The organism is Leucogemmata humicola, assembly GCF_055379415.1.
Map to the genome: position 1 here is coordinate 4941101 of NZ_AP040875.1, position 56841 is coordinate 4997941.

Sequence of the window (56841 nt, forward strand, 5' to 3'; positions counted from 1 at the left end):
CACTCCGCGACTGGAAGCTGACCGATGCGCAGCTCGCACTCGAGGGCCAGCATCCCGCGTTTGGGACGGTGTCGCTCCGGCAACTACTCGCGACGTGGGTCGCGCATGATCTCGGACACATCGCCCAAATCGCGCGCGTCATGGCCACGCAGTACCGCGATGCGATCGGCCCCTGGCGCGCGTATCTGCCTGTGATGGATCGCTAACTCAGTCGGCGCGGATCGTCTCCACGGGATCGAGACGCGCCGCGCGCCGTGCGGGCAGCAAGCACGCCAGCCCGGCGGCAACGATCAACAGTGTCGGCACCGCAACGAGGGTGAACGGATCACGCGTGCCAACGGCATAAACGAGGGCGTTGAGCAAGCGCGTGAGAGGAAGCGCGGCCAGCACACCAAGCGCGGCGCCCAACGCAGCCAGCCGAAGTCCGTCGGTGACGACCATTGCTAGCACGCGCTCGCGCGACGCGCCGAGTGCGAGTCGAATTCCGATTTCCCGACGACGCTGCTGTACTCCGTAGGCGATCACGCCGTAGATGCCAGCGAGCGCGAGGGCCATCGCAACGGCCGCAAACGTCGCGAGCAGCGTGAGATAGAAACGTCGCGCGCCGAGTGACGCAGCCACGATGTCATCGAGCGATCGTGCGCCATTCATTGGGACATCGGCGTCGATCGTTTTGAGAACGGACCGAATGGCGCTCAACACGCGACCGGACTCCGTCGCTGAACGAACGACGATGTCGTATTCATCGAGCGGCCATTGGTCGTACGACATGTAGATGTGCGGCGTGAGCCCGCGATCGAGCGCATCCTGCCGAACATCGCCGACGACGCCAACGATCTCGCCGCCAAACTTTCGCCCTTCATTCGACCAACCCGTTTCGATGTACTTTCCGATCGGGTCTTCGCCAGGAAAGTACCGTCGTGCCACCTCGGCGCTGACGATCAGCGTTTGCGGTGCATCGATTCGATCCTGTGCCGCGAACGTGCGGCCGCGAAGCAGCGGAATTCCCATCGCGGAGAAGTATTCTTCGCTTGCGACGCGAGCCTGTGCGCGCGGCTCATTGCGCGGATCCGCCGGCGCTCGGCCCCGAATCGTGAAGGTGAAGCCGAGTCGCTGGCCACTCAGCGGGAGATCGATCGTGTTGGCAGCGGCCGTGACGCCGGGGAGGCGTCGAATTCCCTCGAGTAACCGCGCGGAGAATTGGCGCTGCTTCTCCGTCGTGGCGTAGCGCGTCGGAGGCAGCGCCACGGCAAACGTCGAGACACCTTCAGAGCGGAAACCAGGATCGACCTGTCGGAGTTGCGCGAAGCTTCGCAACAGAAGGCCCGCGCCGGTGAGCAGCACGATTGCAATCGCCACTTCGGCGACAACGAGCAAGCGACGAGTCCGCGCGCCCGGCGAATGGCCGACCGTGCGACCCGCCCGGCGAAGGCGCGTATGGAGGTCGCCAGCCGACGCTTTGCGCGCTGGGATCGCGCCAAACAGGAGCGCCGTCAGCGTAGTCACAGCGAAAGTGAACGCCAGCACCGAGCCGTCGAGCCGAATCGCGTCAAGGCGCGGAAGCTCGGCCGGTGCAATCGATTTCAGAACTCTGATTCCGGCGACGGCGAGCATCAGTCCGATTGCACCGCCAACGACGGCAACGAGCAAGCTCTCGGTCAGAATCTGCCGTGCGATTCGCCCGCGGCTTGCGCCGAGGGCCGTACGCACCGCCAACTCAGAGTCGCGAGCGGCGAGTCGTCCGAGCATCAGACCGCCGACGTTTGCGCAGGCGATGAGTAGCACGCATCCGACGGCACCGAGCAGGACGAATAGTGGCTTCTGAACGCTGCCGACGATGTCGGCAAGCAGTGGCGTGAGCGCGACTCCCACGTTGGTATTGTGAACAGGATCCAGCTGCTCGATTCGACGAGCAATCGCGCCCATTTCCGCGCGCGCCTGTCCGAGCGATGTCGTTGGGGCAAGCCGGCCGATCACTGTAATCCACCGGGCGCCGCGCGCATTCTGTGCGAGATCGCGGTCGGTAAAGCGCGTCGTGAGCCAGACCTCAACAGGTTCTGGCCATCCCATGGCCGCCGGTGCAACGCCGATGACCAGTGTCGGAAGATCGTCGAGGAGAATTTTTCGGCCGACGATATTCGGATCTCCACCGAACCGTCGTTGCCAAAACCCTTCGCTCAACATCGCGACGCGCGGTGCAGAGACAGCATCTTCGCCCACAGCGAAGCCTCGGCCGAGCAGCGGGCGAAGTCCGAGAACACTCATCGTGTTGGCGGTCACGCGCGCCTGCGTGATGCGCTCGGGTTCGCCGTCGCCCGTGAGAACAGTCTGACCGTCGAATGATGCGGCGAGACCGTCGAAGGCATGTGTGGCCTCCCGCCAGTCCATGAAATCGCGGGCGGAGACGGCGGAACTCGTGCCGCGCATGGTCGACGTGATCGCGACGAGTCGATCAGGCTCAGGATACGGCAGCGGGCGTAGCACCACACCGTTCACGACGCTGAAGATGGCGGTGTTGGCGCCAATGCCGAGTGCCAACGTTGCGATCGTGACAACGGTAAACACTGGGCTGCGTTTCAGTGCGCGCACAGCATATCGAAGGTCAGCCGCAGTACTCTCGACCCAGGGTATGGCGCGCTGTTCGCGAACCGATTCAGCGGCAATGGTGACTCCACCGAAGGCGAGCAACGCTTCGCGCCGAGCATCGGCCGGCGACATGCCGCGACGTTCGTTGTCGGCGATCAACAGTTCGAGGTGCGCGTTCAGCTCGGCGTCGAGGTCGGCGTCGGCGCGTCGGCCAGCAAACAGTCCGCCCACGCGAACGACCGCAGCACGCAGATGTCTGAGCATGTCAGATCTCGCTCGGCGTGGCGTTCATCGCCGCAGCGATTGCGGCGGCGAGTCGGTCCCAGCTCGCGCGCTCTTCCTTGAGTCGGCGACGGCCAGCGGCGGTGATCGAATAGAACTTGGCGCGACGATTGTTGTCGCTTTCTCCCCACTCGGACTCGATCAGCCCCTGCTGGTGCAAGCGGTACAGCGCGGGATACAGCGAGCCCTGCGGAATCTGCAGCGCTTCCTTGGAGATCTGCGCGATGCGCAACAAGACCCCGTAACCGTGGAGCGGTTTCAACGACACGGCCTTGAGGATCAACATGTCGAGCGTTCCGGGCAGGAGCTCGGTGGGTTTCAGCACGGCGGCACTCTCTCCTAGGTTGACTAGGAGGATGCGACCACTCTCCTAGCCTGTCAAGGAGAGTGGTACGACACGGCCATTAGCTACGTGCGGCCCTCACGACGCGCGCCGTGACCGACAGCTGGCCAACGTGCCGCATCGAATGCTCGGCGCCATGGACGAGGCAGCCGATCACGGTCGACGGCAGTTGAGCGCGGCCCACGCCGCGAAAATCTCCGAGGGTCGCGATATCGACCGTTCGAAGTTCGTCGACCGCTGCGTCGACCCGATCGTTCAATGCCTGAATCGCCGGGGCAATCTCCGCCGCAGTCAGCGGCTCACGTTCGCGTTTGAGCGCAGCGAACTGCTCGGCATTCAGCGTTTGGCCACGCGCGTACGTGAACAATCGATCGATCACGCCTGGAATGTGCTGGACGTGAAATGCGACCGACGCCACGCCGGCCGGGCGCGCGTTGTAGTCCGCCTCGGTCAATCCGTCCACGAGCTCTCCGACGCTCTCGCGGACCTGCAGCAGAATGTGCGCGACGGGCTGCAAGACCGCAGGCACGCCGTCGACAGGTCCGCGCTGCCACCACTCCGTTTCGGCCATCACTCTCCTCTCAGGACGCTTGCCGGCTGAACATAGCCAGCACGTCGCGCCGGAATCCAGCTTGCGACAACACTCACCGCGCCGAGGAGCGCAAAGATCGTTAGGTACGTGAAGGGATCGTATACCGTCACGCCATACATGTACGGCGTAAGCAGCCGCGCACCCGCGAACGCCATCACCGCTCCTGCAGCAGCGCCGAGCGACACGCCAATTAGCGTCTGACGCACAATCATGGCGATGACGCGCTGCGCGGTGGCGCCGAGTGCGACGCGAATGCCAACTTCGCGCGTCCGATGGCTGACGGCGCGCGCAGTGACACCGTACATGCCGACGGCAGCGAGCACGAGCGCGATGGCGCCGAAGAGAAGAATCAGCGCCGTACGGAAGCGTTCTTCGCTGAACGAGCGACGCACCAGATCTTCCATGAGTTCGGCCTTACCGGGTACGAAGGTCGGATCGGTCTCGCGCACCGCAGCGTCGACGGCGGCGGTCACACCCGCCGCGTCGTTGCGCGTCCGAATGAGGATGCCGGGCAGATCATTGCGCTGCGGCAACGGCGTGTAGATCGACGGAAGATCGGCGGCAGAGAGGCGCGTCACTTTCACGTCGCGAACGACACCGACAATCGTCCGCCACAGCCCCTGATACAACACGCGCTGACCAATCGCGCTTTCAGTCGGAAAATCTCGGCGCGCTGCAGCCTCGCTGATGATGGCGACGAGCGGCGCTCCAGAGCGATCGGCCGCGGAGAAGGCACGGCCGGCGATCACGGGAATGCCGATCATCGAGAAGTAGTTGATCGATATGGTGCGCTGCTGGACTTCGTGCTTGTGTGTCTTGCGTTCTGCATCGCCCTCGCCCACCAAGAGATACGGACTGCTGCTAGCTCCGCCCGAAAACGGAATTGTTGTCGTGAATGCCACCGCGGTTGCACCGGGGATCGCCTTAAGGCGTGGCTCGAGCCGTTCGAAGAACGAGCGCAGGCGAATCGTGTCCTCCCAATACCTGCCGCGCGCCGACATTTGCACAGTGAGCAGATTTTCCGTGCGGAAACCCGGATCGACCGATGAGAGTTTCTGAAGGCTGCGCGAGAGCAAACCGGCGCCGACGAGTAGCATGACTGACAGCGCGAGCTCCACGGCGATCATGGCGCGCTGCAAACGCCCGCGGCCTCGCACGGTCTGTCCGCCGCGCAGCAGCGCCGCGGGTCCGGAGTCGGCCAGTGCCAACGCGGGGGCAAGTCCGAAGAGCAGTCCGGTTACCGCGGCGGCAACGAGCGTGGCGAGAAGCACGCGTCCGTCGACATGTGCCAACCGAATCCCCGGAATTCTATCCGGAGCCAGCGCGACGATCGCCTTCGTTCCCCACCACGCGAGCAGAGCGCCGAGGACTGATCCAGCGCCAGCGAGAAGCACGCTCTCGGTGAGCAACTGCTGGACGATGCGCGCGCGACTCGCGCCGAGTGCAGCGCGCGCACTCATCTCCACGTCGCGCGTAGCCGCTTCGCCGAGCAGCAGCGTGGCAATGTTGACGCACGCGATGAGCAGCAGCAGTCCGACGGCGCCGAGTAGCATGAGCAGCGGCGCGCGAACGTCGCGCGTTTCGTCGCGCAGGAAGTCGGCGATGCGCACGCCCTTGCGAACGTCCGGGTTGCTCGAGTTTAGCAACTGCTCGGACTCGACGTTCGCGCGCTCGAGCGTCACACCGGGCTTGAGCCGAGCGATCGCGTGGAAGCTGCGGTTGTGCATTCCGACGTCGCCCTTCTCCTGGCCGGCCGGAACCCAGAACTGCCCGCCTGGTTGACCGCGTACGAGAGTGAAACCTGGCGGAAGCACGCCGATGATCTCATACGGCTGGTCATCGAACTTCACAGTTGTGCCGAGCACGTTCTGCCGCGAGCCATAGCGCGACGCCCACGTCTCGTAGGAAAGCATCGTGACAGCGGGTCCACCGATGACATCTTCGCCGGGCAAGAACGTGCGGCCAATAACGGCACGGACGCCGAGTGCTTCGAACAGTCCCGGACTGACGCGCGCGCCGGTCACTGGCTCGATGCCGTTGTCGCCGGTGACCATCGCGCCCCATCCGGCCCACGCGCCAACGGCCGCGAACGACGTCTGCTTCGCGCGCCACTCGATGAAATCCGTGTAGTCGAGCGGCACGCGATCCCAGGATTTCGAGAGCAGCGCCTGCTTCTTTCGGACCGTGTCGGTCTGCCAGACAGACACGATCTTGCCGCTGTCGTGATAGGGCAGCGATCGAAAGAGCACGCCGTCGACGACACTGTAGATGGACGTCGCCGAGCCAATCGCCAGCGCGATCGTGGAAATCGCGACGATGGCGAAGGTCGGACGGCGGCGAAGAGAGCGCACCGCGAAGTGCGCGTCGGAGGCGAGGTCGGCGAAGAAAGAGCGCATTTGGTCGGTTTTGATCCGAAGGCAGGGTCGACCCCTTGGACATGCGCCGAGCCCAGAACGTTGGGCCGCGCTTTACCTCGAAGCGAAAACCTTACGCCAGGTGCTCCGCGGCACTCGTAGACGCGCCGGGCTGCCGATACCAATACGCGATCCCGAGCAGGAAGGCACTCGTGACGAGATACGCCACGATCCGAACCCCGCTGTCGAAGTACGTGCTGGCACCGTAGACCGACGTTCCCGCCGCAGCGACCGCCAACGCGAGCCCGATCTGGCGAACGCGTGGCGCATTTCGCAATCGCCCCGCCGCGACGCTCGCAACCGCCGTCGCAGCAAAGTAGGTCACCAGCAACAGCGTCGATGTGCTAGCGCTGTACGCCATAGACAGCTCGATCAACACCCAGAGGAACGTCCAAACCCACGGCGCCGCGGCGACGACGTGAAGCATTGCGCGAACGCCGTTTGCGTACGTTCGGCGCGGACGGTCTCCCATCGCAACGCACGTCGCGTCGAAGAGCGTGCGCTTGAAGCGCGCGATGATCACGAGGACGACGACTGCGCCAAGCGACGTCAGCGAAGGAAGAGTCGTGAGTGGTGTGAAGGCGTAAATCGGCCGCTGAACGAGCGCGGTGACACTCATGGTGATCGCAAGCAACAGCACACCCGCGCCCATTGTGACCCAACTCCGACTCGGCCGGAGCGCGTGCAAGACCAACGCGACCAGCGCGAGTCCGAGCAACAGGCCGTTGCGAATCGCTCCATCCGGCGGCGCCCACTCGGTGAGCGATGCGAGCACGATGGTAAAAAAGGCAAACGCGGCTGCATCGCGCGCCGAGCCAACCGGCCGACGCCACATGAATGCGAAGAGCACCACGGTGGCGGCCGCGTAGACGATCGTCGAACGCCCTGACGACGACAGCACGTTCGCCGCCTGGTAGGTGAACAGCAGCGGAAGGAACGCGACATCGATCCAGTCGAGCAATGCGTGACGCTTGGCGGTCGCGGCCAATAGGCTCGATTGCTCGACGTGCGACGACTGATCGATGATCGCCAGCCAGAGCAGCGCGGCAGCAACGATGGTCGCCGCGATCTGCCACTGCTCGGCGGCGGTCCACGCGGCGTGCAGCGTGGAATACAAACCGAGGTCGGCGCCGGCCGATGCGATAAAGGCGAGGATTGCGAGCCAGCGGAGCGCCGCTCGCTTTCGCGACACTGGGGCGAACGGCAGTACGCCCATGCCGCCGACCATGAGCGGAAATGCGATCGTCGCGATCAGCGCCGGCGCGCCAAGCACACGCGCGAGCCAATCGCTCGCCAGGGCAAGCAACGCCGACGCGAGGTAGAACACGCGCCACGCGACGGGCCAGCGACGATCGCCAATGCCGAAGCATCCGAAGATGAGCAGAACCAGTCCGTACACGAGCAGCGCGTACAGGCTGCCGCGTCCATCGCTCGTCACGAACGGCGCGAGGGCACCTCCCCCGAATGCGACACACCAGAGCGGCTCATCGTCCTGCGCGCGAGCGAAGAGCGCGAGCCCCCACGCGACGCCCGCGGTTCCAACGAACGCGAGCCACGTAGGAACGAGATGAAACGATGGACCGGCGGCGTATGCGCACACGAGCACGATGACGAGCGCCAGGCCGATCAGGCTCGAGCCGAACGATCGTTCGGTGCGTCGAAGCCTGAGTCCCCAGAAACTGATGCCAGTAGCGAACCCTAGTCCGAGCAGCACACGAGCAGCCGGCCCAAGCACGAGATAGCCGTGTGTGATCGCCCAACTCAGAAACGTTCCGACCGCCGCGACGGCAGCGAACACGGCAATGCCAAGCATTCCGTAGCGGCCGAGGAGTCGCTCGAAGTCGAGCGAACGCACGTCCCGAGGCGGCCGGCTCACGGGAGAGGCGACGCTCGGCGACGCAACCTCAGGCTGTTCATGCGCGGAGGCTGGAGATCCGAGCTCCGCGCGAATCGCCGCGACCTCACGAGAGAGTGCGGTGATGACCTGTTCGACGCGAGCTAGTCGCGACTCGAGCGTTGGCGGCGAAGTCATGTGGCTCGTCTTGTAGACTGCACCATGTAGTATGGCACACGGGCCACGAGTCGTCGATTGGGGCGGCTCCGATTAAGATGCCTAATGCGGAAGACGCTCAAGCAGATGCTCACGGAATATGGCGCGGTGGCGGTCGTTCTCTACCTCGCAATCTTTTTTCTCGTCTTGGCCGGCGTGTGGCTGGCATTGCGCGCGGGATGGGCGCCTGCGAGTGCTGGTGGAAAGGCAGGCACGTTTGCCGCCGCTTATATCATCACGAAACTCACGCAGCCAATCCGTATTGCCGTCACGGTGCTCCTTACGCCATTGGTCGCGCGACTCTACGAGCGCGTAACCGGACGGACGGTCTCCACGCCACCTCGCGAAACGCCGCCAACCTGACGCCGTGATATTCCGGTTCCGTGCGGCCGGCGCCATCTTCCCGGCTGAACCCACTACAGAACAGGAAACCACGTGTCGAGCGTTTTTCGGTCGATCCGCACGCCCTCGCTAGTCGCGCTCTCGCTGCTCGTTGGCCCCACACTTGGCGGCGCGCAACAGGCCGGCCGAGCCGCCGCGAAAGACCCTGCGCCATTCACGACGAGCAAGGGTGAGTGGCCGAGCTACACGGGTGACACGCGTGGCACTCGGTATTCGCCGCTCGATCAGATCTCGGCGGGCAATTTCAGCACGCTCGAAGTTGCGTGGCGCTTCAAGACCGACTCGCTCGGCCCTCGTCCTGAATACAAGCTCGAAGGAACGCCGCTGATGGTTGGCGGCGTTCTGTACACGACGGGCGGAACGAATCGCGCAGTCGTTGCGGTCGATGCAGTCACCGGAGTACAACGTTGGGTTCATCGCGAAGACGAGGGCGAACGTGGCGCTGCGGCTCCGCGGCTCCTGTCCGGTCGCGGATTGGCTTACTGGACCGACGGCCGTGACGCGCGAATTCTGTACGTCACACCGGGCTATCGACTCATCGCACTCGACGCAAGGACGGGCGCGGTCGTTCCGAGTTTTGGTACCAACGGCTCTGTCGATCTCAAAACGGACATCGATCAGACCATCCTGCCCGATCTCATCACGGGGGAGATCGGATACCAGGGCGCACCGGTCGTCGGGCGCGACGTCGTGATCATTGGCGCGGCGTTCCGCGAGGGCACAGCTCCGAAGAGTTATAAGAACAACAAAGGCTACGTCCGCGGCTTTGACGTGCGCACAGGCCAGCGCCTCTGGACGTTTCACACCATTCCGCAAAAAGGCGAGCCAGGCTACGACACGTGGCTCGACGGATCAGCCGAATACACTGGCAACACCGGCGTCTGGACGCAGATCACGATCGACGAGGAGCTCGGGCTCGCATACCTGCCGGTCGAATCGCCGACGGGCGACTACTACGGCGGCCATCGGCCGGGCAACAACCTGTACGGCGAGAGCCTGGTGTGTCTCGACCTCCGCACGGGTGTCAAGAAGTGGCATTATCAAATTGTGCATCACCCGATCTGGGATTTCGACCTCGCTGCCGCGCCAATTCTCGCCGACATCACCGTCGATGGGAAAGCAATCAAGGCAGTGGCTGCGCCGACCAAGCAGGGAATTCTGTACGTCTTCGATCGCGTGACCGGCAAGCCCGTTTGGCCATTCGAAGAGAAACCCGTCGAAAAGGGCGACGTGCCCGGCGAGTGGTATTCACCAACGCAGCCGATTCCGACGAAGCCTGCGGCGTACGCGAAGAACGGCACGTCGCTCGATGACCTCATCGACTTCACGCCCGATCTCAAGGCCCAAGCTGTTGCGCTCGCGTCGCGGTACAAGCTCGGACCTATCTTCACGCCGCCGGTCGTCAGCAAGGCGGACGGTCCGATTGCTACGCTCACGCGTGGCCCAACGAACGGCGGAACGAATTGGCCGGGCGGTGCGTTCGATCCCGAAACCCACACCGTGTACGTCGCTGCGTCGAACGCCGCACCGGCGATTCTCGGTCTGGTTCAACCGACCAAGGACCGATCGGACATGAACTGGATAGGCGGCGTCGCGCCACAGCCGGGCGGCGGTCGAGGCGGTCTCACGGTGCAAGGACTGTCGATCTTCAAGCCGCCGTACGGAACGATCAGCGCGATCAATCTCGACCGCGGCGAAATCACCTGGCAGGTGCCGCACGGTGAGACGCCCGATGCCGTTCGCAATCACGAATTGCTCAAGGGCATGACCATTCCGCGTACCGGCCAGCCGGGCTTCATTGTCGGCACGCTCGTCACGAAGTCGCTCGTCATCGCTGGCGACGCGCAGGTCACGTCGCCGCCAGATCGTGCGCGCGGCGCAATGCTGCGCGCCTACGACAAAGCGACCGGCAAGGAGGTGGGCGGCGTGCTGCTCCCAGCTCCGGTGAGCGGCTCACCGATGACGTACTCGGTGAACGGCAAGCAGTACATCGTCGTGGCGGTGAGCGGCGGGCCGTACTCTGGGGAGTACATCGCGCTGCGGCTTCCGGGCGGCGCGGGGCGCTGACGCAAATGGCAGATCGCAGGCTGACGGGTTTCATCGGCGCGTGCGTGGTCATGGCAATGGTGCCAACGATGCAGCAGCGCCATGCCCCACTCCGCACCGCCGACCGCACGGTGTGGGACAGCGTCTATACGGCCGCCCAAGCGTCGCGCGGAGAAACAGCGTACGTGAAGTCGTGCGCGCGCTGCCATCAGGCCTCGCTCAGCGGAGCCGACCAGTCGCCACCGCTCACGGGCGGAGCGTTTTTAGGGAACTGGAATGGCGTTCCGCTGAGCGAGCTTCAGGAACGGATTCGTACGACGATGCCGTCGGACAGCGTCGGTATCTACGATCGCCAGCTCGTGACAGATGTGATGGCGTACATGCTGAAAGTGAACGGCTTCCCTGCCGGCGCGGCGGATCTACCCAAGGAGACCGAGCGCCTGAAGGAGATTCTGGTTCAGGCCGCGAAGCCGTAGTCGCGCCAATCGGAGTCAGCAGCAGATTTTTTTCCTCGCCGCTAGGCCCGGGAACGCATACATTCATCGCACGGAAGCCACCCCAACAGCCAGGGTTCTCCATGCTGCGCCCCGTACTGACGCTGTTTCTTGTCGCTACTCTCGGAATTCCCACGCGCTCGACGGAACCAGTGCCGAGTCCGGCACCGAAGAAGACCGTGGCGATTCTCTATTTCGACAACTATACAGGCTCATCCGACAACGATCCGCTCGGTAAGGGCATCTCGTCGATGATGATCAGCGATCTGTCTGTGGTTCCGGAGATTCAGCTCGTCGAGCGCGAGCGAATGCAGGACCTGATCAAGGAGTCGGAGCTCCAACACACTCGGTACTTCGATTCGACGACCGCGGTGAGAACCGGGAAGATGATCGGCGCGCAGTACGTCGTCGTTGGATCGTTCGCGAGCGTGAAGCCGAAGATGCGCATCGATACGCGCGTGGTGCGTGTCGAGACGGGCGAGGTCGTGAAGACCGCACAGGTGACCGGCGATCAAGACAAGTTTTTCGACCTCGAGCAGGCGCTCGCCAACAAGCTGATCGACGGCCTGGGGCTCGCGCTGTCGCCTGAAGAACAGAGCAAAGTCGACGCGCAGCAGAAGGCCAACCGCATCGACAATGTCTCGACGATGACATCGTACTCGCAAGCGTTGGCGCTGTTCGATCAGCAGGACTACAGTGGTGCCGTCATAAAGATGGGCCCGGCCGTGGCGGCCTCACCGAATTCGATGCTGCTGCGTGTGGCGTTCTCCGACATGAAGCGTCGCGCGGGTAGCACCGCGGCAGACATGGCGAAGGACAAGATCAAATCGGGGATCGGCGGTTTGATCCGTCGTCCGCCGCAGCACTAGCTCTCAGTCTCGGCTACGGCCGAGGCCTGAGCCTGATAGTCACGCCGGTAGCGTCGCTCTTGAGCGCGTCCAGATGGATCTCCGCGCTCTGACGCCGAGTCCCCGAAGTGAGATCCACGGCCGCGTTGGGGGCCGCGCCGCAGATCACGAACCGCCCACCATCATCCGTATTCGCTCGTCGCTTTGCGTCGGCGCTCACCTCGCGCCACGACGCATCGACTGGCACATCCGTCGCGGGCAGTCCGTCGTTGCCAAATACGCGACCGAAGACGATCGCGGTTCCTGGCGCGTACGTGCCGTCGCGCGCGCACGCCTGTCGCAATAGCTCGACGCGCGAGCGCACCTGAAGCGTGACGTTCTCGTCCTCGGGGCCGAGGATGATCTGTCGCGGCACCATGGTCGTAAAACCGTACGACGCGAGCACGCTATCCGTCACGAACAGCCGATAGAAACCGAGCGTCACCGGCGGAAAGTTGAAGCGACCGGCACTGTCGGTGACGACCGAATCGTTGAAGGCCCGGTTGGCGAGCTGCACGATCACACCGCTTACCGGGCGTTGCGCGCTGTCGACGACCACGCCGCGATACTGCGGATAGGGTGCACGCCACTTGAGTCCATTGCTCCATTCGGCAAACCCTATCTCGCCGCCAGTCTCCGAATAGCCGATGACTCGTACGTTTGCTCGCTCCGGGCGCGGCGGCATTCGGCGAATGACGCCGAATGCCGTGCGTTCGAGGTCGGTCGCAATGATCGCCGAGTGAATCAACCAGCGCTGAATCATGAATGCGCCGTTCGGCATTGCGTGAAACGTCAGCTCACCGCCGCTTCCGCGCGCGGCGCGCTCGAGGCCTGTGTACTCGTATTCGAGCGAGCGCAATCCGCGGACGGCGCGATCGACCCAGAGAACGCCTTTGACGTCGACGAGCGTATCTCGGCCATCGCTCTCGATCGGTTCGAAGCCGAGGCCGATGTCATTTCTGTGATCGCCAGTTCCGTCAACGGCACGCAAGCAGTGCGTACTCGCGAACGTCTCGTCGAGTAGCACCGCCTCGTCGGGCGCATAGTACGTGCGACCACCGCTCGCGTCTTCGCGCATGTAGCCATCGTAGGCAAACGCCCATGCGGGGCGCGCGGCGACATACGCGCGATCGGCCACAATGAATTTCGACTCGCGCGTTTCATCGTCGATGCGCTTTCTTATCGGGTCGCGCGTTCTTTGGAACGACATCAGTCCGATTCGCGGTGCGTTCAACTGTCGGGACACGACCGACGCGAGCAAGCCCGAGCGAACCTGTTCCCAGAGTTCCAAAGCCTGGCCGCCGGCACTGTCACCTGGACATACGCGTCGACTCGTGGCAGTCACCGTCGATAGAGCCGCCGGGATCGCGCGCATCAACACAGTGATGGTGCTGTCGGTCGGCCCCAAGTGGATCTCGCGCGGTGCGTAACCGATCCGAATGACGCTAAGTCGCGGTGCTTCTCGATACCGAACGAGAGCGAAGCCACCGGTCGTGTCAGCGAGCGTGCGCGTTACGAACGCACCGGTGGAGTCGAGTAGAGTGATGACTGCACCCGTGATTCGCTCGCCACTTACGCTGTCACGCACGACACCGGTAACGCGCTGAGCACTGAGCGACGCACGCGTCGCCGCGACGAGGAGCAGGCCCTCGACGGCGGCGGCAAGCGGTCTTGAAAGCAGGCGACGGCGCATCGTTGCGTGACGCTCAGCGGTTGAACGGCGATTTCGACGATTCTATCACATTCGCGTGCAGGCGACCAGCAGAGGTCGGTCACTCCACCCGCAAGCCGACTTCAGAGCGACGGCTGCCCTGCGGTTGCGATCTTCGCGCCTAGGGCTGTTTGTTACCAGCGGCCGCCGGATCGACGTGCATGATCGCCATCATCCCCGACCCCATGTGCTCGGCAATATGGCAGTGCAGCATCCACGCGCCTGGATTCGAGGCGTCCAGGATGAGGTCGACCGTCGAGCCGACGGGAATGATCGCCGTATCCTTCCAGACCAGATTCTTCGTCGCCACGCCGTCGCGCGAGACGACGAGCATACGCTGCCCGTGCAGGTGAATCGGATGCTGCATCGGATGGAACGACTTGGGGTCGTTGAAGATCCGTAATTTCACAACCGACCCGCGCGCTACGCGCCAGTCGATGTCCATGTTCTCCTTTCCGCTAACGGCATCGCGAAGAATCCAGCGAACCTGACGGCTCGTCGACAGCCAGTTCATGTCCGGCATGCCGTCGACCCACTCGACAGGCGCAAAATACGCCGTGTCGACGTTCATGAACTGCACGGTCGCGAGGGGCAGCGAATTGGTCGCGACGGTCAGCGTGAGCGTCTTGTCGGGTGGCCGGTCGAAGTACTGTCGAAAGTTGGCGATGTCACGCGACACCGCCGCGTTCGATCGAAGCGTCGCAAACTGCTTGCTGTAGTCGGGCGATGCCGGTGTTGGGTCGACGGTGATCGCACCCAGCGTATCGACCTCTGGCTCGAATTCGCCCGCATAGTGGTTGATCGCCTGAATGGCGTTGACCACCGCATAGCGTCCGGGCCGATCGAACTTCACCTCGACGACATACCGCTCCGCAGGAGCGAGAATGACGCTCGGCACCCGTTCCTCGCGTTCAAACCGGCTGACGTCGGACGCGACGACTTTGATCGGCGCTCCGCCGAATGAAAGGTTGAACGTTCGAGAGTTCGACACGTTGGTGACGAAAAAGCGCACGACGTCGCCCTTCTTCACGCGACGGGTGTAGCGCGGATCCCCGTTGACGAGGAGAATGTTTCCAACACGTCCCATCAGCGCGTACGACGGAACGTCCTTGCCGAATGGAATCAGCGTGTCACCGTTGATGAGCATGTCGCTCAACATCAGCGTCTCTTCGCCGTTTACGGGCGAGTAGTAATCACGCTCCGGCGCATCGACGAGCATGTTGCCGTACAGCCCCATCGCCTGCTCGATGTCTTCTCGAACGTGCGGGTGATACCAGTAGATGCCCGCGTCGGGAAAGTGCACGGTGTATGTGAAGTCGCCGCCCGGAGGCACCGAGTCCTGCGTCAGCCCAGGAACGCCGTCGAATCGATTATCGAGGCGCACGCCGTGCCAATGCACGGTGCTCGACAGATCGATGCGATTGTGAAAGCGGATCGTGACGGTCGAATTCTGTGCGACGCGAATGAGCGGACCGGGTACCTGTCCGTTGAAACCGTACATGGCGAACGATTTTCCCTTGATCGTCCGTCGCACGAGCGTGGCCGTGAGATCGAGCGTATCGCCCGACTTGAGCCGGGCGACCCGCGTCGGCTTGACGGCGGGCAGTTTCTTCACGTCGACGCCGGCGCCAGGCAGAAAGGGCACGATGTCCGGCGCGAGTCCCATCAGTCCCGGAATCATCGGCATGCCCGCCGGCATTGGAATCGGCATGCTCATCGACATCGCCGTCGTGTCGGTCTTCGCCGTCACTTTCGGCGCGCCCTTCTTCGTCGGAGCCGGCGTCGCGCCCATACCCGGCATTCCTGCCATGCCAGGCATCCCGGGCATTCCCGGCATGGACGCCGGCTTCTTTGCGGTGTCTGGCTTTGGCTTTTGCTGCGCGTTCAGGATCGACGGTGCGGCCAACGCGACGGCGATGAGCATTCTCATACTGTGCATCACGGCGGCACGCCTCGGAACAGCGGATGACTCAGAAACGACTGCAGCCACCCACTCGGTGACGTACCGTGAAGGACCGTTGGTCCAGCGTGCTTGGATGTGGCGGTCGTTTCGGCGCTGATGACGAGCAGGAACTTGTTCAGTTCCGCACGACCGACAGTCGACTTGCCGTTGGAAACCGCACCGAGCCGAATCCACGCTTTGAGATCCGTCGAAACGGCCCATGCGACGTACGCTTTATAGGTGCCGAGTTCTGCGGGTTCCGGCAAACCAGCCGCGTCGATCTGCACGTCGTAACTCGCATGACCGTCCGCGGTAACGGCGACGCCGAAGGGCGACTGCGCAAACACCAGCCGCGCATGCCCCTGCGCAGCTGGTGCTTTTGGCGTATTGAACAGCGGAATGTCGAATGGCCCCTCAGCGCGCGTCGTCGCGACAAATGCCGCGACAATCAGCGCTCGGCCGGCCCATCGAAGCGCGATCACCGCTTCGACGATCCTCCCTCATCGTGTGGAACCACTGGCTTGCCAGTCGGCACCGGACCGTGATCGAAGTCCTGCACGCTGGAGATGTTCGGCATACCGTAATCCTTGCCATTCCAGCCGTTGAATCCATCCAGCTTGAACATCCAGAGGCCGCTGCGCATGTCGGACAGCACGATCAATCCGTCATAGTTGCGCACATCGACGCCGAACGCGCCCTGCTCCACGCTCGTTCCCTGCCAGCCGTTGTCAGGCGTGCCGCCAAAGCCCTTCTCGTGCTCGCACTCGCAGGTAAACCAATGGCCTTCGGTCTTCGGGTTCTTCGGATCTTTGAGATTGAAGATCTGAAGGCCATCCTCGTACGCCGACACGAACACGTATGGCCAGCGTACTTCGTGATTGTGCGACAGGTCGCGCCAATCCGCCGTCCAGGCACTGATCGGTTGATCGATGTTCTGCGTCTTTCCCTGCTGCGCCGGACCAAGGTCCCAGATTCGGAGCGGCGTGTACTGGTATTCGGTTTCTGCCACGGCGTAGCGGCCGTCTGGCGACGGCGTGAACGTGTGCGCGACGTCCATGCCGAGGCTCGTGATCGTGAAGAGCTGCTTCGTCGCGGACGGATTCGTCACGTCCCACACCGAATAGCCGCCGAGTCCAGCGCCATAGAACTTGTCCTGACGCGTCGCGACGTCGTAGCCGACGTAGAAGTCATGATAGCCGCCACCGCCGATTTGCTTGAACGGCGTGGGGTTCGGAACGTCACCGATGAGCCATGTGCTCTCCGGTGCGCCACTCACGACCTTTGCGAGATCGTAGATCAGCGCCTTCGACTGATTGATCGTCGCGAAGTAAAGAACGCGGCCGTCGGAATGCTTGTACGCGAAGGTGTTGTGGAATCCGCCGGGCGACGCCGGATAACGGATGCGCGCAACGACTTTGACTTTCGTGGGGTCGGGCAGACCGGTGACGTCGAAGATCACGGCGCCGAGGTCGGCGTCGGGGCTTCCCTGCATGAACTGGTATGACTGCGCGTAGTAGTACTTATTGCCAATCTTGAAGTACTTGCCGTCCATCGCGCCAATCCCGCGGTGTAGTTCGGGATTCTCGATGGTCCATTCATAGATCTTCTTCGGCGCGGCTGTATTGCGGATGTCGTAGATCTGAACGTCGAAGTTGACGAAGCCGCACAGATACACATACGGGCGGTCGCGATCCTGCTCGAGCTCGATGTCGGCTGCCTTCCACGCACCCGGGTGGCCGGGAACGTGCGCGACCATGTGCATCTTTTCACTGCCATCGCGCTTCTTGTCGAACGCGGTGACGGAGGCGCCAGGGTCTTGGGCACGCGCGACGGACCCGATTGCCAGCGCGGCCGTGATGACGGCGATTCGACGCATTCCGAAACTCCTCGTTTATGTATGGACGGCGGCGCCCCATCCTATCGCAGAACGCCGCATCACGGAGTATGAGGGCCGCCACATACCAGAGCAAGGCGCCACCCAATTGTTAACGTGATGTCCGGGGTATGGCGCTTTCCTCGGGCCACGCGACATTGTCCGTCTCCTCTTTCGGATGACAGGTATGTCGCTGACCATGCCAGAATGGTGTTCCTGCGCGGCCGCGCTGTGTTTCGCCGCCCTCGCCACGCCGGCCATCGCCCAATCACCGATCAAGTATCCCGCGACGCAGAAGGGAGCGACCGCCGACACGTACTTCGGCACCCGTGTCGCCGATCCATACCGCTGGCTCGAAGACCAAAAGTCGAAGGACGTTGCGAACTGGGTCGATGTTCAGAACAAGGTCACCTTCGACTATCTCGCGACCATTCCGCTTCGCGCAACGTTCCGCGACGAGCTTACGAGATTGATCAACGTGCCGCGCGTGAGTGTTCCGTTTCGCGTCGCCGGCAAACTGTACTTCAGCAAGAACACCGGATTGCAAAACCAATCCGTTGTCTTCGAACAAACCTCGCTCGATGGCGCGCCGCGGCTGCTCATCGACCCGAACAAGATCTCGGCGGACGGCTCGACGGCACTCGCGGGTTACGTGCCCAGCCCCGACGGAAAGTATCTCGCCTACTCGCTCTCCTCGGGCGGTTCCGACTGGAGCGAAATCCACATTCGCACGCTCGCCGACATGCGCGAGACGGCGGACACGGTGCACTGGGTCAAGTACTCCGGCACACAGTGGACGAACGACGGAAAGGGATTCTTCTACACTCGTTATCCAACGCCGCACAAGGACTCCGTTCTCACCGCGAAGGCCATCAACGGCAAGATCTACTATCACGTCGTCGGTACGCCGGACAGTAAAGACCGCATGATCTACCAGCGCCCCGATCGCGCCGACTGGTACCTCGGCGCGGGCGTGAGCGAAGATGGCCGCTATCTCACCATCACGATGAATCACGGCACCGAGCCGAATAACCTGCTGCTCGTCGCCGACATGAAGGACGGAAAGCATCCTGACATAGGCGCCAAGATCGTCCCGGTGTACATGGGCAACGACGCCGAGTATTACCCGATCGGCAACAATGGCGACACGTTGCTGTTGCAGACGTCGGCCAACGCGCCGAAGCGCAAGATCGTCGCGCTCACGCTCGCCGACACGGCACGCGCACACTGGCGTGTCGTCGTGCCAGAGGGCAAGGACGTGATCGAGAGTTCTGCCATGGCCGGACGTCGCGTGGTGACGCTGACCCTCGAAGACGTGAAGAGTCGTCTGCGCATGTTCGGCTCCGACGGCAAAGCACTCGGCGACATCTCGTTGCCGGGTATCGGCACCGTTGGCGGTGTGTCATCGCGCAACGATACCCCCGAATTGTTCTACGCATTCACGTCGTACCTGAATCCATCGACGGTGTTTCGGTACGACTTCAAGACCAGCACGAGCGTCGCGTTCCAGCCGCCTAAGGTTCCGTTCGACGCAAGCCCGTACGAGACGAAGCAAGTGTTCTACACGTCGAAGGATGGAACGCGCGTGCCGATGTTCATCACCGCGCGAAAAGGGCTGAAGCTCGACGGCTCGCATCCGACCGTGTTAGAGGCGTACGGTGGCTTCAACATCAGCAATACGCCGGGCTTCAGCTCGAACGTCGCGGTCTGGCTGCAGCATGGCGGCGTCTACGCCATGGCCAACATTCGCGGCGGCGGTGAGTACGGCGACGCATGGCATCGCGCCGGCATGCTGGCAAAGAAGCAGAACGTGTTCGATGACTTCATTGCCGCGGCGGAGTATTTAGAGAATCAGAAATACACCTCTCCTGCCCACCTGGCGATTCACGGCTACTCGAACGGCGGCCTGCTCGTTGGAGCCGTGGAGGAGCAGCGCCCTGACCTCTTTGCCGTCGCGTATCCCGGCGCGGGCGTGATGGACATGCTGCGGTACGACAAGTTCAGCGCGGGCATTGGCTGGGTGGCCGAATACGGGTCGTCGAGCGATTCAGCGCAGTTTCGGACGATTGCGAAGTACTCGCCGGTGCACAATGTGAAGCCGGGCACCTGCTATCCGGCGACGATCGTCACGACCGCAGATCACGATGATCGCGTGGTGCCGGGCCATTCGTACAAGTTCGTCGCGGCGCTCCAGGCAGCGCAGAATTGCAATCGCCCTACGTTGATTCGCGTGGAGACGAACACGAGTCACGGGTACATGCCCACGGACAAGCGAATCGCCCAAGCGGCCGATGTGTGGGCGTTTACCGCGTGGAATACGGGAATGCGGCCAGCGGCCGCAGTACCGTGATCGCGAACTTCCGCTCAGGTCGAGGTGTACATTTGGGAACCTTCCTTACCAGTATCCCGAGACAATTCGTGTCCCTTCGCCTCTCTCTCGGCCGCCGTAACGCGGCTGCCGCGCTCGTCCTTGCACTGTCCGCAACGGCGTGCCTCAGCACCAGCGAGCCCGACTACGGAACGCCGTCGGTTCCCGCTACGGAGACGTACGCGACCGCGCTTGGCGTGAACATTTCGCAGATGACGAAGCTGTCGGACGATCTCTACTACCAGGACATCACGGTCGGGACCGGTACGCAGGTCAGTCCCGGCAAGCAGCTGACGGTCAATTACACCGGCTGGCTCGCCAACGGCACGCAGTTCGACACGAGCGTTGGCAAGACGGCGTTCACCTTTACGCTTCAGGGTGCACAGGTGATCACCGGCTGGGACGTCGGCATCGTCGGAATGCGCGCCGGCGGCAAGCGTCGCCTCGTGATCGGGTCCAACCTTGGCTACGGTCCGAATCCGCAGTACGACGCGTCGGGCCGACTCGTCATTCCGTCGAACGCGACGCTCGTGTTCGATGTGAGCGTTGTAAGCACACAGTAGGACTTCGCGACGGAGAACTGGTGAGACGGAGAGCCGCATCGGCTCTCCGTTCTCGTAGCTATTGCCACGCCGTCTCCGCCCCGCGCGCCATCGACTCCATCTGGCGCTGCACCATCTCATGATAGGCGCCGCGCGCCGTCATGAGCTCGTCGTGCGTGCCGCGCTCCACGACACGGCCCTCCTCGAGTAGCAGAATCATGTCGGCACGACGGATCGTCGAAAGCCGATGCGCGATCACGAAGGTCGTGCGTCCGGCGAGCAGCGACGACATCGACGCTTGAATCAACTGCTCGCTCTCCGTGTCGAGGTTACTCGTCGCTTCGTCGAGGATGAGAATCTGAGGCGACGCGAGCACCGCACGCGCAATCGCCAGCCGCTGACACTGTCCGCCAGACAATTTCACACCGCGCTCGCCAATGAAGGTGTCGTAGCCTTCCGGCAGTTTTTCGATGAACTCGTGCGCGTTCGCGCGGCGAGCCGCGTCTTCGACTGCTTCATCAGTGGCGTCGTGACGACCGTAGGCGATGTTGTCGCGTACCGAGCCGTCGAACAGGAAAACCTCCTGCTGCACGATGGCGAGCAGGTCGCGGTACGTTCGCAGACGGAAGTCGCGAATGTCGGCGCCGTTGAGCAGAATGCGCCCCTTCGTTGGATCGTGAAAGCGGGCGACGAGATCGGTGACGGTCGTCTTCCCCGCCCCGCTGCGACCCACGAGCGCGATCACCGAGCCGCCGGGCACCGTGACGCTGAAATCGAGAACCACCGGGCGACCTTCTCGATATTCGAACTCGACGTTCTCGAATCGAAGCTCATTCAACATGCGCGGCGCTTCCTGCGCGTCGACCTTGTCCGGCTTGTCGGCGTCCATCGCCAATACTTCAAACACTCGCTCCATGGCGGCCAGCGATCGCTGCAACTCGGAAAATGAGTTGACGATGTTCCAGACAGGATTGAGCAGCAGGAAGGTGTACCACTGGAAAGCCATGATATCGCCGACCGACGCGCGTCCGGCGATGTTCAACCACCCGCCGTACCACACGATCACGACGTTCACGCCGCTGAGCAGCAGTCCCCACGACGTCCAGAGCAGCAGCTCGCGACGATGCGCGAACAACTCTTTGCGAAGCACCGTGTGCCGGCCGCCCATGTACTCCAGCAGCTCGCGCTTTTCACGACGGAACGCGCGGACAACGCGAATGCCGGAAAACGTCTCGCCCACGCGTCCGTCGATCTGCTCGGCGTCCTTTCGCACGGAGCGATAGATCGGACGCACGCGTCGCGCAACGGTGAAACTCACGACCACGACACCCGGAATGATCGCCAGGGCCGTGAGCGCGAGCCGCCAATTCATCGTCAGCAGAATGCCGACGGAAATCGCCAGTCGAATCACGGAGACCGACGGCGACACCACTGCCATCTGTAGCAACCCAGTGGTCGTATCGACGTCACCGGTGAGGCGCGACAGAATGCCGCCGGTCTTCATTTCCCAGAGACGCGGCAGCGGCAGATGTAGCAGCCGATCGAACAACGACCGACGCAGCGACAGCATCACCCGCACGTTGAGCAATCGCTGACGGTAGTCCTTGAGCACATTGGTGAGACTCGCGATCACGATCACCGCGAGAAACGTCGCGCCACCCACGTGCAGGCGACTCAGCCGCTGGGCCGTATCGAGCTTCGTGTTCAACAACACACGATCGACGATGAATCGCATGAACAGCGGCTCGACCATCTCCATACCGGCGGCGAGCAGGGCGAGCAGAAACACCGCGCCGATCGCGAAACGGTGTGGCCACAGCCAGCGAAGGTACGCGCGCAAATACTGCCGGCGCTTCGAAGGCTTCTCGTCACCGCCGATGGACGTTCCGTTCTCCAACTGTTTTGGCTTGTCGGCAGCCTCGGCAACCGCATCCAGACGCCGGTGCTTGTAGTCTTCGACGAAAGCCTGATACCGCTGACGGGACGAACGGGGTGGCCGCATCGACGCACGATGATGACGTGAGTTCTTACACGCCAGCCCTCTGGCGAAACGCGACCGTTTGCTGCCACCGGCGCGCCGATCGCTGCACCGCCGCCGAACTATCTCGGCCTTCCGCGAATTCTACCGGCGGCCTATTCTCTAGCCTGGCATCGCCGCTGAGGTCGACGCCACACTCAACGCCCTCGCTCGATTGGAGCCTTTATGTCCTTCGTTCGTAGTATTGCCACAGCCGGCATTCTCGGCGGCGCAGTCGCCGCGTGTCATCGTCAGTTGCCCATGGACGACCACACGGCCCATATGTCCATGGCGGACCGCGCAGCGCCGATGTCCGCTAGCGCCGCGTCGACGTCGCAAGGCGCCGCGAATCTTCCGCCCAGCAACAACACGGCGCCCGCTCGCCTCAAAGCGAGTCCGCGCCATTCCGAGTGGGTGAAGATCGCGTGGGAGCCGGGTTCGAAGGACTCGCTCATGGCGTTCATCGTCTACCCGACGACGTCGCGCGCAAAGACGCCGGTCGTCGTCGTCGTCCACGAAATCTTCGGACTATCCACCTGGGTGCGCGGCGTTGCCGACCAGGTTGCCGCCGAAGGATTCATCGCCATCGCGCCCGACTTGAACTCACGCGTTCGCGGCGGTCCGAGTGCCGATGAGCTTTCCGCCGACTCCGCCCGCAAGATTATCAGCGGCGTCAACGCGGCCGAGCGAAACAAGGGCGTCAGCGCAGCGGCGAACTTCGCGATGTCGCAGCCGTCAGCCGACCAGAAGTACGCCGTGATCGGCTACTGTTGGGGCGGACAGACGGTGTTCATGCACGCAATCAACGGCGGCACCAAGGGCTTTGCCGGCGGCGTGGCGTTCTACGGACTTCCGTACACGAAGCCGGGCCTCGAGGGCGCGCCCGCACTGCCGATCGCCGATTCGTTGATGAAGATCAAGACGCCGGTCGTCCTACTGAGCGGATCGAAGGACGCACGCATCGGCGCCACCATGCCTGCGCTCGACTCGATGATGAAGGCGCTCGGCAAGAACTACATGGGCAAGAACTACGAGGGCGCGGTACACGGCTTCCTGCGCGCGCAGGACGATCCGAAGGCGCCGACGCGCGATGAGGCCGAAGAACAGGCCAATCTCGCAGCGACGAAAGACGGCTGGCCAATCACCGTCGCTTTCCTCAAGAAGAATCTCGGACTGAAGTAATCTTCAGGTCCTGAGAACGAATGAGGCGGAGAGCTATTCAGCTCTCCGCCTCGTTTCGTTCTTAGCCGTACGTGGATCGATTACGGCTTCGTCACCGTCAGGCCGGTCACCGTGCCTTCGGTGTTGTGGGCGAAGCGGAAGCCGTACACGCCATCCGTCGACTTGAGCTTGCCGTCTCCAACGAGCGACGCCTTTTCGTACGTGCCGACGACCGTGCCGTTGACCGAACACGTCACCTTGTCGCCCTTCACCGACATCGCGATTTCCTGCGTCACCGGCTGATCCTTGCCCGCTGCCTTGTTGATCGCCGCGTTCGCTTCGCCACGACCATTCGGCTTGAACGATGCCGGACCAAAGCCGCGAACGATGAAGCGGCCATCGCCATAGGCTTCGCAGTACAACAGGCTCTGCTGATCGGTGCCGAGGTCGTTGCCGGCGATCACGATGCCGTACGGGTGCGGGTGATCGTTGAGCGACATGTACTTCGGCTCCGTGAACTTTGCCTTCACGGTGTAGTCGCCGCTCGCCTTGTTCGCCGGATTCCAGTACGTGACCGCCGGACCCGTGACGACGTGGAAGCCGTCGCCTTCCTTAGTGAGCTTGGCGTCTGCGACCGAGGCCGTGCCGTCGGCCTTACCTGCCCAGCCCTGAACCGTGATGCCACCGCCAGCGACTTTGCGATTCGCATCTTCCTGTGCGCGGCCAATCGCCGGCACGAGCGTGATTGCTGCGACCGCAAGCGCGGAAACGTATACGCGACGCATGATGATCCTCTCGATTGAGAAAGTGGGGTGCGCATAACTATACCTCACCGAATCGGCATCGTGCCATCGGAGAGCGACCGGAGAATGAAAGGAGTTTGCTATCTTCGGCGGCCGTCTGCCAGAGAGTCACTCCTCGCCATCCCGCCCGCCGCGTGATATCGTCTCCGATGCCTTTCGGTTCCCTGAGTTTCCCGGCACCAAATGACGGAGGTTGCGAACGGTGAGGTACGTCACAACGCTCGTCCTTTGCGCGGCCCTACCAGTCCTCGCCGCGGCGCAAACCACGCGCCAGCAGGCCACTCCCGCGACTCGCATGAACACGCTCACACCGGCGGAAAAGGCCGCGGGATGGACGCTGCTGTTCGACGGTCGCACGCTCGCCGGATGGCACGGACTCGGCTTCAAACAAACGCCGCCTGGCCTCTGGACCGTCGAAGACGGAGCGATCAAACACGCCGCGAAAGGTCAGGGCCCGCTTCAGCCAGACGGCCAGCCGCTCACCGGCATGGACCTCATTTCCGATCAGACCTATCGCGACTTCGATCTGTCGTGGGAATGGAAGATCGCCGAAGCCGGCAACAGTGGCCTCAAATACAACGTCTCCGAGGAGCTGTCGACGCAGATGTCCCCTCCCCACGCAGCCAAGGGTTGGGAATATCAAATGAACGACGACGAGAAGAACGAAGACAACAAGCTCGCCACGCATCGGTCGGGCGCGTTGTACGACATGCTCCCGCCGAACGAGAAGAAAAAGGTGAATCCCGCCGGCGAATGGAATCGCTCGCGCATCGTCTTCCGCGGCAACCATGGCGAGCACTGGCTCAACGGTCAGAAGATCGTCGAGTTCGACCTCGGCACGGCGACCTTCGATTCGGCGTTCGCCAAGAGCAAGTACGCCAAATACCCGGCGTGGTTCGCCACTCGGCGCGCTGGCGGCATCGTACTGCAGGATCACGACGACGTCGTCTGGTTCCGCGATATCAAGATTCGAGAACTCAAATAGCGGTCGCACTCCCGCACCCACTCGAGGACGTCATGAGCTCGAACGAGCACGAGATCGATCGCCGCGGCTTCGTGAAGTCGACCACCGCCACCGGACTCGGTCTGTTGGCTGGAACTGCCAGACCCGGACCGTTGTTCATCCGCAACGGATCACCGGCCGAGAAGGTGCGCGTCGCCGTGATCGGCGTGAACGGCCGCGGTATGGTGCACGCGCAAAACTTCTCGAGCATGCCCAACTCGGAAGTTGCGTACATCTGCGATGTCGACGCGAACGTCGTGTCGAACGCGAGAATGGCGGTCGTGAAATCACAACCGAGCGCGCCGGGCATCATCAGCGATTTCCGTCGTGCGCTCGACGACAAATCGGTCGACGCGATATCGGTCGCTGCGCCCGACCACTGGCACGCGCCCATGGCGTTGCTCGCGATGAAGGCCGGGAAACACGTCTATCTCGAGAAGCCGAGCGGACACAATCCGCGCGAAGATGAACTGCTCATCGCGGCGTCCGACCGCTACGACACGCGTGTGCAGCTCGGCACACAACGTCGTTCGGGTCCACGCTTCTTCGAGGCAATCGAAGCGCTCAAGGGCGGCGCGATCGGCACGCCCTACCTCGCGCACACCTGGTACGCCAACACGCGTGGCACCATCGGCAAGGGCAAGGTCGTACCCGTTCCGTCGAACCTCGATTACGATCTCTGGCAGGGACCCGCGCCGCGGACGCCCTATCGCGACAACGTGGTGCACTACAACTGGCACTGGTTCAAGCGCTGGGGCACGGGCGAGATCTGCAACAACGGCACGCATGAAATCGACGTAGCTCGCTGGCTACTTGGCGTCGACTACCCTACGACAGTTTACTCAACGGGAAAGCGACACCACTTCGCCGACGACTGGGAGTTTCCTGACGCCCAGGAAGCCGTGTTTGAATTCGAGGGCGGCAAGTCGATCGTCTGGCATGGTCAGAGTTGCAACGGATTGCAGATGCACGGGCGGTCGCGCGGCACCGCGATCCTGGGCACGGCAGGGAGCATCGTCATCGATCAGGATGGCTACGTCATCACCGATCTCAAGAACAAGCCGGTGAAGCAGTCGGTCGTCGCGCAGCAGGGCGACTCGCTGAACACCGTCGGCGACGACGCGCTCACGCGCTTGCACATGCAGAATTTCCTGGACGCCATTCGGACCGACGCGAAGCTCAACGCGCCAATCGCCGACGGAGCCAAGACCGGAATGCTCTGTCACCTCGGCACGATCGCGCACCAGACGGGCCGAAAGCTCCGGACCGATCCGAAGACTGGTCACATCCTTGGCGACGCTCCAGCCGCAGCACTCTGGTCGCGTACGTACGCCGCCAACTGGACGCCGTCTATCTAATCGCTCTCGGCTTACCGCCGCACGAGCGCGGCACTTCGCGCGCGGGCCGCATCGGCTCGCGTGCGGAAGGCGGGGTCGCCACTGGCCCACGTGTTCGCGACCAGTGTGTAGTGCGTAGACGCGCTGTCTGCTCGGCCAAGCTCGTCCCACGCCTTGGCGAGCAGCTCGTGGAGCTCCATGCGCGACACATACAGATTCGACGCTTCGATTTCTCCGCGTAGCGCCGGCTGGAGCACGTCGACAGCGTCCTTGGCGCGATGCCGGCGCAATAACGCCGACGCGAGTTCGTAGTTCGCTCGCGTGTAGCCAAGCGTGAGCGAGCGAATCGAGCTTCTGAATTCATTGATCGCGGCGTCATCCTGACCGCGCGCCGCCATCAACAGACCACGGACATAATGGTGCAATCGCTGATCACGACCGAGCGCACTCTTCGATCCGTAGGCCTGTACCGTGTCGGCAATCGCAGCGAGACGCGCCGTATCGCCCGCCGCAGCGAGCGCGCCCGCCGCATGAGCGAGCGCCCAGCTGTGAGTACGTGCGTACAACGACGCGCCAAACTGCGGCACCCGAAAGCGCGATACCGAGTCGAACAAGGTGACCGCCCGACGCGGTTGGCCTAGTTCACGAAGCAACTCTCCGTGCAGGAGTGCAGAGCCGGATGCAGCATTCGGCGAAACGTACGACTCTCGCATCGACGCCCGATACGCAACAGCTTCGGCGATCGCCGCGTTCAACCGACCCTGCTCACGCTCCGATATGGCGAGATACCAATGTCCCTCAGCCACTCCGGCCGGCGATCCCGATTCGACGAGCGAGCGCAACGCCTTGTCGGCACGCGTGTAGTCGCCAGTGCGCAACAACTGGATCGCAAGCGTTGCTGGCGCGGCCGCGGTGGCCGCCGGGTCATTCACCTGCGCGTTCCGGAGCACCGCTATGCTTTCGTCGATCCGGCCGCGTGAACTCAGGACGGTTGAGAGGCTTAGCTGCGCTGACAATGACTTCGGCTGGAGCCGAACCCAGCGACGAGCCTCGCGCTCGAGAGCATCGGTCGAATCAGCAGCCCAATACACGTATAAGAGTTCCGTGAACGAGTCACACCCCGCACACGTCACCCTCGCTGCCTGATTCCGCGTCAGTGCGATCGAGTCCATCGCGATCGCACGCTGAAGGTGCGGCACCGCGCCGAGAAATTCATCGGCGAGGGCGAGCGACACTCCACGATACACCTGCGATTTCACTTCATCAGGGTACCGCACGGCGAGCGTGTCGGCATACGCTGCCAACTCGGGCGACGATTCGCGCACCGCGACATCCGTCCGAATGATCAACCGTTCGCGATCGCTCGTGTTCGCCGACAGTCGCAATGCACGCGCAATCCGTTCTGCGGACAGCGCAGGATCAGTCGTGCACATCGACCAGTAGTAGGCAGCCATCGCGAACGACGAGTCGGCATCGAGCGCGGCGGAGAACAACCGACCCGCGCCCTCTGGATCGAATGCGTAGAAGCGTCGTGTCCCCTCGACGAACAGCCGATACGCAGCGTCGGACTTCGTCGTGACCTCGGCTACCGAATTCGCCGGACCGCGCGCACCGAACGTCGCCGCGAGTCGTGCGGTACCGCTGTCGACGAGGGCGAAGACATCCGCGCCCTCCACGCTACGCGCATCGACGATCGCCCCCGATGCCAAGTCGACGCGTCGAAGGTCGAGCCGAAGGCGACCACCGTCGCGCGCGACGAGCGTGCCTTCGATCAAGTCCGTTGCGCCGGCGAGCCGCGCAGCGGCGATTATCGCACTCGCACTGGTATCGGTCGCACCAGACGTTGGATGCGACAACTCGAGCATTCGCGCCGGACTCAAGACTCGCAGCCCCGCGACCCGCGCGAGATTCGTCGCCAGTAGATCGCCGAGTGGCGCGCCGAGCGAGGGTTTTCCAGCCTGCGTTGCGTACTCGGAGACGTGGCCAACGGCGACGATGCGCCCCTGTGCGCTCAGTGCGCTCGCGGTACTCGACCGGTTCGACCACGTGACCAGCGCGGCGCCCACCACGCCGCCGAGTGCGATGAGCGCGACGGCCGTCAGAATCCGCCGCCGCGAACGCAACGTTGGTCGAGCTGTCGCGACCTCCGCGACCCGCATGATCGGAGCGGCCACATGCGATACCGACGGTGGCTCAACGACTACGGGCGAAGGCGGCGCGGCGGCAACGATAACTGGCTCAGGATCCGGCTCGAGCGTAGCAACAGGCGCCGCGGCGCTCGGGGCGCTCGCTTCGCGCCGCAAACGCTCGGCAAGGAGCACGACTTCTCGATCCGGCGGGAGGTCGAGCTCCTGCTCGAGCAGCGCTTCATACACTCGGGCATGACGGAGCGCACCTGCCCGGTCGCCCGATGCAGCGAGCGACGACATGTAACCCATCGCGACCCGCGCGTTGAGCGGATCAAGTCCGGCAAGCTTGCCCCACCACATACTCGACGTCTGCGCGTCGCCACGAGCGCCCGTCGATCGCGCTTGCGACTCCAAGATCCGCGAATAGTCCTGTGCGACGGCACGTCGTTCGTCGTCCGCCCAGCGCGAGAACTCGGCAACACCGGGCGGATAAAAGCCGTCGAGGAAGGGGCCTTCGTACAGCGATGCCGCCCGCTCGTCGTCGCCTCGCGCGACCGCAGCGGAGAAGTCGGCAATGTCGCTCGAAACGAGACTCGGATCGAGGCGGAGTTCCTTGGTGCCGGCGATTGCATCGTCGGACCCGAGCGCCTGACGCAGAGCATAGAGAGCCTGAGCGAGCGTGCGCGGGCCACGCTCTTCATCCGCGTCGGGCCAGAGCAATGAGAGAATCTTCTCGCGCGGAATGCCGCGGTCGCCAGCGCGTGCGAGCAGCGCCAATACCGCCATCCGCCGAGGCTGCGCCGCGGATCCGCTGAGCGGTTGCCCGTCGTCCCCTCGCACGGTGAGGCCACCGAGGGTGTGGATGCGAATCACGAGTGAATGCTCTGACGCGGGCGGGGATGCACGGGCGCAAAGTATGGGGTTGCCAATCGAGCGGCAATGAACGCGGCGCCCAAACGTGCTCGTTGATACAGCTTCGATTCGGCGCACCGGTCACTTCGTGGTCACGCCTGTCCACTCGGCACCGCGCTGACCATTCAATCCGCGTCACAGCGACACGCCATCTCGTTGTCCAGCATCCACTTGCGCGTGGTGATACGCAGGTGATTTGCGCGCGACGCCGACTCGTATTCTGACCGCGCTCGCCAACACGGCGCGCCGGACGAAACGGTCCGCACGACATCGATCGCACGGAGACTCAATGCGAATTCTTCCTCTCATCCCTGTTGCCTTCGTTCTCGCCGCATGCGCGAACGATGCGCGACTCACAGGCCCGGGCGACGACCACGTCGTGCCTGGCACCCCACCAGCCGTCCTGTCCACACAGTTCGCCACCAACATGAGGAGCGCCGTAGACGACGCCCTCAGCCGGCTCGTGCCGAGCCTGGCTCCTGATGCGGCGGCGTCTGTCGGCGCTTCGCTGAGATCACTGTCAGCCAGCCTCGCTGAGCCCGCGGCGTCGGACAGCGCAGTTCGCGCCGAACTCCAGCGAACCCTCGAGGCTCTGGCGCGCCTCGCCGCCCAAAGTCGCACCGATTCCCCGACGCTCGACGCAATCAGCCTCGAACTCGACGCACTCCAGTAGTCGCCACGCACCAACTCGAAAACCCAACGCTGTTCATCTCACATCGAATCAATCCGGAGACTCATCCAATGAAGACCGCCATTCGCAACATCATCTCGTGGGGCGCCATCATCGTCTCGGCCGCCCTTACCCTACCCTCGGTGTCGTTCGCGCAGAACGCCGGCGAAGGAACGTCGCACACGACCACTGCGGCGTTACAGAACGGACAGGCAAAGACGTTCTACGCGTGCTACATCCCGATCAGCGGCGTGACGTATCGCATCAAGGAGAACGACCTCGTGCAGTCGTGCTTTCTCCCGTCGCACGTGCAGTTCTCGTGGACAGACGGCGGCGCCGGTGGCGGCGCACAGGGTCCTCAGGGCCCGGCCGGCGCACAGGGCCCGCAAGGTCCGCAGGGTCTTAAAGGAGACAAGGGCGACAAGGGTGACAAAGGCGATCGCGGCGACGCAGGCGCCCAGGGTCCGAAAGGCGATCCTGGTCTGGGCGGCGGGTTCAGCAAAGTCGTAGTTGTGCATTCCAGCCTGGTCCAGGCTCTTAGCGGCGGCGCCATTGCGGGATATGCGACGTGCCCCGCAGGCACGACCGTGATCGCTGGAGCCGCAAGCTTCGACGCTGAGGGCGCCGCCGCCGCTCATCCGTGGGTAAGCCAGTCGGAGCCGTCGGGAAATTCGTGGTTCGTTCGTGTAGTGAACAATGCCCCGGGCGCAGTCGACGCCACGTTCAAAGCTGTCGCGATCTGCGCCAGCTGATTTCTCCGGGAGCCGAGGCCCGCGACTTCCGCGGGCTTCGGTCCACCGGTGTCTTCATGGTTGCGAGAATGATGATTCAGTATCGCCGCTTACAGTGGCCGCAGGATCGAAGTCGTCTCGAAGAGATCGATCTGTCGTATTCGACGCACCGCGTCTACGCCATCGAAGCAATGACCCTCGGCTTCGCCCTCGTCGAAACCATCGCGTCACCACCGGTGACGAAACGATATCGCGTTCAGTGGGACGAACTCGCTGCGTGCACCGTTGCGATAGTTGCCGAACGCGACGAGCTGTTACTGGGCGCGATGGGCATGACATACCAGGAGTGGAATCGCCGCGCGGTGATCTCGCACCTGTACGTCGATCGCGCTGCGAGGAGTTGTGGTATCGGCACCCAATTGCTCGACGCGGCAAAGCGAGAAGCCGAGCTGCGCAAGGCACGCTGCCTCTGGGTCGAGACGCAGAATGTGAATGCCGCCGCCATCCGTTTCTATCAGCGCAACGCATTCACGTTGTGCGGACTCGATCGCACACTCTACGATCCGCGAGAGGTTCCCGACGAAACGGCGGTGTTCCTTTCATCGCCATTGATCGATCAAGACCTTTCCACCGACTGGCGTTTCACCGCACCGGAGCGCTCGTGGTAAGTAGGACCCGTCACGTTGGCGATCTCCAAACAGCTGAAACCGACAAGGCTCTGCGGGCGTAACCTCCATTGTCTCCGCTCTCGATGTGAGGCATGCTTGTTCACTTCGGAGCTCTCCACTCCATCGGAGCCTGTCCATGAACATCTCCCGCCCGCTCGTCGCCGCCGCACTGGTGGTCGCAGTCGCATCAACAGCACATGCTCAATTCTTTTCCGTCGGCCTGCGCGGTACTGGCAGCTTTCCGACGGGATCATTCTCTCAAGCGCAAACGTCAGGCAATACGGTCCTGATCGAAGGCGCGAAGAGTGGCTTCGGCTATGGACTCGACGTCGGACTCGGCGTCGGTATGTTCGGCCTCTATGCCGGTTTCGATCACATCAAGTTCGATTGCGAAACCACGACGTGTAAGGCGGACGGCAAGTACACGCTGCAGGGCGTGACCGCCGGCGTGAAGCTCGCACCGCAAACGTCGTCGCTCTTTCGACCGTTCGTGAAAGGCGGCGTGACGTTCAACGATCTACAGGGCGGCTACGGCGGCTCGTCGTCGAACGTGCTCACGACGGACAAGGCGCCGGGATATGAAGTCGGCGCTGGCCTCGACGTTTCGTTCCTCGGCATGCTGAGCATCACGCCACAGCTGCGATACGTCGGACAGAATCTCAAAACAAAGATTCCTGGTGTGAACTCGCCGAGCGCAACGGGTCAGGGCGTCAACTACTTCACGTTCGATCTCGGCCTGTCCTTCCACACGCCATTCTCCGGAATGTCCGGGCGCTGAGCAAACGTCCAACTGACAGGCATGATCGTCATTCATCGTATCAGCGTAGCGAGTGCGCTCGTCGCACTCGCTATGCATTCGGTCGCAGCCCAATCCGACTCCGCGCTTCAACGCGCACGACTTCCGCTCGACCAACTGCCGATCGTCGCCAAGATCGATCTGCCGACATCCGCTGACTGGATCACGTTCGGCTTCGGATCGGTGTGGGTCGTCAACTATCGACCGGATCGCGTGTCGCGCGTCGACGTAGAGACGAATCGCGTGGTTGCCGACATCCCGATCGGTCGCAACGGTTGCCTCGGCATCGCGTCGACAGCAGATCGCATTTGGGTGCCCACGTGCGGAGATAGCGTTATCAACGAGATCGATCCGGCGACGAATACGATCGTGCGGAAGATTCCCGTTCCGATCAAACGCGGGCGGGAAGGCGCCTTCGCAATTGCCGACGGCGATATCTGGATTCCCGACAATGTCACCGATTCCGCGTCGAGCACCGTGGTGCGAATCAATGCGCGATCGGGCCAAGTCCTTTCGCGCGTGTCCACCGGCGCGCGGTCGGATGTCATCGTTGCCGGATTCGGCAGTGTCTGGGTTGCGAGCAGCACAGAGAACGTCGTCGTGCGCATCGAACCCACAACCGGCCGCGTGCTTGCACGTATTCCCGTTGGACCATCACCCAAGTTCATGGCCGCCGGCGAAGGCGGCGTCTGGGTGCAGAATCGAACCGACGGATCCGTGTCGCACATCGATCCGGTCACGAATCGCGAAGTCGCACGCATCGTTGCGCGTGCGCCAACGCAGGCGGGCGACATCTCCGCTGGTGGAGGCGCCGTGTGGCTCAGCGTCGACGGAATGCCGGTCACGCGCATTGATCCGCGCACCAACACTGTCACGCACCAGTTCGTTGGCGGCAGTGGCGTCGACGCCGTTCGCTGGGGCGCCGGCGCCTTATGGAATGCGGATCATCGCGTTGGCCAACTCTGGCGGATCGACGCGAGCAAAATCCCGCCGCGCTAGAACACCTCCGCACTATTCGGCGCGCATGCTCTCCAGCGGGTCGACGCGAGTCGCACGTGCGGCCGGAATCAGACATGCCGCACTCACGACGACGAGTAGCCCGACAACGACCGACGCATACGTCGCCAGATCGAGCGCCGCTACGCCGAACAACAGTCCGCTGAGCAAGCGTCCCGCCGCGAGCGCGCCGAACACGCCGATCGCCAGACCAACGAGCGACCAGCCGAGTCCCTGACGCACGACAAGCAGCAAGAGATTTCGTGTCGATGCACCGAGCGCGAGTCTGACGCCGAATTCGCGCGTGCGCGTCGTGACCATGTACGCGAGCACGCCGTAAATGCCCACCGCGGCCAACAACAGCGCGACAGCAGCAAAGCACGACGCCAACGCGAGCGCAAAGCGACGCTGCGCCAGGCTCGATGCGACGATGTCGTCGAGCGTTCTGATGTCGCGCAGCGCGAGCGTTGGATCATTCGACTTGATCGCGCGGCGAAGCGCCGCTGCGGCGATCGTCGGATCTCCCGTGGTGCGCAACATGATGTTCAACGAGCGCTCCCACGTTTCCTGGCGATGATTGGCAAATAGCGTCGGCTTCGTCTCGACACCAAAGCCTTCGTCGTGGATATCGCCGACGACGCCGATGACCATCATCCCTGGGCCCTTCGGATTCGGACCAATGTGAATGCGCCGACCAACCGCATCGCCCTTCGGAAAGAAGCGGCGAGCAGTTGTCTCATTGATGATCACCGTCTTTGGACCATCGGGGAGATCCGTCGCGTCGTACAAGCGGCCGGCGACGAGCGGAATATGAAGCGCCTTGAAGTAGTCTCCGCGCACCGAGATGTAACCAATATCCGGAAGGTTGCGCTCATCGACTGGTTCGCCTTCAACGCGAAGGCCACTCGAGACACGCCCGTGCGCAGGGAGCATGTTCGATGCGCCCGCGGCGACCACGCCGGGTGTCCGCGACAGTTCGGCGATCACACCGTCATAGAAGCGGTTGATCGCGGCACTCGAATCGTACCGTTCGCCAGCGGCACGAATCTGGGCTGTGAGAATGTGGTCCGGACTGAAGCCGAGTTGCACGCGCGTCAACTCGCCGAAGCTTCTGATCAAGAGCCCTGCGCCAACGAGCAGCATCACGGCGAGTCCCACCTGCGCCACGACGAGCGTGCGACGCGTACGCTCACCGCCACGACCAGCGCTGGACCCGCGGCCGCTCTCCTTGAGAGAATCATGAAGGTTGGCGCGCGCCGCATCGAGCGCCGGTAGCACGCCGAACAGCACGCCGGTCGCGATCGATAGGGCGATACTGAACAACAGTACGCGCGCGTCGGTCGTGACCCGGAACATCTGCGGCAACGCGTCGGGATTGAGGGCGAGCAGCGTGCGCGTTGCCGTTACCGCGAGCCCGACGCCGAGCAGTCCGCCCACGGTCGACAGGAGGACAGACTCCGTGAGCAGCTGACGCACCAACCGCGCGCGCCCAGCACCGAGTGCGGCTCGAAGCGCCATCTCGCGACGACGCCCGATCGTGCGCGACAGCGTGAGATTCGCGAGGTTCGCGCAGGCAATGAGCAGTACGAGGAGCGCGGCACCCTGTAGCAGAAGCAACGGCTTGCGCAGATTGCCGACCATCGCATCGTGCAGTGGAATCAGCACAGCAATGCGATTCGTGTTCGCGTCGGGATACAGTGCTTCGAGCCGGTGCGAGATCGTGAGCATGTCGGCACTCGCACGTTCGATCGATACGCCGGGCTTGAGACGACCGATACCACGCACCCAGTGCTGCTTTCGCGTGCGAGCCGCGTCCGCCATTTCCTCGTGGAATTCGAGCGGCAGCCACGCGTCTTCCTGGAGGCCGAGCGAGAAGCCGCGAGGCATGACACCGATCAGTTCATATCGTCGGCCGTTCAGTATGATCGGTTTCCCGATCACCGACGAATTCGCACCGAGGGAGCGTTGCCAGAATTCGTATGACACGATGACCTTCAATTCATTGCCGGGAGTCTCGTCGCTCGCTACGAACGGTCGCCCGAACACCGGCGCGACGCGCAATATGCTGAAGAGATTCGACGTCACCGCGGCGGCCGAAAGCATTTCAGCATCGGAGCCTTCGAGGTGCCATGGCAACGAACCCTGCCCTGCGAATGCGCCGGCGTCGGTGAAGGATTGCTGCTGCGCCTTGTAGTCGACGAAATTCGGCGGTGACATTTGCACGGGATCGCCGGGCCTCTCCGGCCAACTCTCGTATATGCCTACGAGGGCGCCGGGCTCGCCGTACGGGAGCGGCTTGAGCAGCACGGCACGCGCGACGCTGAAGATTGCACTGTTCGCACCGATGGCCAGCGCGAGCGTCACCAGCGTGACGGCGGCAAAGCCGGGACTCCGCCGCAGCGTACGCAGGGCGTACCGCACATCCTGACGCCACTCCGCCAGTGAATCCACAGCACGCGTCGTCCGCTCGGCACGTTCGTCCTCGCGCCGACAGTAGGCGCGCGTGAACTCGATGTCGCCGAATTCCTCGCGAGCGCGGTTGCGTGCATCGTCGAGACTGAGCCCGTGGCGTTGCAGCTCGGCGATGCGCATTTCGAGGTGAAAGCTCAGCTCGGCATCGACGTCGCGTGCGATGGCGGAACGACTGCGCCATGGCAGCTGTAGAAAACGGGAGTATTTCGACGGCATCGTCGGGACCTCAGTTCGGGCTCAGGACTTTGAACACTGCTTCCGCATAATCCTTCCACACCGCCAACTCGGCGCGCAGCTGCGTGCGCCCAGTGCTGGTGAGCGCATAGAACTTTGCTTTGCGGTTGTTTTCCGATACGCCCCACGACGGCGCGACCAGCTTTTTGCGCTCGAGTCGGTGGAGTGCCTGATAGAGCGCCGCTCCGTCGACGGTCAGCACGCCGTCGGTCCGCGTGTTGATCCACCGCGAGATCGCGTAGCCGTGCATCGGCTCCCAGGCGAGCGTGCGAAGGATCAGGATGTCGACGGTTCCCTGGAGCAGTTCGGACGGCGTACGCGGCATTCTTGGCTTCCAGTCATCAGGTGAGTGGAAGGATAGTGCGACGCGCACGGAACGGTCAAGAGCGCTCACGCAGCTTGCCGGAACGCCAGAGCGCTGCAATACTGGCGCATCATGGAAAATCACGTCGAAGTTCGCCAAGCGGCGCCGCGATCACTCGCTGCCGTCCGCGAGCGAATGGCGCCTTCCGAGATTCCTCGTCGTGTTCTTCCCCTGCTCAGCCGCGCGTATGCGGCGATGGCCGAGGCGGGGATGGAGAACGATGGACAAAACGTGTTCGTCTATCGGTCGGCGGGCGACGGCCTCGTAGACGTTGAAGCCGGCGTTGGAGTGTCCGGACCGTTCGCGCCACTCGGTGAGCTTTCACATGTTCTCACGCCCAGCGGCCCAGCCGCGGCAGCAACGCACTGGGGCGACTACAAACGCCTCTTCACCGCGCACAACGCGATTCACGAATGGTGCGCCGCAAACTCGCGAAAAACGACCGGCGTGAGTTGGGAGGTCTACGGTCATTGGACTGACGATCCGAGCGCGCTTCGCACCGACGTGTTCTATCAACTCGCCGCTGACGCGTGAACCACGTCGAGCGAGCTGAGGATCGAACGCACCGTTTATACGATCGCTCGCAATCGACGCGCGATCGCGCCAGTCTCGCCGTGTGGAGCATCAGCGCCTTTGCCGTGGGCTCGAGCACCACGGCCGCGCTACATCAATGGACATCCATCGGCGCCGGTCAGGTGCGAGCGCTCGGAATCGTCGCAGGCGTGGCGGGCGGACTGGTGGTTCTCAAAATCGTGGGACGACTTTTGCCCTGGATCTTCCGCGCAACCCGCTGGGAGCGCCGATGATTCGTAAGCTGAAGGACGGGCAGTATCGCCTCTACTCTCGCAAGAAGAATCCAAAGACCGGCAAGCGCCGCAACCTCGGCACCTTCAAGTCACGCGCAGCCGCCGAAAAGCACGAGCGGGCCGTGCAATTCTTCAAGCGAGCGTGAAGTCGAGTGGCGCGTGGCGGCTCGTCGCGCGTAAGCGGCTTGTGCAGGACGATTGAACCGGGTTACGTCCACCGATGGATCGCGCCACCGTTCGATCGCTCATCCTCGCACTCGGCATCGTCCTCGGCGGACTGCTCGTCGGCAATGGGTTTGCCCGCGGCCGCTCGTCTGACCGGTTCGTCACGGTCAAGGGCGTCACCGAACGCGAAGTGCGCGCCGATCTCGCCATCTGGCCGCTGCACCTCGTTGGTACAGACAACGATCTCGCCACCGCGCAGGCAAAGCTGGGCAAGAGCGTTGCCGGTGTGCGTCAGTTTCTTGCGCGGCACGGCATCGACACCACTCAGGCGCAACTCACGGGCTTCTCCGTCGCGGACGCGGCGACGAATCAATTCGCCGGTGAACGACAGGGTACGCGCTTCGTCATTCGCGAAACGATGATCATTCGCTCGTCGCATCCGGACGAAGTGCTCGCGGCCAGCCAGCAGATTGGTGAGCTCGCGGCAATCGGCGTGGTCATCTCGTCGGGCAACGGCGGCGAGTACGGCGGTGGCGGCGGCGGACCGACGTTCGTGTTCTCGGGGTTGAACGCGCTCAAGCCGGCAATGATCGCCGAGGCAACCGCCCGCGCGCGCGAAGCGGCCGAGCAATTTGCGCGCGACTCGCGGAGTCCGCTCGCCGGAATCCGTCAGGCGAGCCAGGGAATCTTTGAGATCCTTCCGCGCGATCAGGCGCCCGGAATCACCGAAGAAAGTCAGATCACGAAGATCGTGCGCGTCGTGTCGACCGTTGAGTATTTCCTAAAGAACTAAAAGCCGACCATGCTCTACATGATCATCGAACGCTTTCGCGACGGCGATCCTGTACCCGTGTACACACGCTTTCGTGAGCAGGGACGGCTCGCGCCCGACGGACTCCAGTATGTCACGAGTTGGGTCACGACCGATCGCACGACGTGCTACCAGGTGATGGAGTGCAACAACGAATCGCTGCTCACCGAGTGGATGTCGCACTGGATTGACCTCGTGGACTTCGAAGTTCATCCCGTGACGACCTCGGCCGAGGCGGCCGCGAGCATCCCGACGCGTCCGTCGTAGTCGACCGTACCGAACGCAGGCAGTCGAGTTCGTCGAGGTTGTGGCGTGACGTTCGCGTCGCTGTGACATTGCGCCCATAATTCGAGTCGCACGATTTCGCTCGGACCACCTCACGACGATCGAGAACCATGGCTACCACTGGCGATTGGCGGAGCATCGTTGCTTCTGCGCTCGATTGGGAGCAGGCGCACGCAAAGCTCGATTCAGCGGTCGGGGATCTGCCCAAGGAGTTGCGCGGGACGCGCCCGAATGGATTGCCGCATTCCGTATGGGAGCTCCTCGATCACATTCGGCGCGTGCAGCACGATCTTCTCGAGTTCTGCACGAACGCAGACTACGAAGAGCCAAAGTTTCCCGACGACTATTGGCCGCAGTCACCTGCCCCAGCAAATGACGCCGAGTGGGATGAGTGCATCGCGGCCATTCATGCCGACGCGCGCGCGCTCGCTGCGTTCACGACCGATTCGACCGGCGACCTGACGGCAAAGATTCCACACGGTACGGGACAGACGTATTTGCGAACCGTCCTCGTGGCCGTCGATCACGCATCGTATCACGTGGGACAAATTCTCATCACGCGACGACTGCTCGGCGCGTGGCAGGCTAGCTGATCACACAGTTGCCGCTGTTGCTCGTTCACCCTTCACCCGAGAGCCATCATGACACAGACCTCCGGCGCATCGACCTCGACGAGCTACTCGAGCTCGACGACGGCAAAACAGCGATTTCTGCGGGCGTACGAGCGCGATCACGCCACGACGCTGAAGGTGCTGAGGGCGTTCCCGGTGGATAAATCCGAGTTTCGTCCGCACGAGCGCTCGAACACCGCACTCCATCTCGGCTGGACGTTCGTGATCGAAGAGCAGCTCATGCTCAAGGCGCTTCGTGGCGAACGCATTCTCGGCAGCGGTTTCCCCGCGGCGCCGGATTCGTGGGGCGCGGTGCTCGATGCGTTCAACAAAGGCTACGACGACGTCATCGCCGAGTTGCGCGATCCGAAGAATCAGGAGCTCGACGGGACGGCTGATTTCTTCGTCGCACCAAAGCAGACCGCGGATATTCCGCTGCCGGAATTCCTCGACTTCATGTTGCATGACCAGATTCACCACCGCGGCCAGCTATCGGTGTACGTGCGGATGGCCGGTGGTAAAGTGCCATCGATCTATGGTCCGTCGGGTGACGAGCCGTGGCACTAAGCAATTGATCGAGCGTTCACGGAAGGGGGCAGTTCGCTAAGTGAAGCGGCGCCCCCTGTCCTTCGCTCGTGAAGGCAAGTCGTCCGGCGTTGTCCACCCACGTGATGCCCTCGCCCTGGGCTTCGTTGAGGGGAACGATGTTGCAGACGCGCGGTGGAAGCTGATGATCGACGCGTCCGGTCACAGGATTCGTCGCGAAGATGTACGTCTGCGCATAGGTGCGCACAGCGAGGTGACGGCCATCGGGCGACAGGGCCGCGTCAGTGACGGCGCGAAGCGGCGCTGAGCCAGGAACGATCGGAAGGCTGTCGATCAACTGGGCAGTGACGCGCTTGCGCGACGCCCATGCGCTTTCGGGAAGCACGAACACGAGCGCCGGACGCAACAGCGCCGCTTGATCGACCAACGGACGTTTCGTGATCAGCAGAATGTCGCCGTTCTGCGCCACGTACATCGCCTCGACGTCGTGCGGCCCATCAGAATACTCATATCGCAGCGACTCTGCAGTCAGCGTATCTCGGCCGCCAGTGGCGTCAGGCTCTCGCACGCGGTAGATGACCCGCGACCGGTGAGAGGCGTTGTTGTCGCCCGTATCGCCGATGTACAAGCAATCCACGCTCGCCCGGTCGACGCACGCCCCGATCGCCGCAGATTCCCAGTCGACGTTCGTCGCGTTCACCACGCGCCAGACGCCGCGGTCCGCACCAGTAGTGTCGATGGCGAACAGCAGGGGCTGATTTCCTGAGTCGTTCAACGAGAAGAGCACGCCAGGCTGGCGTCGGCTCATCGTCGCCGCCGAATTCTCGATCAAATCCCGAGAGCCACGCAGCCGGACCGTCGAGATATCGCGTGCCGGCGTGCCCATCGAGTCCGTGGCGATGTACGTCGCCGACTGCGAGCGGTGTCGCTCGACGGCGAACCGTTCGCAGCCGGCGGCGGCCAGCAGGCCGATTCCCAGCAGGGCGCAGCGCAGAGCGTCGTTTGGTAGATTCTTCATTATGCCGAAATCACCGCTCCGGTCCAGGAATCTGCTCGCCGCCGTGTGGCTATGCGCCACGCCAGCGGTGATCGTTGCGCAGTCTACTCCGTCGCTCACCGCTGTCGAACGAGCCATCGGCGGAGCGGTCGACACTCACAATGCCGAAGCGCTGGCGTTGCTCGAGCGTATCGTCAACATCAATAGCGGGACGATGAATTTTGCCGGGGTGCGCCAGGTCGGCGACGCGCTCCGGTCCGAGTTCGACGCGCTCGGCTTCACGACACGTTGGGTCGACGGCGCGTCATTCAAGCGCGCCGGCCACCTGATTGCCGAGCATCCAGGTCCCGGACCCAAGATACTGCTCATCGGGCACCTCGATACGGTGTTCGAGCCCAGCAGCCCCTTCCAGCGGTTCGAGCGGCTGGACGACTCCACGGCCAAGGGCCCTGGCATCATCGACATGAAAGGCGGCGACGTCATTCTGCTTTTCGCGCTCAAAGCGCTGAAGGACAACGGGCTGCTCGACCAGATGAACGTGACGGTGGTGTTTCACGGCGACGAAGAGGAATCGGGCACGCCGCTCAGCGTCGCGCGTGCAGCGCTCATTGCCGCAGCGAGTGGTGCGCGCATCGCGTTGGGCTTCGAGGATGGTCCTGGCGACCCGAAGGTGGCCGTGATCTCGCGCCGCAGCGCGGGCTCGTGGAATCTCAAGACCACCGGCCTGCCGGCACATTCATCACAGATCTTTAAACCGGAAGTCGGCGCGGGCGCCGTATACGAAGCGTCGCGCATCCTCTCTGAGTTCTACGCCAAGCTGTCCAACGAACCGTACCTGACGTTCAACCCCGGACTGGCGATTGGCGGAACGCTGGTGAAGTCCGACACGACCGGCACCGAGGGATCGGGCTCCGGCAAACGGAATGTCGTGGCCGAGCGTATGGAGGTGTTTGGCGATCTCCGAACGCTGTCGCCAGAACAGCACGCGCGGGCAAAGAAGGCGATGCAGGCGATTGTCGCTCGACACCTGCCCAAGACGACGGCCGAGATCACCTTCGACGACGGCTACCCGCCAATGGCTCCGACCGCGGGCAACCGCCGCCTGCTCGCGATGTACGACAAGGCGAGTCGGGACCTCGGCATGGGTCCGGTGGTGGCCGTCGACCCGTCGCGCGCTGGAGCGGCCGACGTGTCGTTCGTGGCCGGAATCGTTCCCATGATCATCGACGGAATTGGCCTGTCCGGCCACGACGACCACACGGAAAAGGAGACTGCGGACCTTCGCATGCTCCCGGGCCAAACGAAACGCGCGGCGCTGCTGATGTACCGCTTCAGCCAGCCGGCAGGGCGTCCGCAGCCCTGAAAGACCCGAATGGGGCGGCCGACGGAATGATTAGCCTCCCACGAGTGTCTATTTCCGCGAGACCACCGTCGTAATGACCAATCCGAGCTCCGATGACGAGTTGATCGCACTTGCCCGTGCCGGTGACGACCGCGCCTTTGGCGCGCTCGTTGAGCGGTACGAAGGCGCCGTTGCGGCAACCGCCGTTGGAATGCTGGGGCCCGGAGATGATTCCGACGACGTCGGACAGGAAACGTTCATTCGATTTCACCGATCGCTTCATCGATTTCGAGGCGATTCGTCGCTCAAGACGTATCTGGTCCACATCGCCATGAACCTTTCGATCAACGTGCTCCGCAGTCGACGCCGATCGCTCCTCCGGTTCGTCAGCCGCGACGAGCACGAGATCGATTTGCCCGAACCGCGGATTGGACCTGACGGCGAAGTCGACGCCGGGGAGTTGCAAGCGCTCGTTCGCGCGGCGGTCACGCGCCTGGGCGAGAAGCATCGGGCGGTCGTGGTGTTGCGTTTGTTCCACGACTATTCGACACGGGAAACTGCACAGGCGCTGGGGGTTCCCGAGGGTACCGTGCTGTCGCGACTATCGCGCGCCATGAAAGAACTCGAAACCCACCTCGCGCCGTACGTGCGCCGGGGTGCCGCACTTCCGGAACACACACGATGACCGAACACGATTCTTCGCCCTTCAACGAAGCGACCGCGCAGCTGATTCGCTCGGCGCGACCCACGAGCTTTGCTACTGGCTTTGGGGACCGCGTCCTTGCGCGCCTCGCCGCCGAGCGTGAGCAGGCCATCACGAAATCGCTCGAGCGATACTTCGTGCGGATTGTCCCGCTGGTAGCGGCGGCATCGCTGATGCTCGCGGCATACAACCTGTGGGGCGCGCGGGGGACGTCGGCGTCGCCGATCGACGCAGCGCTCAACCTGCCGCAGATCACACTGGCCGCAGCTTACGCGCCGGCATCGCTGTTCGGAACGTCGGGCGCATCGGTGGACACGCCATGATGTCGCCAGGAATGAAGTCGATGACCCTGCTGGCCGTCACGCTGATCGTCGGCTTTTCGCTCGGCCTCTTCGCCGACGCTACGTTGGTGCGCGGCCGACGCGAGCGACTCGGGCAGTTGCAGCGTCCACCCGGATTCGTCGCGCATCTCGAGGATGTGATCGCGCCACACAACGGCGCGCAGGCCGATTCGATTCGTCCGATTCTCGAGCGCGGCGCTCAGCACAACGCGGAGATCGTCCGTGGAACGCGCGATCGTTTGAAGGCGGCGCTCGATTCCATGCAGACGACGCTCGCGCCAATGCTCGACGCAAACCAGCGCACTCGCCTGGCCAGCGAACTCGAACACATGCCCGATCCGTTCAGGCCAGGAGGCCGCGGCCGCGGAGGTCCTGGGCGTGGTGGCCCTCCGGGAGGACGCGGTGGGTTCGATCGAGGTGGCCCTCCGCCGTACGGAGATCGTCCACCGCCGCCGCCCCCGCGCTAAGAGCCCAATCGCGTCTGGCGGCAGGGCGGGTCGGACCTCAGAATCAGGGATAGCGCAACGCCTTGGAGGGTCCAGGCGTTGCCATTTCAGTCGTCTCTGCAGCAACCGATTCGACCTCGACCCCCCTCTGAGGTTCCTGTTCATGTCCAGGCTTCGTATTCCTCTCGCGTCAGCGGCGCTCGCCGCAGCCGCTTTCCCGATCGGCGCGCAGAGCGTTCCGGCCGGTAAGACCGCGAGTTCAACGGCTCTCGTCAGCCACAAGGTGACCGCCGCTCCCAAGGCGGGAAACACCATTGAGGCGTTCATGTCACCGTCGTCGCCGCTCGAAGTGAGCGCGGCCAAGAAGACGGACAAGATCGCGTGGGTCGCATACGAGCGCGGCATGCGCAACGTGTACGTCGCGTCGGCGCCCGACTTCAAGGCGACGAAGATCACGAAGTTCAACGACGACGACGGTGTCGATGTCGGGTCCGTGCGCCTGTCCGACGACGGATCGATCGTCACGTTCATTCGCGGGTCGGGACAGAATCGCGCAGGCTGGGTGGCAAATCCGTCGCACGATCCGAATGGCGGTGACCGATCGGTCTGGGCGGCGCACAGTGACGGCAGCGGCGCGTGGCGTCTGGCGGACATCACGACTGAGCCCGGCACCGGCGGTCGCGGAGGCGGACCCGAACTGTCGCCCGACGGCAAGTACATCGTGTTCCCCAAGAGCGGCCAGCTCTATCGCGCGCGCACCGCGCGCGGAGCGACCGCCGCGGTCGACACGGGCGGCGCGCCGTTCATCAAGGAATGGGGACGCCAGAGCAATCCGCAGTGGTCGCCCGACGGCTCAAAGCTCGCCTTCGTGAGCACGCGCGACAACCACGCCTTCATCGGCGTGTACGATATGAAAACTCATAAGGTCGACTTCCTGGCGCCGAGTGTGGATTTCGACGGCAGTCCGACATGGTCGGCCGATGGAAAGAAGATCGCGTTCATTCGTCGCCCGGGCACACCGTTCGGTGCGCAGACCCAGACGGGTCAGGGTGGCATCGGCAATCCGGCTGGTCCGGCGGCGGTCGTCGCGCAGGGCGCAGCGCGTGGCGGACGTGGAAACGGCGGTGGTGGGGGCGGCGGTGGTGGCGGGCGCGGCGGACGTGGTGGAGAAGACGCCGCACCGGCGAAGGCCGACGGCTTGTACCGCGCGGCGTTCCCGGGCGGCTACACGATTTCGTTCATGGTCGCCGACGTCGCGACTGGAAAGGCTCAGGAGTTCTGGCACAACCAGCCCGCCGATCGTGTATTCGGCAACATCAATAGCATCACGTGGGCGGGTGACAACGTCGTGTTCGCGGGCACCGTCCCGAACGACGAGTGGGACCGGTACTACTCGGTGAGCGTCTCGAATCCGCAGCGTGAGCCAGTGCTGTTGACCACGACAGATGGTTTGATCAACGACAGCGTCGCCGATCGCACCTTCGTTACGACCGGATTCTCGCGCGACGGCAAGACGATGTACTACTGCACGAACGCCAAGGACATCGAGCGGCGCCACATCTGGGCGGTGCCGACGGCCGGCGGTACGCCGGTACAGATCTCGACGGACGACGGCGTGGAAGTGTCGCCGACGCCATTGTCGTCGGGCAAGCAGCTCGCCGTGCTCTATTTCGGCGCTAAGCAGCCGGCGTCCATTGGCATCGTTCCCACTGCGGGCGGCGAGACGAAGGTTGTCTACCCAACCACGGCAATGATGAAGGACTTTCCGCAGGCAGCGCACGTCGTGCCGGAGATCGTCATCACGCACGCGGCAGATGGTTTAGAGATTCATAATCAGCTGTTCGTGCCGAAGGACATCAAGCCGGGTGAACGTCGTCCGGCGATCGTGTTCGTTCACGGCGGGCCACAGCGTCAGATGCTGCCGGCGTACCACTACATGCAGTTCTATCACTGGTCGTACGCGTACAACCAGTGGCTGCAGTCGCAGGGGTACATCGTGATGTCGATCAACTACCGTAGCGGCGTCGGCTACGGCCGGTCGTTCCGTGCGGCGCCGAACACGGAAGGTCGCGGCAACTCCGAGTATCAGGACGTCGTGGCCGGCGCGAAGTACCTGCAGGCCCGCGCGGACGTCGATCCGGCGCGCGTCGGTATTTGGGGACTCTCGTACGGCGGACTGCTCACGGCACAGGCGTTGGCGCGCAATTCCGATATCTTCGTCGCCGGCGTCGACCTCGCGGGCGTGCACCTCTACGGAAGCTCGCTGGATTCGACGAATCTCGCATTCCAATCGTCGGCGGCCGCGCACGTCGATACCTGGAAGTCGCCAGTCTTCCTCGTCCAGGGTGACGACGATCGCAACGTCGACTTCTCACAGATGATCGGACTCGTTGCCCTTCTACGTTCGCGCGGCGTGTACCACGAACTCACAGTCATTCCAGACGACGTGCATGAATCGCTGATTCACGCACGTTGGATGGACATCTTCAACCGCAGCAGCGACTTCCTGCATCGATTCGTGTGGGAAAAGCAGACGCCGCCCGCTGCGACGAACGGGAATGGGCGCTAGTCGCCCATTCCCCATCATGGCTTCCAGTTTGTCAAAGAAATCTTGGCCGTTGTACCTGGTGCCCGTCGTGATCGCCGGAATTCTTCTCCTGCAGAAGACGAAGCAGGCACTCCTGCCGGCGAAGCAGACACCGATTCTCTGGGGCGCGACGACGGCTGTCGTCGTCGGCGTTCTCGTTCTGGTCTCCGGCTGGGGACGCGACTCGACCGAACCTGCCGAGCGCCCGGAGTTTGAAACGCTTGCGAACGACTTCTATCCGCCGCGCCGCGAAGCCTTGATCAATGGCGGCGCGGTGCTCGCCGGTGTCATCGGCTCACTCTGGTGGGCGACCGCCACGTGGGCGGTTGTCCTCGGAGGCATGCGGCGAAAAGTGGTGGGCCGCGGACTGTTCGACTTCGAGGTTGCCGCGCTCGCCGGTGCGTTGACCGGCGGCGTCATCGGAGCAGTTCTCGGTCTGGCGATTGGTCATTTCTGGGAGACGCGTCATCGTCGCCGACGACGCGCGCGACGGCCGAGCCATGCCTGAGCTCCTCATCCGAATCAAGAAGAAGAGCGACGGATCTGCCGCACTGACCTGTCTTCGCGCAGATGGCAGCGTCACGTGGCAGCGCCAGGACGGAAATCTTGGTGTGTTCTTTCCACCACACGACCTCACACACTACGCCGTGGAAACAGTGCTCGGCCTGCGCCGCGCGTTCTACGGTCTGCTCGTCGAAGGGTGGGATCTGTCGTCGTTCACCGAGCCCGGAACGAAGGACCGTCTGACAGAGGACGCAAATCTCGCGGAGCTGATCGTCAGCTTCTTCGATCTCGAGCGTTTCACCGGCATCATGGCGAGTGCCGACGAATTCAACGACAAGATTCAGAGCTACTTCGCCGACAACAAACTTCCTCCGATGCGCACGCGCGTCGACGAACGACAGCTCACCGACATCCGACGGGTGCGAGAGGAGTTGTTCGCCCGCTGGCGCGCGGTACCCGCCGGCGAAACACTCGAGCTTCCGTACGACCGTGACTCGATCGTCGCCGCGTAACGTGGCGACGACGACATAGCCGTCGCCGTGGGCGCCAGAACCGCCGTCAGTTCCGGACTCCTTCTCTTCAAACGATCCGGCAACGGACTCGAAATCTTCCTCGCGCATCCGGGTGGACCGTTCTGGGCGCGGCGCGACGCTGGCGCGTGGACGATTCCCAAAGGCGTCGTCGATAACGGCGAAGATTTGCTGGACGCCGCACGACGCGAGTTCCGCGAAGAAACGGGGATCACCGCGCAGGAGCCGTTCATCTCGCTCGGCTCGATTCGCCAAAAGGCAGGAAAGACCGTGCACGCCTGGGCGTGGGAGGGCGACGCGGACGCCAGCGCGATCACCAGCAACACGACGCGGACGGAATGGCCGCGCGGCTCCGACAACTGGATCGAGTTTCCCGAGGTCGACCGCTGCGCCTGGTTCGAGATTTCGACGGCGCGCTTCAAGATCAATCCTGCGCAGTCAGAGCTGCTCGAGCGCCTCGAGGCGATTCTCGCCAACGGCTGACCGGCTCGCCACGGTGCTGGCGACCCGACACGTCTGAGTGCATAATCCTTCAGGGGTTGTCATTCAACATCTCAGACGAGTGCTCGCACATGAGCAGTTCCCGCTCTACCGCGTGCGTCCTGACGTTCGCCCTCGCCGTGTTTCCTGCGCTCGCGTCGTCGCAAGCGCCGAGCGCACCCATTCGATGGGGCGGCTCGACGCAGAATCCGCAGGATTACGCGTTCGCTCGGGACACGGTCGTTGCTCACGGCGGAAAAACGAGCGTGCTGATTCGCGGCGAAGACGATCCAACGGGCTTCGCCAGTTTCGCGACGTCGATGCCTGCGCAGGCGTATGCCGGACACACGATTCGACTTTCGGCCTTCATCCGATCGGCATCCGTTGGCGGTGGCGGTGGCGCCCTATGGGCGCGCGCTGACGACGCCGGCCACCGTAGCATCGCGTTCATAAACTCTCAAGCGACGCCCGTCCGCGGAACCGCAGACTGGACTCGGGTCTCGATCTCGCTCGACATTCCAACGTCCGCGAGTACGCTGCTTGTCGGCGCACTGCTGGCCGGCTCTGGCGTCATCTGGGTGGATGATGCGCGCATCGAGGCCGACGGAGTGCCGCCACGCGACTTTGGCTTCGAGGATGCGAGCGACATCTACCTGCCGCCACCCGCGCTTCGCGTTGCCGTCGTGCGCGAACCACCACGAGCGTTGTCCAAACTTGGGTTGGCCAACATCACGGCATTTACCCAGGCACTCGGCTACGTGCGCTTCTTTCACCCCAGCACGGCCGCGGTGAACGTCAATTGGGATGCGTTCGCCGTGCGCGGCATTCGCGCCGTCGAGAACGCGCCAACGCCCGACAGTCTCGCGTCGACGTTGCAAACTCTGTTTGCGCCGATCGCCCCGACGGCGTTGTTCGTTCGAACCGGTGCGCCTATTCGAAGCACCATATCCGCACCCGTGGGCGCAACGCACGCGCTCTTCTGGCTGCACCAAGGAGTCGGCGCGCCGAGTGGCGGCGTTGCCCCGCCGAATCCGATGCAGAACATCTATCGGAGCGAGCGAATCGTCGTTCCTATCGCGGCGGTTGGCCATCCGCTCGATGTGGAGTCACTACGGCCGGGCATTCCCGTCATCTCGAAGCCCATTGTTCCAGACCCGGCGCACCCTCTGTCGATCGCTCTCGGCGGAGGCGTCACCGCGAGCATTCCCGTCGCGCTATACACCACCGACGTGAGCGTGCCCGAGGGACTCCGGTCGGCGAAGGCCGCGCCCGTCGCTGAGCGTTTTTCGGCAAATGATCGAGCGACGCGTCTCGCGGATGTCGCGCTGACGTGGTCGCTCTTCGAACACTTCTATCCGTACTTCGACCTGGTGCACACGGACTGGCCGGCAGCGCGCGCAACCGCGCTGCGCTCCGCGGCCGTCGATCGCGATGTTGGAGAGTTTCAAGGCACCCTCGAGAAACTCGTCGCAGCGTTGCACGACGGCCACGGGAATGTGTCACACTCGTCGAGGCCTCTCGCCGTACCCGACCTTCGTCTAGGATGGGCCGAAGGACGCATTTTCGTCACGCGTGTCGGCGACTCCACCGCGGTCCGAGGAGTGCGCATCGGCGACGAGCTGTTGAGCGTGAACGGTCAGCGCGCCGACAGCCTGCTCGCCGAACGGAGTCAATATGCCTCGGCCGCGACGACGCAGTCGGTGCGAAGTCGGACACTCGATGTTCTGCTCGCTGGAGAAATCGGAAGTCCGACTCGCGTACAACTGCGTGGGGCCGATGGAGCCCTTCGCGACGTTCAGCTCGTTCGCGTCCCGGGCGCTCCGGTGAAAGATCCGTCCGTCGCGAAGATCGCTGATGTCGCGACCGGAGTGATGTACGTCGATCTAGGGCGAATCACGAATGAGGATTTCGCGGCGGCGCTCCCGAAGCTCGCGAACGCACGCGCGGTGATCTTCGACATGCGCGGCTATCCGCGTTTTGTGAATACGGCCATGATCCTCCCGTACCTCGCGGACAGCGTCATTCACTCCGCGCACTTCGAGACGCCTCTGATCACGATGCCAGACCGCGCGAGCGTCGGCTACCTCGAAGGCGCGTGGACGCTGCCGCCGGCGTCGCCACGTTTCAAAGGGCGAATCGTATTCCTGTCAGCGGGCAGCGCAATCAGCTATGCCGAAAGCACCCTCGGCACGGTGGAGGCCTATCATCTTGCCGACATCGTTGGTGAACCGAGCGCTGGTACGAACGGCAACGTGAATCCGTTCGTCCTGCCGGGAGGGTACAACATCAGCTGGACGGGCATGCTCGTACAGAAGCGCGACGGAACTCCGCATCACGGCGTCGGCGTTGTGCCTACTCTGCTCGTGTCGCCAACCGCAGCGGGACTACGCGCAGGAAAGGATGAAATCCTCGAGCGTGCAATTGCACTCGTGTCTTCACCGCCGGTGGTTCCGTAGAGCGCTGGCGGAGCCGGCTGCTATCGGCCGCCGTAGTTGATGCCGATGCCAGCGAGAATGTTGTCGGTGTGCGTGGGGATGTATTGCGCGCCGAAGTTGATCGCCCACGGGCTGCCGCGTCGATACACGGCGATACCGCCACTGAACACGAAGCGCGTTCCATTTCCCGATTCGTTGGCCAGCTCGAGTTGACCCGCTGGACCGACTCGCGCAAGTCGATCTGTTCCACCCGATGAGCCGAACCCGATTCCCGGCGCGATGAACGGTACGAAGCGCAGCTCATCGGGCGCGTGCCACGATGGGAGAATCGACACTGGCAGCGTCACCGTCGCACCAAACACAGAACCGTCGCTGAGCGCCGAGTTCGCCGACGACGCATAGCCGGCGTTCGCCGCGATCGTAAAGAGCAGCCGCGTGGGATCGGTGCGCTTCTGAAAGATCATTTCGTGAATTCTAAAATCGCCGGATACACCGCCCATGTACCCGGTGCCACACCCGTTGCACGTCGTGAAGCCACCCGTGAACGACAACGTGCTCCCGATGACGAGCGGCAGCGTGGCCGTGACGCCCACGTTGTTCGACGAGAAACCGTTCGGCCCGGAGACGTATCCGTAGCGTAGCGAGTAGATGTTGGATTTTTGAATTTCACCGTTGATCGTGCTCGTGATCACGGCCGGGAGCGCTGCGACTGGCGTCTGCATGAGGCCAGCGATCGAAGAGAGTTGGCTCGGGGAATCCTCGACGATGATCGGTACGATCACCGGAGTACCATTCTGCGCGCGCAAGAGAGCGCACGGGGCCAATACCGCCACCGCGACCGCTGCCAGCAATTTTTGCATCGAACTCTCCGACTACGTCAGGCCGACTCGTTGTTCCCAGTACTTATCGTCCGAGATCAACACGTCGAGCTCGATGGCATCGGAGCCGGCTTCGACGGTGTAATCGGCGATGTGAATCGCTGACGTGCGAATCGCGCGCCCGTTCGCATCCTGAAGCTCGATTCGCAGCGCATCACGCGCATTGTAATAGCGCTCGAGCAACGTCTGATCCTTCGATGAGCCGTCCTGCGGAACAGCTTGCGCGAACAGACGGAACACTGGCTGCACGAGCTCGTAGCCAAGCCCCGGACGAAACGCGCCCCAAGCGCGGCCGACGTCGGGATCGACGTGCTCGAGTTCGGAGTGGCCGACAATCACGCCGTGCAAACGAATCGTGTGACGCATGAGACGAATGTAAAACACACGCGCCCGCCGAGCGACTACGGTCTCTTTGTGCGCGGCGCAACGATGGTCGTATCGTTGATTCGAAAGCTGAACTGCTGCTCGACGAGCTGCCGAACCTTAAGAGTTCCAATCTTCGCCGGCTGAAAACGCATGTACGGGAGCGCGTCGCGCACCGCCGCGATGAACTCCTGATGCGTCGCGTTGAGCAAGGTGAATGACGTCGTGTCGATGAATCCGGTCGTGTCGACGACGTACCGTGCCGTCACCGATCCCATGACGTGCGCCTGCAGCAGCTTCAGCGGATAGGCGGGCGCGGCGCTGTTGCTCACGCGAACCACGGCGGTGTCGACGTCGAGGACCGTAAAGACCGAGTCGGACACCTTCTCGGGAGCAGGCGGAGACGGCGGAGCCGCCTGCACAGTGTCGCGTTGGCCGCGGCCGACCGTTTCATCGGCCGTCACGGGACGCGCGTCTCCCATGACGCGCGGACCAGCGCCGGCGCCAAGTCCCATCGCGCCGACGCTGACGTAGTGCACCACTTCGCGCGGCGCGCCACTGCCCGGGACTCTGTCCGGCGGCGGAAGGTAGTAGACGCGGTTGGCGATGCTCGTGGGCGGCACATTCGGCGCCGGCATCGTGGCGGCAACCCACGCCACGATGATGACCGCGTGCACGCCCGCGCTCAGTGACACCACCGGCGCGATGGACGTTTGTCGTGCGTACGACTGAACCCACAAGCGCATCATACGCCCCCCTTCTTTCCTAGCGATGCGCGACCCCTGCCGCGACTACTGAGAGAGATATCTCTCGCGCAACAACGCCGTGTGATGCCGTTCATGCCCTGCGATGATGTACAGCAACGCGCGAACACTCACTGGGCTGTTGCTCGCTGTCCCTCGTCGCATCAACGCCTCGGCGTCGAGGTGTTTCGCAAAATGAATCGTTGACGCGCGAACACCATGAAACTCGTCAAGCAAATCCGGGAGGGTCCGCTGCGTGAAGTTCGCGTTATCGACATACAAATTCTCGTCGAAGCCAGGAAGTTCGGTCTTGTCGTTGCGCGCGAAGCGCATAGCGCGATAACCGAACACTCGCTCAGCGTCGATGATATGGCCGATCACCTGCTTGATCGTCCATTTTCCCGGCCCGTACGCAAAATCGGCACGGTCGGATGAAAGACCCTTCAGGAGGTTCACCGTGTCGTCGCCTTGCTGCTGCAGCTGAGCAATCAGGTCGCCGTCAGGCACCTTTGAGATGTACTTCAGATAATACTCGCCGTGTTCATCGGCCTGTGGACGCGCGATCGTTACAGTGCTCATGAGGAAACGCCGGATGGAGTGGGACGTGACTGCCCGATTTCTGTGCTGACTGGAGATATTCGATTCGGACTTAGGGCTGTCAATGCCTCTGCCAGCCCCGTCTGTTTGCGGCCAAGCCACAAGCCAAGAATCAGCCAGACGAAAGCCAGCGGGACCGCGGCGAACGAGATGCCGGCGAGCGTCAGACCGACCGTCGTGAGGCCGAGATAGATCCACGACCCAACTTGGTCGCCGCCACGATACACAAACGTCTCGATGATGTTCTTGGCCTTGTACTTGTCTTCTCGCTTCACGACGGTGAACAGCACTTCCATTGCCGGATTCGTGATCGAGAAATTGCCGGCGCGCCGCAACACCGTGAACACGGACAGCGCGACGAACGTCGGCATGAAGCCAAGCGCGCCAAAGCCAAGCATGCTGATGAGCGGAACGAGAGCGAGCGCAACACCGAGTCCGACCCACCGGATGATCCGACCGGTGAAGAAAATCTGTGTCGCGACCGTGAGGATCTGCGCGGCAAGTTCGACCTGCGCGAGCACCGCGGTGCGTGCCGTTCGATCCGCGTACGTTCTTCCCACGATGTCCGCCTGCTCGAAATACAAGAACGTGGACCCGATCGTAAACAGAACCATGAAGCCGCAGATCCCGAGCAGATACGGCGACTTCACGACCGACGAGAAACCGGCCCACACACTGCCGCCGATGACGTCGGCATCGTCGCCACGGCGCCGCGCCGCATTCGAAGGATCGCCGTGGCCACGCAGCGGGAAGCGTGTGATCGTCAGCACCGCGAGCTCGATCAGCGTCGCGCTGATCAAGAGCATGTTCACGGCGCCGATCTTCGGCGCAAGCGCAGCCGTAAACGCAGATCCGATGATGGAGCCAAGAGTGCCCCCAACACCGATGAAACCGAACAGTCGTTTCGCTTGGTCGCTCTTGAACACGTCGGCCATGAGGCACCAAAAGATCGACGTATTGAACAGCGCGAAGACCGTCGTCCAGATGTACAGCGCACGTCCCATCCACACGTCGACAGTCGAACCTTCGACCGACGCAACGAACCGAAGCACGACGTAGAACGCGGCGAGGTTGAACGCGAAGAAGTGATACGAAATCGGAATCACTCGTCTCACAGGAAAGCGCGTGACGAGACCCGAGAACATCGGATTCAACAGCAGCGTGACGGCGAGCGTTCCGGCAAAGAGCCACGGAAGCTTGGTGACGCCCGACGCCGCGGCTACCGCATCGCGAATCGGACGCAGCACGAAGTAGCTGCTGAGCAGAAAGAAGAAGAACGCCGCCGACGTGAGCATCGCGCGCACTTCTTCCGGCCGAACATCGACAACGCGACGCAACAGCGTATACACGCGCCCGCCGGGCGCCACTGCATTCTCCGACTGCGTCACTTGGCGGGTTGCTTGGCTTTCCAGGCGGCGATGAGCTCCGCCTCGCGCGCCGCGGGAATTCCCGCACGACGACCCTCGGCCAGCGCCTGCAGTTCCGCCTCAGGACGCGTCTTATTCCAGTCGAGCGTTTCTTTGGCCGTCACGGCGAGCGGACGGAACGTGAGCCCCGCCGCCATCGCCTTCGCGATGCTCCGCCGCGAGAACGCCGCGTTGTCCGCGGCATCGGGAACCCATACCGGCATGTTGCTCCACGGCCGGACTTTCTGCTCCTGAAGGAACGGCGCCGGAACCCAGACGAGCTGCGCGCCGCTCGACGTCACGCTCTTGATGCCGTACAACATCTCTGACATCGTGAGCGGCTTGACCGGGCCGGTGGCATTGAACGTTCCGAATGTTCTGTTCTCCGCCACGCGAATCGTCCACTCGGCGATGTCGCGCGAGTCGATGATCTGCACCGGGTCGTTGCCGTCGCCGGGCGCGAGCACTTCACCGCCCTTATCGATGCGATACGGCCAGTACGTGAACCGGTCGGAGCGATCGAGCGGACCAACGATGAGCCCCGGACGAATGACTGTGTTCATTCCCGGGTAGTGCTTCTCGACTTCCTTTTCGGAGAACGCCTTGAGGGCGCCGTAGTTCTTCCCGAATAGCGTCGTGTCCGTGGTATACGGATCGAGGCCAGCGGGCATTTGCGCAGTTGGATCGCTCTCGTCGGCCCACACGTTCTTGTCGCTCGCGTACGCCGAGATCGTCGAGATGAAGATGTAGTGTTTGGTATTTCCCTTGAGATACTGCGCCGCGTTGCGAACCCACGCGGGCGCCGTCGTCGGATTGTCGATCACGACGTCGAACTTCTTGTCCTTCAGCGCACTCACGTCGCCATTGAGATCGCCGATCAGCTGATCCACGCGTCCCTTGAAGAAATCTGGACGCGTACGATTGCGATTCAGCAGGGTGACGGAATGGCCGCGTGCAATGGCGTACTCGACCTGCTCCGGGCCGGTGAAACCCGTGCCACCCAATATGAGAATACTCAACGGCGCCTTGGCGCGCTCGACTGACGAAGCGCTCGATCGGACTGCTGCCGATGCGAGGTTCGGAAGGCCGCCCAAACTCAGCGCACCGCCCGCGGCGGCCGACAGCTTGAGAAAGCTTCGCCGATCGGTGGTCACTGGTTGCCTCCGGCGGCGCGCTTTGCCTTCCAAGCATTGAGGACTTCAGTTTCGCGCTGCGCCGAGATTCCGCCCACTGCACCTTCGGCCAGCGCAGCGAGTTGTTCGGCGGGTCGCGTCTTGTTCCACGCCAGCGTTTCACGCGTTGTAACCGCGAGTGGACGGAAGGTGAGTCCCTTTGCGAGTGCTGCCTTGATGCTGCGACGCGACCATCCGCCGTTGTTTGGGCGCGGCGCGACCCACACAGTCATGTGACGCCACCCCGTGATCTTCTGCTCGGCGAGAAACGGCGCCGGCACCCAGGTGAACGTCGCATTCGATCCGATCGCCGCTTTGATGCCATTCAACATTTCTGACATCGTCATCGGCTTTTCAGGGCCGGTGCCGTTGTAGATACCGAACTCGCGATTCTCGGCCATGCGAATGGTCCATTCGGCGAGGTCGCGCGAATCGATGAACTGCACCGGGTCGTTTCCGTCGCCTGGGGCGAGCACTTCACCGCCCTTGTCGATGCGATACGGCCAATAGGTGAACCGATCTGTCGTGTCGAGCGGCCCAACGATCAGGCCGGGACGAATGATCGTGTGGATACCGGGATAGTGCTTCGCTACTTCGCCCTCGGAATACGTCTTCAATTGTCCGTAGTATTTGCGCGCGTCGGCCGGCGCAACCGCGTACGGATCGAGTCCCTCGGGCATTGGCGACAGACCGTCGCTCTCGTCTGCCCATTGCTTGCTGCTGTCGGGATAGACCGAGATGGTCGAGATGAAGATGTACTGGCTCGTGTTGCCCTTCATGTACTGCGCGACGTTCTTCACCCACGCGGGCAAGGTCGTTGGGTTGTCGATCACGACGTCGAACTTGCGACCTTGCAGCGCGCTCATGTCGCCATTCATATCGCCGATCAACTGCTCCACGCGACCCTTGAAGAAGTCCGGACGCGTCTTGTTGCGATTGATCAGCGTGACTTCGTGTCCGCGCGCGATCGCATACTCGACCTGTTCCGGGCCGGTGAATCCGGTGCCGCCAAGAATCAGAATCTTGAGCGGCTTTTTGGCGCGCTCGATTCGCCGTTCGCCGCCCTCCGGCGCCGTGGCGCCGAGTGCGAGGTTCGGCAGCGCACCGAGTCCGGCGGCGCCCCCAAGGGCAGCGGTCAGTTTGAGGAATGAGCGGCGGCTGGACATTGGATTCGATCTCCTGGCGGGCGGCGGGCGGCGTGGTATCGGGCGGTCTCGAGGAAACGTGGTCCGCATGTGAACATGCCCCGCGCGCCGTCGTTTCGACAG

At 63.1% G+C, this 56841-nt stretch carries 53 protein-coding genes (1 of these 53 running past the window's edge); 31 read left to right on the forward strand and 22 right to left on the reverse strand.

The window, feature by feature from the left end:
• A protein-coding gene (locus tag AC6H4Z_RS21220) for a DinB family protein (RefSeq protein ID WP_497543966.1) crosses the window boundary here: on the forward strand, positions 1 to 206 show its 3' end. Its footprint begins 328 nt before the window's first position; 206 of the gene's 534 nt are visible here — the last part of the coding sequence; its start codon lies off the left edge, out of view; it ends in the stop codon at positions 204 to 206.
• Position 207: 1 nt separating this feature from the next.
• On the opposite strand, the gene AC6H4Z_RS21225 is transcribed toward AC6H4Z_RS21220, so the two are convergent.
• From AC6H4Z_RS21225 to AC6H4Z_RS21245, 5 genes are all read right to left on the reverse strand, one after another.
• Positions 208 to 2850 carry an ABC transporter permease gene (locus AC6H4Z_RS21225; RefSeq protein ID WP_497543967.1) on the reverse strand — a complete coding sequence of 881 codons (2643 nt, stop codon included), beginning with the start codon at positions 2848 to 2850 and terminating at the stop codon, positions 208 to 210.
• A 1-nt stretch (position 2851) separates the two neighbouring features.
• Positions 2852 to 3154: a PadR family transcriptional regulator gene (locus AC6H4Z_RS21230; protein ID WP_497547073.1), complete on the reverse strand. Its 303-nt coding sequence runs from the start codon at positions 3152 to 3154 to the stop codon at positions 2852 to 2854.
• Positions 3155 to 3272: 118 nt separating this feature from the next.
• Positions 3273 to 3782 carry a DinB family protein gene (locus AC6H4Z_RS21235; RefSeq protein ID WP_497543968.1) on the reverse strand — a complete coding sequence of 170 codons (510 nt, stop codon included), beginning with the start codon at positions 3780 to 3782 and terminating at the stop codon, positions 3273 to 3275.
• A complete protein-coding gene (locus AC6H4Z_RS21240) occupies positions 3782 to 6199 on the reverse strand; it encodes an ABC transporter permease (protein WP_497543969.1) in 2418 nt (805 codons plus the stop codon). Before AC6H4Z_RS21240 ends, AC6H4Z_RS21235 begins: the two co-directional genes overlap by 1 nt.
• Before the next feature lie 91 nt (positions 6200 to 6290).
• On the reverse strand, positions 6291 to 8249 hold the full coding sequence (locus AC6H4Z_RS21245) for a DUF2339 domain-containing protein (protein WP_497543970.1): 1959 nt from the start codon (positions 8247 to 8249) through the stop codon (positions 6291 to 6293).
• An 84-nt stretch (positions 8250 to 8333) separates the two neighbouring features.
• On the opposite strand from AC6H4Z_RS21245, the gene AC6H4Z_RS21250 reads away from it, so the two are divergent.
• The 4 genes from AC6H4Z_RS21250 to AC6H4Z_RS21265 all read left to right on the forward strand — a co-directional run bounded on the left by AC6H4Z_RS21250 (position 8334) and on the right by AC6H4Z_RS21265 (position 12078).
• Positions 8334 to 8630 carry an FAM210A/B-like domain-containing protein gene (locus tag AC6H4Z_RS21250; protein ID WP_497543971.1) on the forward strand — a complete coding sequence of 99 codons (297 nt, stop codon included), beginning with the start codon at positions 8334 to 8336 and terminating at the stop codon, positions 8628 to 8630.
• A gap of 72 nt (positions 8631 to 8702) precedes the next feature.
• Positions 8703 to 10736, forward strand: coding sequence for a pyrroloquinoline quinone-dependent dehydrogenase (locus tag AC6H4Z_RS21255; RefSeq protein ID WP_497543972.1), 2034 nt, complete (start codon positions 8703 to 8705; stop codon positions 10734 to 10736).
• A gap of 5 nt (positions 10737 to 10741) precedes the next feature.
• Positions 10742 to 11191 (forward strand): c-type cytochrome, encoded by a 450-nt coding sequence (locus tag AC6H4Z_RS21260; protein WP_497543973.1) that lies wholly within the window; start codon positions 10742 to 10744, stop codon positions 11189 to 11191.
• Between the two features lie 101 nt (positions 11192 to 11292).
• Positions 11293 to 12078: a FlgO family outer membrane protein gene (locus AC6H4Z_RS21265; protein ID WP_497543974.1), complete on the forward strand. Its 786-nt coding sequence runs from the start codon at positions 11293 to 11295 to the stop codon at positions 12076 to 12078.
• 13 nt (positions 12079 to 12091) lie between these two features.
• Here the strand turns inward: AC6H4Z_RS21265 and AC6H4Z_RS21270 are convergent, their stop codons facing one another.
• The 4 genes from AC6H4Z_RS21270 to AC6H4Z_RS21285 all read right to left on the reverse strand — a co-directional run bounded on the left by AC6H4Z_RS21270 (position 12092) and on the right by AC6H4Z_RS21285 (position 17625).
• Entirely contained in the window at positions 12092 to 13789 is a 1698-nt protein-coding gene (locus AC6H4Z_RS21270) for a carboxypeptidase-like regulatory domain-containing protein (RefSeq protein WP_497543975.1), read from the reverse strand.
• A gap of 139 nt (positions 13790 to 13928) precedes the next feature.
• Positions 13929 to 15737: a multicopper oxidase family protein gene (locus AC6H4Z_RS21275; protein ID WP_497543976.1), complete on the reverse strand. Its 1809-nt coding sequence runs from the start codon at positions 15735 to 15737 to the stop codon at positions 13929 to 13931.
• 8 nt (positions 15738 to 15745) lie between these two features.
• The gene (locus AC6H4Z_RS21280; protein WP_497543977.1) at positions 15746 to 16231 is read right to left on the reverse strand and encodes a hypothetical protein; all 486 of its coding nucleotides are present in this window, start codon (positions 16229 to 16231) and stop codon (positions 15746 to 15748) included.
• Complete coding sequence (locus tag AC6H4Z_RS21285; protein ID WP_497543978.1) at positions 16228 to 17625, reverse strand: LVIVD repeat-containing protein; 1398 nt, start codon at positions 17623 to 17625, stop codon at positions 16228 to 16230. The genes AC6H4Z_RS21280 and AC6H4Z_RS21285 overlap by 4 nt, the downstream gene beginning before the upstream one ends.
• A 184-nt stretch (positions 17626 to 17809) precedes the next feature.
• Between AC6H4Z_RS21285 and AC6H4Z_RS21290 the strand changes: the two genes are divergently transcribed.
• Both AC6H4Z_RS21290 and AC6H4Z_RS21295 read left to right on the forward strand, forming a co-directional pair.
• Positions 17810 to 19972 carry a prolyl oligopeptidase family serine peptidase gene (locus AC6H4Z_RS21290; RefSeq protein ID WP_497543979.1) on the forward strand — a complete coding sequence of 721 codons (2163 nt, stop codon included), beginning with the start codon at positions 17810 to 17812 and terminating at the stop codon, positions 19970 to 19972.
• A gap of 68 nt (positions 19973 to 20040) precedes the next feature.
• Positions 20041 to 20553: an FKBP-type peptidyl-prolyl cis-trans isomerase gene (locus AC6H4Z_RS21295; protein WP_497543980.1), complete on the forward strand. Its 513-nt coding sequence runs from the start codon at positions 20041 to 20043 to the stop codon at positions 20551 to 20553.
• Positions 20554 to 20611: 58 nt separating this feature from the next.
• On the opposite strand, the gene AC6H4Z_RS21300 is transcribed toward AC6H4Z_RS21295, so the two are convergent.
• Complete coding sequence (locus tag AC6H4Z_RS21300; RefSeq protein WP_497543981.1) at positions 20612 to 22534, reverse strand: ABC transporter ATP-binding protein; 1923 nt, start codon at positions 22532 to 22534, stop codon at positions 20612 to 20614.
• A 201-nt stretch (positions 22535 to 22735) separates the two neighbouring features.
• Between AC6H4Z_RS21300 and AC6H4Z_RS21305 the strand changes: the two genes are divergently transcribed.
• Complete coding sequence (locus tag AC6H4Z_RS21305; protein WP_497543982.1) at positions 22736 to 23731, forward strand: dienelactone hydrolase family protein; 996 nt, start codon at positions 22736 to 22738, stop codon at positions 23729 to 23731.
• 80 nt (positions 23732 to 23811) lie between these two features.
• Here the strand turns inward: AC6H4Z_RS21305 and AC6H4Z_RS21310 are convergent, their stop codons facing one another.
• Positions 23812 to 24495, reverse strand: a complete 684-nt coding sequence (locus AC6H4Z_RS21310) for a hypothetical protein (protein ID WP_497543983.1) — start codon at positions 24493 to 24495, stop codon at positions 23812 to 23814.
• Between the two features lie 313 nt (positions 24496 to 24808).
• Between AC6H4Z_RS21310 and AC6H4Z_RS21315 the strand changes: the two genes are divergently transcribed.
• Both AC6H4Z_RS21315 and AC6H4Z_RS21320 read left to right on the forward strand, forming a co-directional pair.
• Positions 24809 to 25498, forward strand: a complete 690-nt coding sequence (locus tag AC6H4Z_RS21315; protein WP_497543984.1) for a 3-keto-disaccharide hydrolase — start codon at positions 24809 to 24811, stop codon at positions 25496 to 25498.
• A gap of 32 nt (positions 25499 to 25530) precedes the next feature.
• Positions 25531 to 26874 carry a Gfo/Idh/MocA family protein gene (locus AC6H4Z_RS21320; protein ID WP_497543985.1) on the forward strand — a complete coding sequence of 448 codons (1344 nt, stop codon included), beginning with the start codon at positions 25531 to 25533 and terminating at the stop codon, positions 26872 to 26874.
• Positions 26875 to 26885: 11 nt separating this feature from the next.
• Here the strand turns inward: AC6H4Z_RS21320 and AC6H4Z_RS21325 are convergent, their stop codons facing one another.
• The gene (locus tag AC6H4Z_RS21325; RefSeq protein WP_497543986.1) at positions 26886 to 29855 is read right to left on the reverse strand and encodes an AfsR/SARP family transcriptional regulator; all 2970 of its coding nucleotides are present in this window, start codon (positions 29853 to 29855) and stop codon (positions 26886 to 26888) included.
• 328 nt (positions 29856 to 30183) lie between these two features.
• Between AC6H4Z_RS21325 and AC6H4Z_RS21330 the strand changes: the two genes are divergently transcribed.
• The 5 genes from AC6H4Z_RS21330 (at position 30184) to AC6H4Z_RS21350 (ending at position 33758) form a co-directional block, all read left to right on the forward strand.
• Complete coding sequence (locus AC6H4Z_RS21330; RefSeq protein ID WP_497543987.1) at positions 30184 to 30567, forward strand: hypothetical protein; 384 nt, start codon at positions 30184 to 30186, stop codon at positions 30565 to 30567.
• A 68-nt stretch (positions 30568 to 30635) separates the two neighbouring features.
• Positions 30636 to 31316: a hypothetical protein gene (locus tag AC6H4Z_RS21335; protein WP_497543988.1), complete on the forward strand. Its 681-nt coding sequence runs from the start codon at positions 30636 to 30638 to the stop codon at positions 31314 to 31316.
• 71 nt (positions 31317 to 31387) lie between these two features.
• Complete coding sequence (locus AC6H4Z_RS21340) at positions 31388 to 31963, forward strand: GNAT family N-acetyltransferase (RefSeq protein ID WP_497543989.1); 576 nt, start codon at positions 31388 to 31390, stop codon at positions 31961 to 31963.
• Between the two features lie 136 nt (positions 31964 to 32099).
• Entirely contained in the window at positions 32100 to 32741 is a 642-nt protein-coding gene (locus AC6H4Z_RS21345; RefSeq protein ID WP_497543990.1) for an outer membrane beta-barrel protein, read from the forward strand.
• A gap of 21 nt (positions 32742 to 32762) precedes the next feature.
• Entirely contained in the window at positions 32763 to 33758 is a 996-nt protein-coding gene (locus AC6H4Z_RS21350) for a Vgb family protein (protein WP_497543991.1), read from the forward strand.
• Between the two features lie 12 nt (positions 33759 to 33770).
• Here the strand turns inward: AC6H4Z_RS21350 and AC6H4Z_RS21355 are convergent, their stop codons facing one another.
• Both AC6H4Z_RS21355 and AC6H4Z_RS21360 read right to left on the reverse strand, forming a co-directional pair.
• Complete coding sequence (locus AC6H4Z_RS21355; protein WP_497543992.1) at positions 33771 to 36443, reverse strand: ABC transporter permease; 2673 nt, start codon at positions 36441 to 36443, stop codon at positions 33771 to 33773.
• Positions 36444 to 36453: 10 nt separating this feature from the next.
• Positions 36454 to 36786 (reverse strand): PadR family transcriptional regulator, encoded by a 333-nt coding sequence (locus tag AC6H4Z_RS21360; RefSeq protein ID WP_497543993.1) that lies wholly within the window; start codon positions 36784 to 36786, stop codon positions 36454 to 36456.
• A gap of 111 nt (positions 36787 to 36897) precedes the next feature.
• On the opposite strand from AC6H4Z_RS21360, the gene AC6H4Z_RS21365 reads away from it, so the two are divergent.
• The 7 genes from AC6H4Z_RS21365 to AC6H4Z_RS21395 all read left to right on the forward strand — a co-directional run bounded on the left by AC6H4Z_RS21365 (position 36898) and on the right by AC6H4Z_RS21395 (position 40070).
• Positions 36898 to 37359: a GyrI-like domain-containing protein gene (locus tag AC6H4Z_RS21365; RefSeq protein ID WP_497543994.1), complete on the forward strand. Its 462-nt coding sequence runs from the start codon at positions 36898 to 36900 to the stop codon at positions 37357 to 37359.
• Entirely contained in the window at positions 37356 to 37631 is a 276-nt protein-coding gene (locus AC6H4Z_RS21370; protein ID WP_497543995.1) for a hypothetical protein, read from the forward strand. Before AC6H4Z_RS21365 ends, AC6H4Z_RS21370 begins: the two co-directional genes overlap by 4 nt.
• On the forward strand, positions 37628 to 37777 hold the full coding sequence (locus AC6H4Z_RS21375) for a hypothetical protein (protein WP_497543996.1): 150 nt from the start codon (positions 37628 to 37630) through the stop codon (positions 37775 to 37777). The genes AC6H4Z_RS21370 and AC6H4Z_RS21375 overlap by 4 nt, the downstream gene beginning before the upstream one ends.
• Positions 37778 to 37851: 74 nt before the next feature.
• Positions 37852 to 38589: an SIMPL domain-containing protein gene (locus AC6H4Z_RS21380; RefSeq protein ID WP_497543997.1), complete on the forward strand. Its 738-nt coding sequence runs from the start codon at positions 37852 to 37854 to the stop codon at positions 38587 to 38589.
• A gap of 9 nt (positions 38590 to 38598) precedes the next feature.
• Complete coding sequence (locus AC6H4Z_RS21385) at positions 38599 to 38874, forward strand: DUF3303 domain-containing protein (protein ID WP_497543998.1); 276 nt, start codon at positions 38599 to 38601, stop codon at positions 38872 to 38874.
• A gap of 128 nt (positions 38875 to 39002) precedes the next feature.
• Positions 39003 to 39485: a DinB family protein gene (locus AC6H4Z_RS21390; protein WP_497543999.1), complete on the forward strand. Its 483-nt coding sequence runs from the start codon at positions 39003 to 39005 to the stop codon at positions 39483 to 39485.
• Positions 39486 to 39533: 48 nt separating this feature from the next.
• Positions 39534 to 40070, forward strand: coding sequence for a DinB family protein (locus AC6H4Z_RS21395; RefSeq protein WP_497544000.1), 537 nt, complete (start codon positions 39534 to 39536; stop codon positions 40068 to 40070).
• A gap of 16 nt (positions 40071 to 40086) precedes the next feature.
• On the opposite strand, the gene AC6H4Z_RS21400 is transcribed toward AC6H4Z_RS21395, so the two are convergent.
• Positions 40087 to 41067, reverse strand: a complete 981-nt coding sequence (locus AC6H4Z_RS21400; RefSeq protein ID WP_497544001.1) for a hypothetical protein — start codon at positions 41065 to 41067, stop codon at positions 40087 to 40089.
• Between the two features lies 1 nt (position 41068).
• Here AC6H4Z_RS21400 and AC6H4Z_RS21405 point away from each other — a divergent pair, with 1 nt between their 5' ends.
• The 9 genes from AC6H4Z_RS21405 to AC6H4Z_RS21445 all read left to right on the forward strand — a co-directional run bounded on the left by AC6H4Z_RS21405 (position 41069) and on the right by AC6H4Z_RS21445 (position 50435).
• On the forward strand, positions 41069 to 42409 hold the full coding sequence (locus AC6H4Z_RS21405; protein ID WP_497544002.1) for a M20/M25/M40 family metallo-hydrolase: 1341 nt from the start codon (positions 41069 to 41071) through the stop codon (positions 42407 to 42409).
• A gap of 73 nt (positions 42410 to 42482) precedes the next feature.
• On the forward strand, positions 42483 to 43073 hold the full coding sequence (locus AC6H4Z_RS21410) for an RNA polymerase sigma factor (RefSeq protein ID WP_497544003.1): 591 nt from the start codon (positions 42483 to 42485) through the stop codon (positions 43071 to 43073).
• Positions 43070 to 43414, forward strand: a complete 345-nt coding sequence (locus AC6H4Z_RS21415; RefSeq protein WP_497544004.1) for a hypothetical protein — start codon at positions 43070 to 43072, stop codon at positions 43412 to 43414. Before AC6H4Z_RS21410 ends, AC6H4Z_RS21415 begins: the two co-directional genes overlap by 4 nt.
• Entirely contained in the window at positions 43411 to 43899 is a 489-nt protein-coding gene (locus AC6H4Z_RS21420) for a hypothetical protein (protein WP_497544005.1), read from the forward strand. Before AC6H4Z_RS21415 ends, AC6H4Z_RS21420 begins: the two co-directional genes overlap by 4 nt.
• Positions 43900 to 44041: 142 nt before the next feature.
• Positions 44042 to 46447: a S9 family peptidase gene (locus tag AC6H4Z_RS21425; RefSeq protein WP_497544006.1), complete on the forward strand. Its 2406-nt coding sequence runs from the start codon at positions 44042 to 44044 to the stop codon at positions 46445 to 46447.
• Positions 46448 to 46463: 16 nt separating this feature from the next.
• A complete protein-coding gene (locus tag AC6H4Z_RS21430) occupies positions 46464 to 46973 on the forward strand; it encodes a hypothetical protein (RefSeq protein WP_497544007.1) in 510 nt (169 codons plus the stop codon).
• Positions 46966 to 47481 carry a hypothetical protein gene (locus AC6H4Z_RS21435; protein WP_497544008.1) on the forward strand — a complete coding sequence of 172 codons (516 nt, stop codon included), beginning with the start codon at positions 46966 to 46968 and terminating at the stop codon, positions 47479 to 47481. The genes AC6H4Z_RS21430 and AC6H4Z_RS21435 overlap by 8 nt, the downstream gene beginning before the upstream one ends.
• Positions 47482 to 47508: 27 nt before the next feature.
• Positions 47509 to 47982, forward strand: coding sequence for an NUDIX hydrolase (locus AC6H4Z_RS21440; RefSeq protein ID WP_497544009.1), 474 nt, complete (start codon positions 47509 to 47511; stop codon positions 47980 to 47982).
• Positions 47983 to 48071: 89 nt separating this feature from the next.
• Positions 48072 to 50435, forward strand: coding sequence for a S41 family peptidase (locus tag AC6H4Z_RS21445; RefSeq protein WP_497544010.1), 2364 nt, complete (start codon positions 48072 to 48074; stop codon positions 50433 to 50435).
• Positions 50436 to 50455: 20 nt separating this feature from the next.
• Here the strand turns inward: AC6H4Z_RS21445 and AC6H4Z_RS21450 are convergent, their stop codons facing one another.
• From AC6H4Z_RS21450 to AC6H4Z_RS21480, 7 genes are read right to left on the reverse strand one after another with little or no spacing between them, the layout of a single operon-like run.
• Entirely contained in the window at positions 50456 to 51274 is an 819-nt protein-coding gene (locus AC6H4Z_RS21450; RefSeq protein ID WP_497544011.1) for a hypothetical protein, read from the reverse strand.
• A gap of 12 nt (positions 51275 to 51286) precedes the next feature.
• Positions 51287 to 51658, reverse strand: coding sequence for a hypothetical protein (locus tag AC6H4Z_RS21455; RefSeq protein WP_497544012.1), 372 nt, complete (start codon positions 51656 to 51658; stop codon positions 51287 to 51289).
• 35 nt (positions 51659 to 51693) lie between these two features.
• Positions 51694 to 52404, reverse strand: coding sequence for an energy transducer TonB (locus AC6H4Z_RS21460; protein WP_497544013.1), 711 nt, complete (start codon positions 52402 to 52404; stop codon positions 51694 to 51696).
• A 42-nt stretch (positions 52405 to 52446) separates the two neighbouring features.
• On the reverse strand, positions 52447 to 52977 hold the full coding sequence (locus tag AC6H4Z_RS21465) for a DinB family protein (RefSeq protein ID WP_497544014.1): 531 nt from the start codon (positions 52975 to 52977) through the stop codon (positions 52447 to 52449).
• Positions 52974 to 54383, reverse strand: coding sequence for an NTP/NDP exchange transporter (locus AC6H4Z_RS21470; RefSeq protein WP_497544015.1), 1410 nt, complete (start codon positions 54381 to 54383; stop codon positions 52974 to 52976). Before AC6H4Z_RS21470 ends, AC6H4Z_RS21465 begins: the two co-directional genes overlap by 4 nt.
• The gene (locus AC6H4Z_RS21475; protein ID WP_497544016.1) at positions 54380 to 55555 is read right to left on the reverse strand and encodes an NAD-dependent epimerase/dehydratase family protein; all 1176 of its coding nucleotides are present in this window, start codon (positions 55553 to 55555) and stop codon (positions 54380 to 54382) included. Before AC6H4Z_RS21475 ends, AC6H4Z_RS21470 begins: the two co-directional genes overlap by 4 nt.
• Complete coding sequence (locus AC6H4Z_RS21480) at positions 55552 to 56739, reverse strand: NAD-dependent epimerase/dehydratase family protein (RefSeq protein WP_497544017.1); 1188 nt, start codon at positions 56737 to 56739, stop codon at positions 55552 to 55554. The genes AC6H4Z_RS21475 and AC6H4Z_RS21480 overlap by 4 nt, the downstream gene beginning before the upstream one ends.
• Between the last annotated feature and the right edge of the window lie 102 nt (positions 56740 to 56841).

What these genes read in the sequence shown, in the direction of transcription:
- AC6H4Z_RS21225 (WP_497543967.1), bottom strand. Translation starts at nt 2,850, where the DNA reads ATGCTCAGACATCTGCGTGCTGCGGTCGTTCGCGTGGGCGGACTGTTT.
- AC6H4Z_RS21230 (WP_497547073.1), bottom strand. Translation starts at nt 3,154, where the DNA reads ATGTTGATCCTCAAGGCCGTGTCGTTGAAACCGCTCCACGGTTACGGG.
- AC6H4Z_RS21235 (WP_497543968.1), bottom strand. Translation starts at nt 3,782, where the DNA reads ATGGCCGAAACGGAGTGGTGGCAGCGCGGACCTGTCGACGGCGTGCCT.
- AC6H4Z_RS21240 (WP_497543969.1), bottom strand. Translation starts at nt 6,199, where the DNA reads ATGCGCTCTTTCTTCGCCGACCTCGCCTCCGACGCGCACTTCGCGGTG.
- AC6H4Z_RS21245 (WP_497543970.1), bottom strand. Translation starts at nt 8,249, where the DNA reads ATGACTTCGCCGCCAACGCTCGAGTCGCGACTAGCTCGCGTCGAACAG.
- AC6H4Z_RS21250 (WP_497543971.1), top strand. Translation starts at nt 8,334, where the DNA reads ATGCGGAAGACGCTCAAGCAGATGCTCACGGAATATGGCGCGGTGGCG.
- AC6H4Z_RS21260 (WP_497543973.1), top strand. Translation starts at nt 10,742, where the DNA reads ATGGCAGATCGCAGGCTGACGGGTTTCATCGGCGCGTGCGTGGTCATG.
- AC6H4Z_RS21265 (WP_497543974.1), top strand. Translation starts at nt 11,293, where the DNA reads ATGCTGCGCCCCGTACTGACGCTGTTTCTTGTCGCTACTCTCGGAATT.
- AC6H4Z_RS21270 (WP_497543975.1), bottom strand. Translation starts at nt 13,789, where the DNA reads ATGCGCCGTCGCCTGCTTTCAAGACCGCTTGCCGCCGCCGTCGAGGGC.
- AC6H4Z_RS21275 (WP_497543976.1), bottom strand. Translation starts at nt 15,737, where the DNA reads ATGAGAATGCTCATCGCCGTCGCGTTGGCCGCACCGTCGATCCTGAAC.
- AC6H4Z_RS21285 (WP_497543978.1), bottom strand. Translation starts at nt 17,625, where the DNA reads ATGCGTCGAATCGCCGTCATCACGGCCGCGCTGGCAATCGGGTCCGTC.
- AC6H4Z_RS21290 (WP_497543979.1), top strand. Translation starts at nt 17,810, where the DNA reads ATGTCGCTGACCATGCCAGAATGGTGTTCCTGCGCGGCCGCGCTGTGT.
- AC6H4Z_RS21300 (WP_497543981.1), bottom strand. Translation starts at nt 22,534, where the DNA reads ATGCGGCCACCCCGTTCGTCCCGTCAGCGGTATCAGGCTTTCGTCGAA.
- AC6H4Z_RS21305 (WP_497543982.1), top strand. Translation starts at nt 22,736, where the DNA reads ATGTCCTTCGTTCGTAGTATTGCCACAGCCGGCATTCTCGGCGGCGCA.
- AC6H4Z_RS21310 (WP_497543983.1), bottom strand. Translation starts at nt 24,495, where the DNA reads ATGCGTCGCGTATACGTTTCCGCGCTTGCGGTCGCAGCAATCACGCTC.
- AC6H4Z_RS21315 (WP_497543984.1), top strand. Translation starts at nt 24,809, where the DNA reads ATGAACACGCTCACACCGGCGGAAAAGGCCGCGGGATGGACGCTGCTG.
- AC6H4Z_RS21320 (WP_497543985.1), top strand. Translation starts at nt 25,531, where the DNA reads ATGAGCTCGAACGAGCACGAGATCGATCGCCGCGGCTTCGTGAAGTCG.
- AC6H4Z_RS21330 (WP_497543987.1), top strand. Translation starts at nt 30,184, where the DNA reads ATGCGAATTCTTCCTCTCATCCCTGTTGCCTTCGTTCTCGCCGCATGC.
- AC6H4Z_RS21335 (WP_497543988.1), top strand. Translation starts at nt 30,636, where the DNA reads ATGAAGACCGCCATTCGCAACATCATCTCGTGGGGCGCCATCATCGTC.
- AC6H4Z_RS21340 (WP_497543989.1), top strand. Translation starts at nt 31,388, where the DNA reads ATGATTCAGTATCGCCGCTTACAGTGGCCGCAGGATCGAAGTCGTCTC.
- AC6H4Z_RS21345 (WP_497543990.1), top strand. Translation starts at nt 32,100, where the DNA reads ATGAACATCTCCCGCCCGCTCGTCGCCGCCGCACTGGTGGTCGCAGTC.
- AC6H4Z_RS21350 (WP_497543991.1), top strand. Translation starts at nt 32,763, where the DNA reads ATGATCGTCATTCATCGTATCAGCGTAGCGAGTGCGCTCGTCGCACTC.
- AC6H4Z_RS21355 (WP_497543992.1), bottom strand. Translation starts at nt 36,443, where the DNA reads ATGCCGTCGAAATACTCCCGTTTTCTACAGCTGCCATGGCGCAGTCGT.
- AC6H4Z_RS21360 (WP_497543993.1), bottom strand. Translation starts at nt 36,786, where the DNA reads ATGCCGCGTACGCCGTCCGAACTGCTCCAGGGAACCGTCGACATCCTG.
- AC6H4Z_RS21365 (WP_497543994.1), top strand. Translation starts at nt 36,898, where the DNA reads ATGGAAAATCACGTCGAAGTTCGCCAAGCGGCGCCGCGATCACTCGCT.
- AC6H4Z_RS21375 (WP_497543996.1), top strand. Translation starts at nt 37,628, where the DNA reads ATGATTCGTAAGCTGAAGGACGGGCAGTATCGCCTCTACTCTCGCAAG.
- AC6H4Z_RS21380 (WP_497543997.1), top strand. Translation starts at nt 37,852, where the DNA reads ATGGATCGCGCCACCGTTCGATCGCTCATCCTCGCACTCGGCATCGTC.
- AC6H4Z_RS21385 (WP_497543998.1), top strand. Translation starts at nt 38,599, where the DNA reads ATGCTCTACATGATCATCGAACGCTTTCGCGACGGCGATCCTGTACCC.
- AC6H4Z_RS21390 (WP_497543999.1), top strand. Translation starts at nt 39,003, where the DNA reads ATGGCTACCACTGGCGATTGGCGGAGCATCGTTGCTTCTGCGCTCGAT.
- AC6H4Z_RS21395 (WP_497544000.1), top strand. Translation starts at nt 39,534, where the DNA reads ATGACACAGACCTCCGGCGCATCGACCTCGACGAGCTACTCGAGCTCG.
- AC6H4Z_RS21400 (WP_497544001.1), bottom strand. Translation starts at nt 41,067, where the DNA reads ATGAAGAATCTACCAAACGACGCTCTGCGCTGCGCCCTGCTGGGAATC.
- AC6H4Z_RS21405 (WP_497544002.1), top strand. Translation starts at nt 41,069, where the DNA reads ATGCCGAAATCACCGCTCCGGTCCAGGAATCTGCTCGCCGCCGTGTGG.
- AC6H4Z_RS21410 (WP_497544003.1), top strand. Translation starts at nt 42,483, where the DNA reads ATGACCAATCCGAGCTCCGATGACGAGTTGATCGCACTTGCCCGTGCC.
- AC6H4Z_RS21415 (WP_497544004.1), top strand. Translation starts at nt 43,070, where the DNA reads ATGACCGAACACGATTCTTCGCCCTTCAACGAAGCGACCGCGCAGCTG.
- AC6H4Z_RS21420 (WP_497544005.1), top strand. Translation starts at nt 43,411, where the DNA reads ATGATGTCGCCAGGAATGAAGTCGATGACCCTGCTGGCCGTCACGCTG.
- AC6H4Z_RS21425 (WP_497544006.1), top strand. Translation starts at nt 44,042, where the DNA reads ATGTCCAGGCTTCGTATTCCTCTCGCGTCAGCGGCGCTCGCCGCAGCC.
- AC6H4Z_RS21430 (WP_497544007.1), top strand. Translation starts at nt 46,464, where the DNA reads ATGGCTTCCAGTTTGTCAAAGAAATCTTGGCCGTTGTACCTGGTGCCC.
- AC6H4Z_RS21435 (WP_497544008.1), top strand. Translation starts at nt 46,966, where the DNA reads ATGCCTGAGCTCCTCATCCGAATCAAGAAGAAGAGCGACGGATCTGCC.
- AC6H4Z_RS21445 (WP_497544010.1), top strand. Translation starts at nt 48,072, where the DNA reads ATGAGCAGTTCCCGCTCTACCGCGTGCGTCCTGACGTTCGCCCTCGCC.
- AC6H4Z_RS21450 (WP_497544011.1), bottom strand. Translation starts at nt 51,274, where the DNA reads ATGCAAAAATTGCTGGCAGCGGTCGCGGTGGCGGTATTGGCCCCGTGC.
- AC6H4Z_RS21455 (WP_497544012.1), bottom strand. Translation starts at nt 51,658, where the DNA reads ATGCGTCACACGATTCGTTTGCACGGCGTGATTGTCGGCCACTCCGAA.
- AC6H4Z_RS21460 (WP_497544013.1), bottom strand. Translation starts at nt 52,404, where the DNA reads ATGATGCGCTTGTGGGTTCAGTCGTACGCACGACAAACGTCCATCGCG.
- AC6H4Z_RS21465 (WP_497544014.1), bottom strand. Translation starts at nt 52,977, where the DNA reads ATGAGCACTGTAACGATCGCGCGTCCACAGGCCGATGAACACGGCGAG.
- AC6H4Z_RS21480 (WP_497544017.1), bottom strand. Translation starts at nt 56,739, where the DNA reads ATGTCCAGCCGCCGCTCATTCCTCAAACTGACCGCTGCCCTTGGGGGC.